The following is a 57224-nucleotide window of genomic DNA, read 5'->3' as shown; positions in this document are numbered from 1 at the left end:
GCTTCTTCCATGTTTGATGTATGGAACCTAATTACTCTACCGTCAGGAAAATTCATTGAAGCTCCTCGAGATTTTTCTGGTCCGAACGTGCTGCAATAAACTCCAGTTTTACGCCACAAACACTTATTTTTGTCTATGTGACATGCACTACTCATTTCTTTTTTCCTCCCCTGAATAAAACTCAATATTCCGTTAATACTGTAGACAACCCATTAAGTTACTTTCTCCTTGTTCCCCCTTGGAGGACCGAGCAGTTAGCTTTTGCTAGCTGCTCTTTGTATTTTAAATTTTATTTTCACCCCTACTACGGAATTTTCATATGTTATTGTGTAGCCGCATCTTTTCGGTTGTGAGCTCATTCATTTTATTTCTTAAAAACCTTCATGAAGTATCATGTACTAAACACTCTGAGGAATAGCGCTGTTCGAAGGCGCTCTTTTTTTCATCCTAATAATCTTCACAATTCTGTACATACTACTGATAAGCTGCTTTCTTAACAGTGTTTGCAGCCCGGAACCTTTTCTTTGGGAATGGAGCAGTTAGCTTTTGCTAGCTGCTCTTTTTTCCGTATAGGTACCCATTTACTCTAAAATGAATAAACTATCTTGAACCTTATTTTTCAGTCATTTACTGGTTCATGACTTACAAACATAACCCCAATACATGGAATGCTTTTTAAGCGAGCACTCTGGAACAAGTGCTCGTTTTACTTTGGCATTTTTCTACAAAATGAAATTTTTATATTAATCTTCCTCAAGTTCCGTAACAGTTATATAATTCCTAGCATTCTTCCGATTCGCTATTCTCCTTTGATACGCTGGCCTTGTATAAAAACGAACTGTCGCAGGAAGTACGCCCATATAATCAGCGCATTCCTGTATAGTTCCGATACATAGCAATGATTCACCTTTATAAACGACGTACTCCTTTAAGTTCATTTTTTCATTCCCCTTTGCTACAAAATGAAGTTTTTGTTTAGTTTTTAATTAACTCTGGATTTTCGTAAATATTTCCAACAACAACAGGATTCAGCGTTCTTATGAATAAGTTGTCTAAAATACAATTCACTACGTGATCATTGTGGGTCCAAACACTTTTGAATGATGCCTCATCATAAACAATTGTGCTTACAATGCCATCCTCCGACTTGATAATATCCCCTTCATAAATATCCTTACCGTTCTTGTCCTTTAATCCTGTGTATTGCATTAATTCGCATTCATCGCCTAATGCTCGACCGATACCACCTGCACCTTCTTCGGGCAACTCATCTCGCCATGCCATAGGACGCCATTTATCCCATTTAGCGAAATTTTCACCTTGTGTTATTTCAACTTGGGTAGGAGTGAACATAAATTGTTTTTCTTTATCCCACGCACGAAACTTAATTTCTCTCATTTTTATTCTCCTTTTCTAATAAAATAGCGTTTTTGTTTAAATCCACTTTTTTAACTGTGGCTTTACTAACACTTTTGTGCTAGAATCCACTAGGATAGTATTTTGAAATTATTTTTGGAGGCTTTATGAATAATCAAAACAACAATGAAACAAACAACATCAATAGAGTATTGGCAATTTTTCTAATAGTATCACCACTATTAATGCCTATCGTACTACCTACAGCCATAATTGTAGGAATGAAACAATGGATGCCTGATGCCGTTGAATACCCAAGTATAATGTCACTATTGACTTTATGTATTGGATTTTTCATAGTTGGAATCATCTTCTCTTTCTTATTACGCGTATTTAAACTATCTGAAGAAAAGCTAAAAGAATTAGGTTTCTTAGGATTTACAATTTCAATTGTTAGTACATTCCTGTCAATGTATGTCGGATATTTTTGGCTAGCAAAACTTAATTTCACAGCAGTGCAATTATCACCACATGCTGTATTAACCTTTGCAATTTTATCTACAATTCTTTTAGAAGTAATATTTAAGCTGATTGATAAATTTGATACACCTGATACAAAAGAAACAATTGAATAGATATTAAAATGATTATCTTAGAGTACATATCAACATGTGCTCTTTTTTCTTTTTAATCAAATAACGATTTTATTAAGTTTTTTATACAAATTGTACATCCTTTATTACTGCCCATTTCCTCTTATTCTGCATTCCTATAAATAGACAACAGCATAGGATAAACAGGAAATGATAAAATCATGAGAGGAGCTTGGATATGCAATATAATCCACGTTATTATCAATGTCAAAGCTCAATGGATAACATCTGGAATAACAATAATTGGATTTACGGTTGGAATCCTTATTATTACAGTTACAACAATAATGCTTGGGACCACAACCGGAATCCTTGTTGTGAAAATGTTAGATTAACAGATTATGGAGCTAGACCATTTGTATTGAATATTAACCAAGCCACTAAACAAAACAATACTTATCGCACCGCTATCTGGACAGGAAAAAACTTACAAGTAACTTTAATGAGTATTAATGTTGGAGATGACATAGGTTTAGAAGTACACCCTACAACTGATCAATTCATACGTATTGAAGAGGGCCAAGGACTCGTTCAAATGGGTGATAACAAAGATAAATTAGATTTTCAAGAAATGGTCTATGATGACTATGCAATTATGATACCTGCTGGAAAATGGCATAATGTAATCAATATGGGGAATAAACCACTTAAAATTTACTCTATATATGCACCTCCAGAGCATCCCTATGGTACAGTTCATGAAACAAAAGCGATTGCCATGTCTACTGAAGCAAATCGGTATTACTAATGAGAAATTATCTTAGTCTTAAACAAAATTATTGCTTAAATACTTCAAAACCATAAAAAATTTAAAATAACTCTTAGTCAGAGAGCCCCTTAAAAACCGCTCTTTAATTTTTAAATAAAGATTTTATCTAAATCCATTCACTAATCTCATACTTTGACATACAATAATAGTGCCTTTCTATATAATGTGAGCTCGTCACTGTCGTTATAATGAGGTATAAGGAGCGCTCACGATTAGCGCTCTTTTTATTTAAATAAAGATTTTATTTTTAATTACACCTATCTAAAAACATACATACAATATATTGGGTATTCTTTTTCAACATTAGTTCTAGTCAGAGAGCACTTTTAATTTATTTGGATGGATTATGTTTTACATATAATAAACATAAAATGCAAAGAGCAGACAAGACATAATTTTTATATAATCGTGTACATTTTTTGTACGCGATTTTTTAATTAAATAAGGATTTTGTTTAAATTTCATTAACCTTATTGATTCCTTTGCATACAGTATTATCACAAGGAATTCCACAGGTGGCTCTGGTCCAGTTACCTTGAATTTCTTGCACACCTTGTGGGAAGAATCCGTTTATAACAAACGGGTTCTTTTATTTTTGCTCATACAATAAGAATTTTGTTAAAAAACTGCACATTTATTCAGAACATGCATAAAATATAATGTGGTATTCTTTTTCAATATTATTTTTTATCCGAGAGCGGATTTTATTATGTTGTACAAGCACTACTTCGCTTTATTAAATAGACTATATAGACATCTAAAAGAAGGGAGCTTTAAATTCATATGGCTGATTACTTTTATAAAGATGGTAAAAAGTATTATAAAAACCAATCGCATACGGACCACCAAAAAAATAACTGTTTTGTTGAGACTCATACAATTAGTGGTTCAGGAGAAAATTTAAATGGAAATATACCTATATCTATTGACCTCCTAAATACCACTCCACAAACAGTATTTGAAGATTTCACCAACAATCACAATAAAACATTAATTCAGTTATTCGTTGTCGGTATGAGTGCACCCGTTCAAGTAACTATTCTAACAAGAAGATCTAGCATACCAATTACTACTACATTACAACCCGTTCAAACAAAAATATTTCAAGTTGAAGATTTTCAAAGTCTTACTCTTACAAAGCAAGAAGGTCCTGCTAGTGCAGTTAGTTTATTTGTTCAAAAAACATTTTGTATCTGCTGTAACAATAATAACGATTCATGTGATGAATATTACCACGAGTGCAACTAATAGATTAAATCACCGGAAGAACTCTTTATATAAAGGGTTCTTTTCCTTTCACTCCCCTCATTTCCCCGTTTTTTATTAAAATAACTATTTTGTTTAAAATTACCTTAATTTTCATTAACACTTCTTAATGTTCGCATTTACAACTGTATAATATAATTAACTAATTATTAGGAGTGTTAATAATGTTAGAAAACATATTCATCTTGGCATATATTATTTTTGGAGTTAGTTTAATATACGATCTAATAAAGGAACTTCAAAAACCTGAAAAAAAACTCTCTATGGTCGTATTTAATATCCTAATTTTAATAGCTGTTACATACTCTTTATATGAGATATTTATCTAATTCACATAATTAAAATCACATTAAGTCTGTAGCAGATAGGATTACCTACCTGCTTTTTTCTCTAAAATAACGCTTTTGTTTAAAAATTAACGCCTATTAAGTTCATTTATCAGCTTTATTTCTTTCTTCAATCCTGCGAGCTTCAGTTGCTAATTGCAGGGACTTTGTTCGGAGTTTCCCTGCTCTATCGTGATCTCCTTTTAAAGCCGCTTTCTTTGATTTCGTCTCCCAAAGGCCTGCTCTATTTAACAGTTTTTCTACTTCTCTGCTCACAGCCTTACCCACCTACTTTCATACAAAATTCAAATTTTGTCTTACTTTACATCTACACGTGCTTGACTTGCTTCTCGACTAAAACCATCTGGATATCTTTTAGCTAATTTTGCAATATTCATTTCCGCAATATCTTGTAACGTATATCCCAGTTCATGCGCCATAATTGATAAATAATAAAGAATATCTCCAAGCTCTAAGGCTAACTTATAAGTGTTTCCGTCTTCTTCTCCTGGACAATGCGATGGTTGAAAACCATGTCCGTGATAAATTGCTTTTTTAACAATATCGGCAACTTCACCAGCTTCGCCTGTAAGTCCTAAAGCTGCATTTGAAACTCGTCCTCCAAAATCAGTTTTGTTATTCCAAGTTCGTAACGTTGCTTCCTGATAATCATTTAATTCATCAATCGATAAGATACTTGCAATCTGTAAAACTGTAGCTTCATTTATAACTTGATCCTCATTTTTTGCTTCACTCATTAATTTAGTTGCTTCGAATACACCATTTTCCATAATGTTCATTTTTGCTTTCCCCTTCCTATTTAGCAAATTCCTAATCCTATCGGACGATTTTCAATTAAATACTTATCAGCCTGATCTATTACCAGGAGAGCAACCTCGGCTTGATGTCTCCTTAACGCTTTTGCCATCTTTGGTAAACTCATACCTTGACTCCACATTTCACGAAAACGAATTACATCTCTTTCATCCCAAATGAAGTTAGCTTCTTCTAAAGCAATGTATACCTTCAACCGTGATTCCTTCATCACTTTATGATTTCTCGCTACACTCATAAGCGAACCTACTTTCTTAAAATGATTATTTTATCTTTTCAGTAAACTTAGTATCTACACGATCAACTTTACCGTTTATCCAAACAGCAATTTGTTCACCAAAACCACTCTCCGGTGGATTGAATGCTGTAACATTTCCATCCTTTACTATTAAAAGCTTGTTGTTACTAACATCAATTTCTACTTTTTTCATATGTCCATCTCCCTTTTACTACCTCATGTACTCAACAACATCAGGTTTAAAGCCACTTCCTAAATAAACCCTTATCGGAATTATTTCTTTTTTATCCCTTGCTGCCTTACATAACTCTTCCGCTGTTTCCCAACTAAAGAACTTATCTACAGCTCGTTGAAATCTCCAAATTGCCATTACATATTGTTCAAAAATATCATAGCGATCATCTTGTTTAGTTGTGCGTGGTAATTCATCCGTACACTTTGCATTCGTTGGAACCTGGACGCGTACGTCAGCGTATGTAGTGCGTCCAGTTCCTCTCTTCACATTTGCCTTCATTACATCGAACTCACAAATTGCTGGCTCTACATCAAAAATGTTTAGTTGCTTAGGCATCTGCCAGCCCACTCTTCTGAATAAAATTCAGTAATTCACTTGCCCCTTCCTTGCTTAAAAACATTCGGCCACCTAGCAACTCTATGTTGGTTTCAGAAACTTCACCCGTTACAAAGCATGACTTTTCATATTTCCTTAGAACAATGTTTTCCCCATCGACATGAAAATCTAGTGCCGTACCTTCGACAATCCCTAAAGTTCTGCGTAACTCTACTGGAATTACTACACGACCTAGCTCGTCCACTTTTCTTGCAACGCCTGTGTTTTTCATACCTTACTCTCCTTTAGTATTTTTATATTTATTTAGAATCTCATTCAAACGTTTCTTATTATGTTCAAGATCATCGCTTTGAGTTTGCTGTGGCTGCTGTATTGGCTCCTGTTCTTCTTGTTTGCGTAACCAATCCGGTACAACTTCCGTTCGTTTGGAATAACCTTTGCCAGTACGTTTGTTGTTTTTCTTACTCATTTCAAATCGAGTATCTAAAGTAGCAACATCATTTAATGTTTTTACTTTTTCCTTTTCCCAACTACTTAAAATACTGCGAATATATCTCCACTTTGGTACATTTTCATCAATTGCTTTATTTACAGCGTGAATAACTAATTCATTACCGAATCTATCGCAAAACTCACCTAATTCTTGAATTGCAATTTCACTTAACGGAATCCCCTTTTCAAGTAAAAAGTTGTAACTAGTTTTAAATTCTTGATCAATTAATTTCTGAGATGAAGTAGCAGCATCATCATTTATATTTGTAGTAATCTCTGTAGTAATCTCTGTAGTAATATTTGTAGTAATCTCTGTATTTGTCTTACGTTCTAGTGTAGGAGACTCTTCCGTTTTATCGTAGGAGGGTATTGCTTTAGAATGTAAGACCCTCTTGCTTTCTAAAGTAATAGTGCTATTACTTTTCAGTGTAGGAGGGTTACCATTTCCCCAATATATAATAGATATTTTCTGAATCATTTCAGGTACAGGTTCAACATACATAACGTTATTACACCTAGTTCCGTTAACAAAAATCGTCCTAAATTCAATTTTTATAAGTCCACGTTCTTTCAGAAAGTCACATGCTTCTTTTACTTGTCTTTTTGTAAACCCAAATGAATCGGCTAATTGTTGATAACTCTTTTGAAGCGTGTCTGCCTTAAACTTTTGTTTATATTGAACTTGACAAGATTCTTCACTTCTTACTTCAGTAGGTTTATACCAATAAACGATTTCTCCTAAGATAGTAATTGCAACAATATTAGGTTTACCATTATCTAATGTAAGTGTTTTAAACCATCCATGATCTATAACATTGCCACGAAAATTTATTTGCCCTATTTGTAATACCTTGTTGTTCATAGCTTTCACTCCTTTTCATAAAACCAATGTGCTATTTCCATACTTTCCGTGGTATACTTATAACAACTTATTTTTTGAAAAGGACCCACTGCCATGGGTCTTTTTACTTTGCTTCACATCACTCCAAGCCCATTGTTTTATCGGCTCATAAGTTATGTAAAACAACCATGAACCACATGCAATTAATATCGCTAATATAGCTAATGATGTTGTATCTTCCACTAAATCACTTCCTTTTGTGCTTCAAGCCAAGCTTCTAAATCCTTTTGCAAGAAAAGTAATTTACGACCTTCCCTAATCACTGGAAAATGTGGGTGATTTGCTAATTCATACATTCTACAAACTGCTATATTGAGGTAAGCAGCTGCTTCTTTCACCCTCATTACCTTGTTTGGTTGTGATTGTTGTTGGAATGAAGCTAAAGCTGCTTGAATTTCTTCGCGAACAACTTCGCGGATTGACTCTTTAATGATTTGATCTAATCCCATTTTTTTTGCTCCTTTCTAATTTACTTAACCAAACGTAACGTAACTTAACTTAAAGTTAAGTTACGGGCAAAAAATTTTAATTGCATCTAACTTCACTTTAAAAAACTCAGCAATTTTCACAATTAAATCATAATAAGGTCGACGCTTCCCGTTTTCTATATACCAATAATAAACTTCAGTAATACCCACGGCTTCAGCTACTTCCCTACATGTATATCCCTGTTCTACACGTAGCTGCTTTAGAGTTTTCATAAACAACTCCTCTCTTCCGTTTTTGTTGTTAATTACATAATAACTTAACCTAAAGTTAAGTTCAAGTGTTTCCCAAAACTTTTTTCGAAAAAATTACCTTTCCACTTAACTGATAGTTAATATATAATGACAGTGTGACACCATAATAGTAATTAAGAAAAAATAATTTCATATAAAATAAACTTGGGGTGTTTTTTATTATGTTTAGTCATGAGAGATTGAAATCATTAATTGAAAAGAAGAGCATCACCCAACAACAGTTAGCTGATGCAATTGGTGTTAGTCATGTTTCTGTTTATAATTATGTTGAGGGAAAAAAAGCACCCGGTACACGTACACTTCAGAAGATAGCAAATTATTTAAAAGTAACAACAGATTATTTGTTAGGTTTATCTGATTCACCAGATTTAACAGCAGGCGAAGACTTACAGTTAACAAAAGAAGCACACGAAATTCTTCAGATCATTAATGACTTACCTGAAGAACAACGAAAAAAAGCGTTAGAGCAATTAGAGATGTTTGTGAACTACGAAAAATCTAAAGGAAATATGTAGTGTAAAAAGACTATCCAAAAAAGTTAGATAGTCTTTTTTACATAACTTTTTCTTTGTTGGATTCACTCAAACAGATAGAAAATAATTTCTCTTTTGGATTATCCTCTTCTTGCAAAAGTAATAAAGCTTGTTTAATTAGATTAACTTCCCCTTCTTTGCTCTTCATCTTCTTCAATCTCCCTCTTTGTGTTTTTGGATTTTTTTACAATAATTTCTTTTTTCTTCTTTCAGCCAAAAAAGAAATTTCTCCTAAAACTACAAATGACATCGTCAATTAAGACGATGTCATTTGTAATATATATAAACCTTTATTATGTATTTTACCAGCCGCCACCAGGGTCAACCATCATGTGTTGAATTGTAGGTTTTAAATCATTTGTACTAGGTTTTTCTTTTATAGAATCAGTGTTAATGAATAATGTAGCAGCTATTAATAGCGCAGGAATGATTGTAATTATTTTTTTCATTATTTCACCTCTTTCCGAAGACAATTATACCAACTATTCAAATTAAACCCAAGTGTATTTTTGGTAAATTCGAATAAAATATATTCCCTGATTTTTGACACATCAAAAGAGAACGTTTCATTAACTCTTCTTTTTTAATACCTTCATATGTTAAACCTAAATATGCAGTCTGTATGTCTGTTAATCTTCCATTCTTCTCTTTTAATTGAATCAATAGTTTTCTCGCTTCAATCCTCTTACCTTGTTTAATCCTTAAATATGCTAGTTCACCTGGATGAACAACATCTATGCTACTAATTTCTTTATCATGATGAATCTTTAGAAATGATAATGTATGTTGCACCATTTTTCTTTTTCTCTCAATTCCTTTAATCTTACTATCCCCTAGCACTTCAAGAGTCTTTTCCAAATAATATTTTGCCTTCTCATATTCATTCGCTGAAAAAATATACGATTCTCCTAGCTTTAAATATGCATTTACTTTTGGAAAAGAAAAAAAGTTATCCCATTCAAGATCATCTAATAGTTCCATGCTAACATGCCTTGCTTCAATGACTTCACCACCCTGCAACGAAGTAACCGCAATGGCTTCTTTATATCGTAATTTATAACATTCTCGAATGTACCTATTACTTATTTTATTTATTTTTATTTCAAGAGATTTTAATCGCTCATTTAAAGAAGTAAAATTACCCGATTGATATTGCGCTTGACATAATAAAATTTCAATTAACACTTCCATCTCTGAGGTTCTTATTGATTTACTTTCGAGGCTTAATGCCTTATGGTACTGTATAGCATCAATCTCACCTATATATCGTCTATATATAATTCGATACACATTAGCAAATTCTCTATTTTCTGCTACCTTTGATTGTGATTCACTATTTATAATATTAATTAATAGATTAAACTTTCCCCTTAAAGCTAAATCCTCCATTGCCTCACGTAAGTTTTCTGATTTTGGTTTCGTTATATGTATATAATCTGTTAATAAATTTTCTTGAACCTGTATGCCTTTGTTTAATAGGATGACTGTCTTAGAAAGAAAGCCAAAACTCATGTCTGTGTTACCTTTAAAAACTTTTGTAACAGTACTTGGCTTAACTCCCCAATAATTTGCTAGTTTATTTTTCCTTATTCCAGCTGCACATAACTCTTTTTCAATTTGATTTAGAGCTTTCCACATGTTTTGTCCCCCTTATTGGAACAAGACACACTTCCCTATCATGAAAACGCACCTTAATGATGAATTACATCTAAAAGTTGTGTTATACTAGCCGTATATGTTACGCATAGTCGTAACTAAAAGGCTCATGGCAAATGTTTTCCCTACTACAATTAGGGCAAACGGTGTAAAAGTGTTCCCAGCACAATTACACACGCTATGGGTCTTTTTCGTTCCGTCAAATTATATTATTAAGAATATTCTATCACAAATAACCCAAACATCTATTCTCTCATATTCTGAAAATACTTGAGAAAGTTAAAAATATTAATATACTCCTTGTTTTTTAGACTTCCTAAAAAAATATGCAATATTGCATTTAATAATCGGAGTAGACATTTTACTATTTGTTTAACAACAAATGAATCCCCTACACTATAACTGAATTTATTTTTATATGGTAAAATATATCCATCGCTGATATGTCCAAACATGTAATTTTCATAGCAGCAAAATTACAACTAGACTTATACAACATGATTCAAAACAAAATGAAGGAGTGTTTTAAGTGAAAGGACATATTCGAAAAAGAGGAAATAAATATTGCATCGTTATCGATATCGGTCCTGATCCAGAGACAGGAAAAAGAAGACAGAAGTGGTTTTCTGGGTATAAGACCAAAAAAGAAGCACAGGCTGATGTGGCAAAAAAAATTACAGAGTTGAATGAAGGAACTTTTATAGAGCCATCTAAAGTTACGCTAAAAGATTACCTAAATCATTGGCTAGAAATTAAAAGTATGAGCATAGAAAAGAGTACCTTTGCTGGCTATAGGGCATTTATCAACCAACATGTTATACCTAGTATAGGAATGGTCGCGCTTCATAAATTAAATGTTATGCACATTCAAAAATGCTATAAGACTGCGATAGATAAAGGGATTGCAAACAATTCTATTTTGCTTATGCATAGAATTTTAAAGAGTGCTTTAAACCTAGCTGTAAAACAAAATATTATTTCTCGAAATCCAGCAGATTTTGCTGAGATACCTAAAAAAGAAAAACCCCCTATCCAGACTTGGACAGAGGAAGAAGTAAAAAAATTTTTAGCTCATTCACAAGAATCACGATATCACATTGGATATCTACTTGCAATAACTACAGGTATGCGTTTGGGAGAAGTTCTAGGTTTACGATGGCAGGACATTGATTTTGAAAAACATACAGTTACAATAAATCAAACATCTGGTCATGACAATAAAATCAAAAAAACTGCAAAAACAAATTCGTCAAAACGCACAATTCCTGTACCTAATGAAACAATAGCCGCCTTAAAAAAACATAAGGTTTTAATTAATAAAGAGAAATTAAGGTTTGGTTCTGCTTATCTAGATCAAGATTTAATAAATTGTAATGAGTTTGGAAGAATCATAAAAAGAGCACATTTCAGAAAAAGTTTCATTAGGATGACACACAAAGTAGGTATAAAAGAAATTAAATTTCATGATTTAAGACATACACACGCAACTCTACTATTGAAACAAGGAGTTAACCCTAAAATCATCAGTGAGCGATTAGGTCATACAGATATTTCAATGACATTAAGTGTCTATTCTCATGTTTTACCGAATATGCAGGAAGAAGCAGTTAAAAACTTCGGTAAAAGTATCTTTGGATAACCTATGTTTGCAAAATGTTTGCATTTTATTAAAAAACGTCAAACAAACGTTGTCATATCAAGGTTTGTTTGACCTATCATCTTATATTCTTGATAAAATCTCCGAATCCCTATTGAAATATTTAATAATGGAGCGTTCTCACCACCGCGGGTTATGCATTCGAATCGATATACATAGGAGAAAAAATCTTGTGTTTTTTCATCTTTTATCGGCCCTGACATCGCCTCACAAATATTTTGTGATCTAAGAGGGGAAAAATAGATTTCTTCTTCATTTGTATTTTTTAAATATATAGGACGCTCACAAAAAATATGTGAGATTAAAGCGGGCACCCACTTAGAATACGTTTCATTATCATGTAGTACTGGCAAATTAGAAATCAAATCGGATTGCCATTCATATTTTGGTGGTTCTACTAATCTATTTGGTTTCCAATCATGAATAATCTCATACCAACTTTGAAAAATATAATCGAGCTGCTCTTGTCTAATAGGTTCTTTCGATACAATCCATGGTGTATTTTCATTTAATACGTATGGGTTATGCTGAATAAACAATATATCCGAAAACATATCATACAATCTTTCATTCAAACGTTTCAACTTACTCGTTAATAAAAATGTCTTATAATGTATCTCTACCATGTCCAGCCATTCAATAGGAAAGTATATAAATGATACCTTTTCATTTAAAAGGGGTTCTACTATATTTTCAAATGTTAGCAGCCTTAATTTTTTCATAAAATGATTCCTTCCTTTCTTCAGTTGTCTTGATTATCAAAAAGCTAGAACAATAGTTACTTAATCTAATCCATTTAAACCAAGTATTTAAAAGAAACGTAAAAACTGTTTATCTATATAAATTATTATCAAACCAACTCTTTTAAAAATTCAAAGTAATTATCATGTATAACACCTCTACTATATTTGAATTTTGATACATTCGAATTATACATTACACTTAATGCATTGTACTTATCATTTACAATATCTTTACAAAAAAACCAAAAAAGAACACCTTAATTCGGTGCCCTTTTTACAAATATCAACCTTTATGTAATTGAACATATAGATAACAGTAATCCCCCAAATGAAATTGCTCCTAGTAAACCTACTACAACTCCTGTTAAACAAATACAATCAGCAAGACAAATAGAAGACTGCGATAATGGAACAAATGACCTACTTGTACTCGAACCATATTGTTTTATTTTCTCATAATTCACATCTAACATTAGATGTAAACATGTTACACCATCCTCAATAGTATGTAGAGGTTCTTTTTCTAATCGCTCCAATAATTTACTATCAAAAGCAACTGCTAGAGGGTACTGCTTATCCGATTTCATATTTTGATAAATTAGTTGCAAACGAGATAATATATTATTTTTCTTCTTTTCAGATGTTACTGTACATTTCATTTTATTAAATTCATTTAATAACAGTGTCAATTCATCTCTTTTTCCGTATAAATCTTTAGCTATTTTTCTCTTTAGTTTATACGAATGGATAATAGATTTTAGTTCAATCATATTCATACACTTCCTAATTACATAGTATTTACCCGATTATTTTATAGATAAACAGTACTTTTTAATCTTATTTAAATTACACTCAAGCATCTTCATTTACTATCGATTAACATTACATTAACCTTACAAATTTGTAATAAATTCGTTAGCTAGAAGGAAGCAATGCCTAAACTAGACAGATATTTAATGACAAAACCATAAGAAAAAAACAATGATTAGATTTTAAATCTAGTCATTGCTTTATCCATCACATCTTGATTACATCTATATATCTTATTGTTACTCTTTCACTTGAATGATTGAATATATCCATTAAAAATGGCTATATTCTTTGTCGGCACGTACATATAACTAATGTTTTTTTATTGATAAAGTGAAACTTTAATCAGCTCTCACCAATCGGGCTTTTATGGGCAGTCCGCCACCTAACTTCTCTTTGCTCTCGCTGAATTTTTTGGGGGATGTTACTGCCCGCAACTAGCAAGATAGATGTTATCAATATTCATACGTTACAATAGTACCGGTAGTATCAGTAAAACCATCAAAACAGTTAGAGCAACCACCACAGCCGCCACAACCGCCACAGCCTCCGCAACCAAAACAACCGAAGCAACCAATACAACGGAAGCCACCACAACGGAAGCCGCCACAACGACCTCCACCACAACCGCCACAACGACCACAACCGCCACAGCGACGAGCAGCATCTTCAATATAGTAATATGGATATTGGTTTTGCTGGTCCCAATAGACAATATTTCCAGACCGGTAATCATTAAGGCTTAACGCTTGTAGTTCTTGTTGAAACTGATTCATTTTCATAACCTCCGTTTATAAAATACAACCTCATCGATACTTCCCTATATTCCTGTTCGTTACATCTAAGTAGAAATAGCGCTATAAACTAAGTTCAATACGTACACCAACAAAGTATGACTTATCACTAGATGATGCACCTTGTTCATATACCTATTTTTACTATGGGCTCATTTTTATAAAGTGAAACTTTAATCAGTGGGGTTTTGTTCATCCCCTACCTAACTTCTTTGCTTCCGCTGAATTTTGAGGTGGGGGCTTACTGCCCGGCAAATAGCGGGATAAATAAAAATTAAAAAATATGAATTCTAGCGTCATATCTTCATACTTACTAAGTTCAATTAATTTCTCAATAATTATGATGCCATGTCCTATATATTTCCGTCTGCTGCTTAGATTTTTCTGTACTGTAAATGGCTTTCGCTATAACACCTCCAAGTGACCGGTTTCTATGACAGATAAGAAATTCCTACAAAGAAAAAAGCCCTTATTAGGGCTTTTCATTCTATTTCTCCAGCAAAACTCTCTATGAAATTCCTAATAGAAAAAAGACACACTTAGATTGATGCGTCTTTTTGTGATGCCTCTTTTGTGAAATCATATAAAGCAATTGCGCCTAAAAGAACAAGTATACCTTGAGGAACATCTAGCAAAATAGTTTTCCAAATTTCTGGAATTACCCATTTAATATCTGCTGCTGTTTCAAGATATGTTTGGAAATAGCTGATTGTAAAATTAATTATCCCTAAAAATACAAACAACGATAAACCAAATCGAATTAATTTCTTATTTGTAAACATATAACACCTCTCAAAATTCATTGGATATTCCTGCTTTTGCTTCTTTATATTTCCATATCTCTATATCTAATTTTAACACATAAAGAGCTCAAAAAAATACGATATGCATATTTGCATATCGTATTAACAACACTCCATGATAATTTAGAAATTCCTGCAAAGAAAAAACAACTCCGTTACAGCTAATAGCTCGGGTTTCTTTTCTTATTTAACTTCATACCACCAACATTTACGTTCTTTAATTGTAAAATAAATGTGACAGAAGTTTATCCAGTTAATGCGTAGACAAGTAAATGAGCTAAATTATCGATATTCTATTTCGCCATATCCGTAGCACTAATGACTTTACGCAAATTTGACAAGAAAAAATATATAGATAGGTATGATCCAGACCTATCTATAACATTACTTCTATTCTTTATCCAATTACGTCTTTTACGTCTGCATCCACTGGCCACTTTTCTAATGTATAAGCCATTTCCCAAAATGAATATTCATATTGACTGCTAATAATAAAATGCTGTTTCATACGTTTGCGGTCTGCCTCTGTTACTTTTTCAGCGATAGTATCTAAACGTGTAATTTGTTCTTCAACTAGCGTACGGAACCAATCAGATCCATAAGCAGAAATCCATTCGTTATAAATTGGCTCTTCCGGCTGGCACTCTTTTAAGCGTTCGCCAATTTCATAATACAACCAATAGCAAGGTAAAATTGCTGCAATGATATCTCCTAAATGCCCTTCATACGCAGCACGATACATATGTGAAGTATACGCATATGCAGTTGGCGCAGGAATAAAATTATCTTTTTCTTCTTTCGTTATCCCTAGTTTTTTAGCAAAATTCTCATGTAAAGATAACTCTGCTTCATATGTATTTTGAGCATGATGTGCCATACGAGCTGTCGTCTCTAATTCAAGAGCTTTTGCAGCTCCTAAAGTTTGTACTCTAGCAAAATGACTCAAATAATATGAATCTTGAAGCACATAATAACGAAAACTAGCTAAATCTAACGTTCCTTCACCAAGTTTTTTTACAAAAGGATGGTTAAAACTCGCTTCCCAAATTGAATCTACTTCTTTACGTAATGATTGTGAAAAAGTCATTTAAATCCCTCCAATAATGTATAAAATATAAGTATTTATCCACAATTATTAAAGCTGTAAAATAAAAAAACTTTCTTTACAGGCGTAAAGAAAGTGAAATTGACAGTATTTATTTACTCATTAAATAGCAACGTCTTTCCCACTTCCCTACGCTGGCATTAACCAGATCAGGTACTAAGAGTCTCAAAATCACATTTGATCTCAGCCTATAAAAGGCCCCCCTAGTGGATAAATATTTTGTTTTTATAATGTATTCATCATAGCATACTTCGTGAAACTGTCAAAAGAATTCGTTATATAATCTCCTTAAAACCCTTCTTCATTTCTAACTTTTAATGATGTTTCAATAATCATATCTAATAGTTTGCTATAACTAATTCCCGCTGCTTCTGCACTTTTGGGCAATAGGCTTGATTGTGTCATCCCTGGTAATGTATTAATTTCCATTACATATGGAATTCCGTCCTTCACCATCATATCAACTCTTGCATAAACACTACATTTTAATGCTTTATAACAAGTCAGTGAAGCTTTATTTACACGTTCCTTAATTTCTGCTGGAAGTTCGATAACTTCCTCAACCGTACTAGTATCATCATATTTTGCATTGTAATCAAAGAACTCGGCTGCATGTCGAATTGAAACTATAGGTAACTGTTTTCCATCCAGAATAGAACATGTAATTTCATCACCTTTTATATACTTCTCAATTACTACTTCAGAATCCCATTCGAATACAGTTTCTAGCATTGAGATCAATTCATTTTTATTGTAAACGATTTTCACCCCGACACTCGATCCGCCAGAGTTTGGTTTTACCACTAATGGAAATCCTAACTTATCTAACTCATCAAGATTTAGATCCTCCATTTTTGTAAGTTCAATCCAATCTGGTGTTTCTACACCTTCATAACGTAAAATCTTTTTCGAAATATTTTTATCCATACATATACTGCTAGATAACATATTACTTCCGCTATAAGGAATCCCTAAACTCTCCAGTGTTCCTTGAACTGTCCCATCTTCTCCGTATTTTCCGTGTAATGCGAGCAATGCAAAGTCAATGTCTTTCGCTTTTTCAATTAAATCCATTTTTTCGTTTAATGTAATTGGAACTATTTCATACTTATTTTTATCTAAATGAGCAATCATTTCATTCCCCGTCATAATTGAAACTTGTTTTTCAGACGATACCCCGCCCATAATAACACCGATTTTCATTTTCTCAACTCCAAATTTCATTTTTTAATGTATCACCAATTATTTTAATTCCACGAACTATTTCTTCTTCTTTCAAGCGCGAAAACCCTAATCGGAAAGTGTTTGCTCCTTCTCCATCAGAGTAAAAAACATCTCCAGGTGAAAACGTAACGCCTTTCTCATAACACTTTTGTAAAAGTGTGCGGGCATTCATATGCTCTTCTAGCTCTATAAATAAATGAAGTCCACCATCTCCAGTCATTCTTTTAAAAGGAATGTACTGGTTACATGCCCCGACAGCTAACTCATATTTTTTCTTATAAACAGATCTTGCCTTTTTTAAATATTTTTCAAAATATCCCTCATGTAAATATTGAAACAGAACAGCTTGATCTAGCGTAGATGTGTGAATCGTTCTTGCTCTTTTTACGCTTTCTAAATAATGAATCAGCTCTTTATCTGCAATAATCCAGCCTACACGTAAACCAGGGAAAAGCACCTTTGAAAAGCTACTAATATAAATCACATTATTGCCAGCTCCCGCAAAAGTTAATAATGGAGCTAAATGTGAACCTGAATAACGTAATTCTTCATTAAATCCGTCCTCTATAATAGGAACGTTGTATTTTGAGAATAACCTCATCAATTCCGTTCTTTTCTCTGAACTCGTAACAATACCGGTTGGATTATGATAAGAAGGAATTAAATAAGCAAAATCAAAATCTTTTTCACGCAAACTTTTTTCAACTTCATTCGTATCAATACCATCCTCATGCATATCAATCCCATGAACTTCAAGTCCATGTAAACGGAAAAGCTTAAGTGCAGCATGGTGAGTTGGATTCTCACAAATGACACGACCGGATTTTTTTGATAAAGAAGAGAGTACAATATCCAATCCTTCTGTAAATCCATTTGTAATTAGAATATCTTTATTCGAAATGTCTACACCTTTCATTTCCATGTAATGAAGTAAATAATTCATTAACGGTCTATATCCCTTTGCATATCCGTAGTTCAATACGATGTCCCCTTCAATGGACATACGAGTAAGAAAAGCTCTTTTGAAATTTTCAACATCAAATAGCTTCTCATCCGGGGCTATACTATTAAAAACAATCATTCCCTTTTCCCAACGAACACCATGTTTCATTAAATCTAATTCGTCCGCTAATGCGGTCACTGTATTAAGTTTATTTTTCCAATCTATTTCAACAGACGAAGTGTTAGATATATCCACCTTCGCAACAAAGTTCCCTTTTCCTTTAACTGCATAAATGAGTCCTTCTTGCTCTAAATCTGCATAAGCAGCGAGTACAGTGTTTCTACTCACACTTAGTAATTCACTTAGTTCCCTTGTTGATGGGATTTTTTGATCCCCGAGCAAATGCCCTTTCATAATCATTTTCTTCAAATAATCTTTCAATTGAATATAAACGGGACGTTCTTTAACAACTTTAAAATCCTTAAACAATTTCTTACCCCCTGCAATCATTTTTGCATATTTATTTCATTCTCAAAAGGTCCACGGCATATGTATTTTTTATAAAGGGCGGTACGGTCTTACAAATCTTTTCGATATAAGTTTATTACATCTTTTAAAGCTGCAGCTGCAGCGCCTCTTGGATTAGAAGCTCCACCAATTGTAGTAACTTGTCCCATCGTATCTGTAAAGAACGTAATTCCTTTTTCGGTTCCATTTACTTTTGCTAATGGATGATCTTTTTCTATTTGGCACGGTTCAACATTTAAATTCACATTGCCTCCCTCATCCTTATATGTTGATGCTATTAATTTAATAATTTTATGTTGTTCCTTAGCATTTCGAATTTGCTGTTTTGTAACGTGCTCGATTCCTTTTATATGTATATCAGTAAGTGTTTTCTCTGTTTCCATTAAGCTGTTTGTCAAAAGTAACAATTTACACGCACTATCTGAACCACTTATATCTAATATAGGGTTTGTCTCAGCAATTCCTTTATTTTGTGCTTCTTTCAGTGCTTCTTCAAATGTCATATCTTCCTCATACATTTTCGTAAGAATATAATTAGTTGTTCCATTTAATATTCCTTCTATTTTTTCAATACTGCAACCGGCTAAACTAAATTGTCCGATATCTAGTGTCGGTAGTGCAGCGGCTGTTGCACCGCTATATCGAATTCGTATATTTGCGCCTTTTGCTGCTTCATTTATTTCTCTCCAATTTGTAACGAGCGCACCTTTAGAAATTGCTACTATATCCACCTGTTTCTCAATCGCTTGTTTCATATATTGTTTCCCTGGATTTCCATCTTTAAGATTTGTAACCGTTGATTCTACCAATACAGTACCACTTATGCTAGTTGTTGCACGTTCCTTCGGATGATACTCTAAATATTTTTCAATTGCAGCGGTACCGCCACCATACATCAATAAATGATGAAGAGATAAGCCTTCTTCATTATGTATTGCGATATTTCTCCCTAATACGCCGCTTACAACTAATTGAATCCCATATGTTTCATATATATATGAATATTTTTCATTTAATAATTTTATAAACTCTCTACCTACTGTTCCGTATCCTGATAATACAACTTGAATTTTCATAATATCCCCCCATATTTTTCTACCAAATCCCTCTTTCAATATAATATAAAGCGCTCTCGAATTCCATCGAGAGCGCTTTATTATTACCTATTTCGGTAAACGTGATAGCTTTTCAGCAATTGTTCTATAAAACTCTTGAATGCTAGAAAAACCTAACGAGTCTGAAACACTTAACCCTACCATGTCGAGATGGTCCCAATTCGCTTTCGTTTCGATATGATTCCATTTTCCAATCTGTAATGACTCATTATTATTTACAGTAACATTAGAAGATGGTGCAATCATAGAATTTGTATTTACTACACCATCATTTTGCCACCAAGAAGTATCAACTAGCGGACGGTTTTCTTCATATCTCGCATAAGAACCTAAGAAAAATGCATTTCCCATTAACACTTTATTCATCGTTATATGAGGCAAATGTAAACCTGTTATAGGTGCTGCTTGTGATGCATGTCCACTATAGGATAAATAATACACATCTGGTTGCGTCTTTACCCAATTATTTAACTCCTTTGCACCATCTGTACTTAAATCCCATTGACTTATATCTTTTGTATTTTTCCAAAGTGAACTATTTAGAATACGATTACTATATTGGAAAAAGGACTCTCCAGCATTCTTCTTTATACCCCATTGATCCAATTTAAAATCATATAATGATAAATTATTGTTTCCCCCAAAGCTTGCAGCTGTAATGAGTAAATCTTTAACGAACGGCAGTAGAAGACTACCATCCGCAAGTGTTGTACCGTTGTGAGGGGTTGCTAATGTTGTAACACTATGAACATATGATTTTCCGCCTTCAAATAGTGGTGATATTTTGGTGTCTGGGTGATTTTTCACATAATTCTTTTCTTCAAAACTACCTTCTTTTAATAGCTGTACTAATGTTCTAATCGTTTGTCCACCCATGCTATGTCCAACTAAATGAACTTTATTTGTTTCACTCCAATTCGGCGCAAAACCACTATAAGTTCTGCCAAAACGATTATGTCCATGTTTCTCAGCATGGACTGCACCATAGTCTACTGTCCCACCGCTAATTTGTGCATACAATTCACATGCACGATCCCAGTTACTAGAAACAGGTCCAACAGCTGCGGTATGTACCGTATAACCATTTCGTTTCAAATCTTCCTGTATATCATGAACACCACCCCAATATTTTACGCCAAGCATTTCTTCTCTACCCCATCCAGCAAATCCATTCACTAATATGATAGGATAATTATTTTGTTGCCTCTCTTCAGCGTATGATATTTTCGCTGCGAATGAACATACGGTCACTAATGCAAAAAAACATATTTTTAAAAATAACTTCCCCATACTTTCTCCCCCCTAATAAAACGTTTACATTTTTCTTTTTAACTAATTAACAGAATAATTTAACAACTTAAACATAATGTAAAGTATTTTATATACTTTGTATATATAGAAAACATATACAAATGTTGATAAATATTAATTCAAGTAAATATTTACTTTTTACAATATAACTTGTAAATCTATTTATTTAGATTTATAATTAGATATAGTTTCCTCATGTTAAAAAGATTTAAAAACCATAAGAAAACTAATCTCATTGCTTGAAAAGGAGGAAAAATCATGCAAATCGGATCAAATATTCATACATTGTCTCAACCTACTAAAATAACTCCATCTCATCTTGAGCATAATACTATCTCTTCTACTAAACTTGAAAGTAAGAAAATAAATGATCCTATCAAGTTTGATATTCGTTTATCTGAAAAAGAAATGAAACAGCCTGAGCATAAATTTAATGAATTAGATTTATGGAAGATGCTAAAAGATAAAGGTGTTCCTTTATGGATTATACTTGAAATGCTACAAAAGGCTCGTAAAGAAAAAGAAGCACAAAATAATTCAGTTCAAAATTCAAATGCGATTGAAGAAACGAGTGAGACTCGATTAAATGAAGTAATGTAAGTTATTTAAACGGTATTAAAAAGAGCTCGAGGTTGATAAAGTATCCATCAACCTCGAGCTCTTTTTTAAGATTTTTCTCCAATCGTTACAAACTGAATTGATACCTCATCTCTATAACCTTCAATTAACTTTCTTACTTTTACTTTTTCATTAATCAACGTATTATCTGTCGATATTTTAGGGTTTTCATCACCTAATGACTTTTTCAAGTGTAGAAGTTGCATATTCGTTTCATTTGCTTTTATTTCTTTATACACACTATTTTTCGCCACAACGATATACCATAGTGCTCCATAGTCACGTTTATTGCCAAGCCAAGCATCACTACCATATGTAACAGGTATCTTGTTTCCTTCTATTTCAATACTTTTTATATTCTTTTCTTCTTCATTTATAAATAATAGGGAACTTTCTTTTGGAAAATTCGGCAACGTATCTAACGTTTTAGAAAGGGATGCTTGATCACGTTTACGAAAAAGCTTTGCATTCATCATCGCTTGTGCAGTAGATTCATTTATTATCAGAACCCTTTTTTGGTCAAATCTACCTGTTTTCACTGCAAAAGCTTCCTGTTCTTTCGTGTTTTCCTTATAACGATTCATAATTGCTCCAGTATGATTCTCATCTCCAATGATTAATACACCGTTAGCTGGAAATCTGTTTTCGTTTTTAGAGCATGCACTTACACTTAATAACAATAATATACTTAATATGAAAATAGATAATTGTTTTTTCATCACAGTTCCTTCCATAACTTCAAATTGTTTTTTTACATGCTTTTCTGCAATCTTACTTGCTGATTTTCTCTATTGTTCCATTGTCTTATGAAGCTTTTGTAAATAACGCCAACGAGTTATAAAGAAATATAAAACTTGTATACATATAAATGAAATTAAAATGACGATAGAGCTATTTAGAATAGAAAAATCGACTAATTGTTGTAATGCCATATAAGCGACTACAGTATGTATTACTGCAACGACAATTGGTAAGAAAAACATTAATAATAACTGTCTCGTTACAACTTTCTTTAGCTCCCGTTTACTTAACCCCATTTTCGAAATCATTTTATACTGCTGTTGATCACGATTCAAATCAGTATATAATCGGAAATAAATAAAACTAGCAGCAAATGTGAAGAAAACGATTCCGACTAAAACACTAGCCATAAGTAATAACCCATTCGTTTGTTTTGCACTTAACAACTCTATAGTTAGAGCTCTAAATTCAAAATGTATATCTCTAGGATCTTGATTAAATATATTATTTAATTGGTTTGAAACCTCTTTCGTTTTTATCCAATCATCTACAACAAATCCGTAAGTACGATATTGAATAATATCTTCATTATCTAGACCACTATTAAGTGGAATTCCATCATATACATGATCTTGAATAGCAATATATATCCCTTTCGTATCATGTGGCAAAACTAAATTATCGACAGTTTTTTTCACATGAAATGTCTTTGTCCAATCGCCTTGAATGACTTCAATATTCTTCTTATAATCACCATTTTTAAATTCTTGTTTTTGTGATACCATTCCAGGAATTAATAACATTTCATCTTCTTTTTCAATCGTTTCTTGTTGATACCCTAGTGCTCTCGCAAGTTCGTTATATTCACTTAATTTCATTACATATACATTACTTTCTGTATATATATATGAAGATGAAGCCATTCGATACGGAATATTAGCATCAGCCAGATGGTTTTTTATAATAGAGAGATGTTTATCCGCTATTTTGTTGTTTTCAGGAGCCATGTATAGTAATGTATACGGATTCGTCATCCTTACTAAATCTTTATTTCCAAGAGCAGCTGTCGTGCCAATTGCTGTAAAAGCAACTGCTGATATAATAGATACTATAAAAAACATTGTTGCATTATCTTTCATACGATAAATTAATTCTGAAAATGTTAGTATATTTGTTCTCTTTAAAAAGAAAGTTTCTCTCCTTTTAGCAAGATGCAATATATAAACGCTACACTGTGTATATAAAAAGTACGTTCCAATAATCACCAGGAATACTCCTATTCCTAGCACAATAAAACTATGATTTGGGATAAAGCGAAATACTAAAATATAGCCATACCCTATACTAAATAAAGAAAAAATTGATAATAAAATTGACGATTTTGGTTCAGGTTTTGGCTTTTCTCCTGCTTGAATCAGTTCCACAAGCTCTGTAACTTTTATCATTTTAAATGTAAATAATGAAACAATTAAAAACAAGAAAAGAAATGTAATAACTGTTAATAATACAGCCCGAACTGGTATATAAAAAGGTAAACCATTATTAATCATTAATACACTTGCACTTATCAATAAGACTAGTTTAGAAAATATGAGTCCAATGAAAATCCCTATACAAATTGAACCAAGTCCAATCAACATATTTTCAATTAATAATAATTTCTTAAGCTGTCTCATTGACATACCTTGCATCATTAAAATGCCAAATTCTTTCTTACGCGTCTTTAAAAACGAACTAACTGAATATAAAATGAAGAAAAATGAAAATACAAAAATCAATCCTTGCGAAACTGAAAATCCCAATGTACCAAATGCACTTATTGTTGCACTTGTCGATTTCAACTCACCTTGTAAATCAGGATGAAATAATAAAAGAGCATACGTAAAGAAAATCATAATAGAAAATGCACTACTTAAAAAATGGGCAGCATATGTACGCTTATTGCGAAAAATATTATTAAATGCGAACTGACGAAAAGTCATGCCTTTTCCCTCCTAACAAAGAAAGGACATCCATAATCTTTTGATAAAACGCTTGCCTGCTTTCACCGCAATAAATTTCGTTATATAGTTGACCATCTTTAATAAAGATTACTCGGCTGCAAAAACTCGCTGCATACGGATCATGAGTAACTAACATCATCGTAGCTTTTTCTTCTTTATTTAGAGTATCAAGCATCTCCATTACATCATTTGAAGATTTAGAGTCTAAATTCCCTGTTGGTTCATCTGCAAGTAATAATTGCGGCTTATGAACGATCGCACGAGCGATTGCTGTTCTTTGAGCTTGTCCCCCTGATATTTCAAATGTTCTTTTATTCAAGATATCTGTAATATTTAACTTCTCTGCAATCTCTTCCAATCGCTTGTTCATTTCTTGCACGGAAACACCATCTAAAGTCATCGGCAATACGATGTTTTCTTTTACAGTAAGTGTGCTAAGAAGATTAAATGATTGAAAAACAAATCCTAATTGTTTTCTGCGGAATAACGCTAAATCTTCTGATGATAATTGGAAAGGATTTGTGCCATTTATTAAAATTTCTCCCGATGATGGAGAATCAATAGTAGATACCATATTTAATAACGTTGTTTTTCCACTACCAGATGGCCCCATAATCCCTACAAATTCACCTTCTTGAATTGATAAATCAATATCAACTAATGCTTTATAAGGTACTTTCCCTTTATATACTTTACTAATACTTTTTGCATGTAAAATTTCCATGTATATTCTCCCTTCATTTGCACGTCTCATAACAGAGTGTAAATGAATTGTCTTACAGCTCATATTGATTCGTCTTTCATTTATCTTACACGCTTGTAAGATTTCTAAAAAAACTGATAATAAAACTATTTTCAAACTAAAATTAACGCATAACTATCTTATAATAATTGTATAGTAGTAGGAAATATAATGTATAATAAAGATTTATTATATAAAGGAGTAAAAGACCGATTGCTATCGGTCTTTTACTACCCAACGTTATATTTTTATCCACTCAGATTTTCTCAATATATAATGATTATATATTTGATTTTCTATCCTCTGTTGGGTCTTATAAATAAACCCGCATTTTTCAATAACTTTATTTGATGCTACATTGTTAATTAAAGCAATTGCGTTAAGGACATTTAAATTTGTTTCTTTAAACAAAAAGTCAATTAAACCTTTAGTCGCTTTTGTAGCATAGCCATGATTTTGATGTTCATTTGAGATAGCATACATTATCTCTCTGTTTGGTGAAGGGAGTTCTTCTTTCATACCTGTGCAGCACCATCCAATAAATTCATTTGTGGTTTTCTTAAATATTCCTAGTCTTAATATGTGATCATCTATGTTAGTCGTAGTTCTCACTGCATGAAGAAACGCTTTATTTTCTGGTATTTCATAATTTACAACCCAATTAACCCTTTGTTCTTTCGTCGATTTCCAGTCCGGTAAAAACTTTTCTATTTCCGGTTGATTGGATATGTTATAAATACTCTCTGCATCTTTAGTGGAAAACTCTTGTAAGTAAATTTCACCACAATCTAGCCTAAATAACTTAGCGGAATTTTCTATTTCCATGACCATCCCCCATTGCCATCAACCTAAGCTTTTGAGATACCCCCATACCGAAATTTTCACCTTTTTACAGTTATTTATGAGAATTTAGCTCATTTTTTCGTTTTCGGGAACAATCAATTTCTTAAGTTGATGGGTATGTGATAATGCATCCATTTGAACAAATTTTCCTTTTCCATACCGATCACACACCTTTTGTAGAGTAATAGTATCAGCATATCCCAGTTTAAGAATCTGATTACGAAATATTTAGAATTTTTTCGCGAGAATCCTCCGAAATGTAATACGGACTTTAAATATTTTCATTTATAATTCTCTATTTGTCTATACTTTTCATACCGCTGTTGTATAAGCTCTTCCGAGGATAATAGTATCAATTTTTTCAGAGATGATTCGATTACAGATTCAATCACTTTTGCCTGTGATTTTATATCATTTTGTGCTCCACCTTTAATTTCAGGAATGATTTCATCAATGATTCCTAAATGTTTTAAATCTTTTGCTGAAATTTTCATATGTTCAGCAGCTTCTGGAGCATACTTAGCGTCCTTCCATAGGATAGATGCTGCTCCTTCTGGCGAAATTACCGAGTACCATGAATACTCTAACATATGGATATGGTTACCGACACTAATGCCAAGAGCTCCACCACTTGATGCCTCTCCAATTACAATACAAACAATTGGCACTTTAAGTGTAGCCATTTCAAATAGATTTCGAGCTATCGCTTCAGAAATTCCACGTTCTTCAGACCCTTTCCCTGGATAGGCGCCTATTGTATCAATAAATGTAATAATAGGGCGATTAAATTTATCAGCTTGTTTCATAAGTCTTAGCGCTTTTCTATAACCTTCTGGATGTGCCATTCCAAAATTTCTTTCTATATTTTCCTTTGTATTTCTACCTCTTTGATGACCAATAACCGTAACGGGCATCCCTTTAAATTTTGCAATACCACCTATCATTGCTTTATCATCACCATATAATCGATCACCATGAAGTTCGAGAAAGTTTGTAAACAATAAAGGTATATAGTCCAATGTCGTGGGCCGGTTACGTAGCCTTGCAATTTGAACTCGTTGAAAAGGTGTAATATTAGAATGAATTTTATCTTGCATTTTATTTAAACGTTTTTCTAATACATGAATTTCTGGCGATAAATCTACATTATTTTCTTTCATAATTTTCTTTAATTCATCCAATTTCTCTTTTAATTCAATAATAGGACGTTCAAAATCCAAACTCATTTTACCCTCCAAATGTTATGATTTACCTCACTCTAATCAAAAGACTTAGAAATAGAATCAATAAATAATTCAAAACCATCCACAACTATTTTTTGTTCTGATTCTGATAAATTATTGAGAATACTTTGATAAAATGTAATGGATTGCTCTCTTAAGCAATTAACAGTTATGTGACCTTTTTCTGTGAGGTGCAGAAAAAGTTCTCTTCTATTTTTTTCATTTACTTCACGATAAATAAGCCCCTTTTTTACTAACTTATCTACCAATCTACTTACAGTTGAAGTCTCTAATCTAAGTTTATTGGATAGTTGCCAAACAGTTAATTTTTCCACCTCTAGTTCCTCTAACGCCATCATTTGAGAAGTTGGTAAAGGTTTTTCAAATGGCCCATTGGGCAAATTTTGAGATTCAAAAACCCCAGTTATTATAATCATTTTCTTAATATCTGTTCTTAGTTTTAAGGCATCTTCTCTTTTCAAATAGGTCACCCTCCTACAACTAATGTATCATACATCAATTGTATTATACATGAATATATTTTTTTCACAAGCTTAACGTAAGCCAATATTACAACAATGGTACGTTAAAAAAGCAAACGGAATACATCCAGCTTGATATGACACAAATGCTGTCTGGTCTAATCCCTGGTGAAACGATGGAAATCCCCGAGGCATACATTGGTCAAAACCAGAAACTTCCAGCACGTGTTATTATCCATCGTTTAACCGATGATCAAACGCAAATACGTCTGAAAAACCAAGCAATACGTGAAAAGAAGAAAGGCATTGTCATGAAGGATAAAAGTAAACGTTTAATGAGCATGAATGTATATATCACAAACACGTCGCTAGAAGAAGTACCGACGAACTACGTGCATTCATTATATTCACTTCGTTGGCAGATTGAAATTTTGTTTAAAACGCGGAAGTCATTCTTTGAAATTGATGAATGTAAAAATATAAAAAGAGAACACCTAGAGTGTCATTTATATGGGCAACTCATAGGTATTCTCCTTTGTTCTTCTACAATGTTTCAAATGCGACAGTTTCTGCTTGAAAAGAAAAAGCAGGAACTGAGTGAATACAAAGCGATTTATATGATTAAAGATTACTTTCCTTTACTGTTTCAAGCGATAGCGGTTGGCACAGAAGAACTTTTAAAAATTCTGCATCGCCTTTATCAACTGCTCAAAAAGAACGGTCGTAAATATCATAGACATAAGAATATGACCGTCTTTGATATTCTAGGGATTGTGTATAACACGACGGTGAAGCATAGACAAGCTGCCTAGCGAAAAATCACTTTTTAATAGGCTTCTTTAGCATGCCTACTTTTTTATCACTTACTAGTTTTGAAACAAGAAGCATTTCGTATCTAGTAATTTACTTGATTAGCTTGATGGGAATGTAACCATCCCCCTTAATCACGCTTACAAATACATTATAGTGCCTTAATCTGCTTCGTAAGTTCCATAAACCGTTCATCCAGTGCTTTATATTCTTTGTCGTTAGAAGTTAAAAAGCTTAATTTCCCTAATACTTCTTGTCTCTCTGTTTCTAGCGTTAAACGTAGCTCTTCAATATCATCTCTTGTTTTCGTAGGTTCTTCTAGCTGCTTTTGTATCGTATTGTTTGAAAACACGAGTTTTGTGTTAGTTGTTTTCTCCAGAAAATATCGATCGTGAGATACAATTACTAATGTTCCGTTATACTCAGCTAATGTATTTTCAAGTTGTTCACGTGAAGGTAGATCCAAGTGATTCGTCGGTTCGTCTAAAATGAGTACATCTTTTTCATCTAAAATATAAGCCATTAGCTTACATTTTACTCTTTCTCCCATACTCATATGCTCAATCGGCTCTTTCCATTGAGAAGCTTGGAACCCTAAATGTTTCATTAAATTTTGGACTTTTCCTCTTTCTTCAAACGTCTCTTTAAAAAATAAATTTTCTGGTGTTTTATCAAGCGGTAAATCAAAAACTTCTTGTGTTAAATAGCCGATGTTCGCAGATGGTGAAATCCATATTTCTCCTTCAGCAGTTTCCGTTCCCATAATCATCTTCAGTAATGTTGTTTTCCCACTACCGTTTGGTCCAACAATCGCAACTTTCTCACCGTGCTGAATTGTAAAATTAACGTTTTCAAATAATACTTTCCCATGAAAGTCTTTTTTTAATTGCTTCACTTCTAAAAAACGTTTTCCTACTTTTTTGTTCGCTTGAATAGAAAACTCAACTGAATACTCTTCTTTCACACGTTCTACTTTCGCTTTCTCCAGCTCTTTTTCAAGTCGTTTTCGTTTTGACTTCACTTGTGCATCCATTCGCTTCGCTTTTACACGATAGAATTCTTTCACACCTTCTTGTTTTGTAGACTGCGCGTGTGCCTTTTGTGACCATGAACTCAATTCTTTTATATGTGTTTCTACTTGTTCTATCTTTTTTTGCTGCTTTTCATATTCACGCTGCTGCGACTTTCTTTTTTGCTCACGTGCTTTCATGTAGCTCGTATAATTACCACTATGCTCAATTAATTTTTTGTCCTCAATTGACCATATTTTTGTTGCGACAACATCTAAAAAATATCGATCATGCGATACAACGATAACTGTACCTTTCATGTTTTTTATTTGTTTAATGAGAAATCCCGTACTGATCTCATCTAAATGATTTGTCGGTTCGTCTAATATTAAGACATTAGGATTTTCAGCAAATCCTTTTGCTAATCGAATTTTCAGCTTTTCACCACCACTTAAAGTATGAAAATCGTTCGTTGGCACGCCCCATTTCGCAAGAAGTTCTGCTTCTTTTGCAATTACATCATTACTAATAAAAGATTCTATTTCTTGCTCAACATATGCTGTTGTCATATTCATTTGCATCCATTCAACAGTACCTTTTGAAGGTTCAATCTTCCCATTTATTAATTGAAGTAACGTTGATTTACCAGCACCATTTTTACCGATTAATCCGATAACATCCCCTTGTTTTACTGTCACATTCATTTTCTCTAACAACATATTTTCTTTTATTTCAACATAAACATCATTTAATTTTAATAGTTCTTTCATAAATATCGATCCCTTTCATTAAGGGAGAATAAAAAAATCCTCCCAAATAAATTTGGCAGGATTAGTCATTACATTATTTATACCCAAATAAGCTATTGCGCAATATAAATAGCAATACCGTTGTTTGGAATTGGGCAGACTAATCCTATTTTTTAGAAATTGAAATTTATTGAATTTCAACATTTAAAAATAAGATTAGTTAATCATCGTCCACCCATCATTCCTTTCCGTCATTAATAACCATATTGTACCATACTAGTACTGTATGAGTAAATGCAATTATTTGTGCTGTTAAAAAGATTGCTTTCTTTTAGGCTTATTTATCATTTCTTAGCTTCATATTGAACAAGCACAAATTACATTGATTGTACTACGTCCTTTAGATTTCCCCAATAGTAAACTTCTAAGCACTCTCTCTTATATAAAGTGAAACTTTAATCAGTGGGGGTTTTCTTCATCCACACTGATTATTAGTTGAACCAATCGGACTTTTATGGGCAGCCCGACCCCCACCTAATTTCTTTGCTTTCGCTGAATTTTGAGGTGGGGGTCTTACTGCCCATTAAAGCGGGATAAATTTTGTATAAAAACAAAATATTATTCATTACCCAACAATAAATTATTGTTTATCGATAATTTTTTATTGATTATCCCCTTGTAATAAGCTATTATATTTTTACAGAAAATATTAATGTAAGGATTGATTTTATGGACAGGACATTAAAAATCACAAAGTTAAATATGTTTTTAATGATTTTTCTCATCCCGATTATAGTAGGGATAATTGTTGGTATACTAACTAAATTGGGGCAAAGTATACTTCCTGGACATTGGAATTCATTAGCTAATCTAGGAAGCGTTTGGTTAGTTCCATCCTTTTTTGTGGCTAGCTTTAGTTATTCTAAGCGTACAGCTATACTTTCTGGTATCCTTGCACTATTCGGAATGGTATTAGGCTACTATGGTTATGCAATAGTTATTAAAAATATAGCTCACTCTATTTATTTTATATCTGTATGGATTGTATGTGCATGTATAGGAGGAACTATCTTTGGAATTGCAGGTTTTCTATGGAAAGATACTACAAATCCACTTCATAAATTCGGAAGCTCACTTATTAGTGGAGTTTTTGTAACAGATGGACTTCACATTCTTTTAAATTTTGAAGACTATAGTCACATGTTACCTGTTGGATATACCGAAGTCATAGTCGGGATTATCTTGATTCTTGTATTAGAACGCTCTAATGCTCATCGAATTTCTTCTTTCTTAATGATGATTCCTATCACTATTTTGGGATTAATTGGATATAAATTATTAAGTTTGTTTACTTAATTAAAATTCATAAAGCTAGCTCTTTTAAAGGGCGAGCTTTTTTCTTACAATAAACTATTTATATATTAATAAATTATTAAATCCCTCTCATTTAACAGCCTTATTTATTATTGTGTCATTACACATACTTACACGATCTTTTATTAGAATCATACCAGTCTTGTATATCATTTCATTTAATCCATATAAAGTAAGGCTAAAAAACTTATTTCAAAAGTTCTTTAGCCTGAGTCATTTTACACATTAAAAAATATAATACGTACAACGGTACCTTTACCAACTTCTGAATAGATTTCTACACTATGTCCTAATTGCTTCGTAATTTCATATACGAGATATAGCCCCATTCCAGTTGATTCTTTAAAATCTCTACCGTTTTCTCCTGTAAAGAAAGGTTTGAATACTCTTGGTAAATCTTGCTTCGGTATACCTACACCATTATCAGCAATTTCAAGTATAACATTATTACCTTCCTTACAAGCTTTCACTTTAATTTTCTCTCTACTACCTGATGAATATTTAATCGCATTCGATAGTATTTGTCCGATTAAAAATTGTAACCATTTCGCATCACTTTCTACAGTAATGTCCTTATCAATTTCAAGCTCTGGATATACAAAATTCCGGATAAAGAAACGTTTATGCTCATGTACCGAATCATTCACTATTTTATGTAGTTGTACTCTTTCTACATAAAAATCTTGTGTAAATGCTTCTAAACGTGCGACATACAGAGCCATTTCTAATCCCTTTTTTAATCGATCAGTTTCCTCATTTATACTTTCAAAACGTGAATCTACTTCATCCTGTGTAATTAATTCTATTACAGATAAAGGTGTTTTCATTTGATGAATCCACTGATTCATAAAGGTTAAATGGTCATTATTTTTTCTCTCTTGCATTTGCAGCTGATTTTGATAATGTCGATATTGCACCTCAAGTAGTTCTTGAAGAGCAGCCGATACAGCTGCAAAATCAGATTTTTGAACAGATTCATCCAAAGATTGCATCGGGTTTGCTAGGCGCTCATAAAAAGAACGATGTGTAAAATAACGAAACACTAAATAACTTCCCATAAAGAAAACACCTAGAAACATTGCATATAACGCCGTTGTAATATGATTATGCCCATCAAACCAATATACGAGAAATATAGCTAGTAGTTGAATTATGGTAAAGCAAATAAGTGGTATATGATCACGTATAAACAACCTTATCATTTTTCTATACCATTATCCCAAGTAATATGAAATCTATATCCAACACTACGAATCGTTTCAATCGCACCTTCTATATGCAACGTTTGTAACTTTTTACGCACACGTGTTGTATTTACACTTAATGTATTATCATCAACATAAGATTCACTATCCCATAATTTATTAAGTAACACTTCTCTACTCACAACACGCGGATAATTTTTCATTAATGTCTCTAATAAAATGGCTTCGTTTCTCGTTATATCAATCTCGTCATTTCTAAGTTTCAATACAAGTCTTTCGGGATATAAACAAAGACCTTGTTGTTCAATCATTCGTTCTTCTAATTTCGGTGCATAATCTCCATATGCACGTCTTAAATGACTACGAATTTTCGCCACTACAACTTCATAATGAAAAGGCTTCGGAATAAAATCATCGCCACCGTTTTCTAACGCCATAACTTGATCCATCGTGCCTTCACGGGCCGAAATGAATAGTATCGGACATGTTGAAACTCCCCGAATTTGACGACACCAAAAGTACCCATCAAAACTCGGTAAATTAATATCTAATAAAACTAACTCTGGTTGTTCTTCTAAAAAAATGTTTAATACATTTTGAAAGTCCGATACAATAACTCCTTGATAACCATATTTCGCAACATGTGTCGATAATAGTTCTGCAATTTTCATATCGTCTTCTACAATCATAATTTTGACCATTATTGAACTCCTTTTTAATCCACAATCTCAAATATACTTATATAAAATAAATACTACCTCTTTTCACAAAATCAGTAAATTAAAAAAAGGATGCTTTTATACAAAAGTATCCTTTTTCGTCCCTTATCTATTTAATATGAAATTTACTAAAAGTAAATCCTAGTTTCTCCACATAATCCATTCCTAGTTCCATACGCGCTGTTTTCAGCGGATCCACAACTTGGCAAACTTTTAAATTACCTACTGCCGATAATAAAAGCGTTGCATCAGCTTTAGACATTGCTAATTCTTCATGTAAAAATGTCACCATATTACGTACAGCACGATTTGCTGCATCATCTAACAATTTCTCTGAAGCAATCGTCATCATTTTTTCTTTTTGAATAGCCATTGGTAATGGCCATTGTTTTCCTTTTATAATTTGAACTGTTACCGTTACCTCACCAGCAACCTCTACACCACTAACACCAATTTCACCATCACCCATTGCTGCGTGTAAATCACCTAATGCTAATAGTGCTCCTGGGACATTAACTGGTAGTAGTAATGTTGTTCCTTCTTTAATTTCTTTACAGTCCATATTCCCGCCGTGATCATGCGGTGTGCCACATGAAATGCTCTCTTCTTTCGGTGCAGTACCAATTACCCCAATCATTGGATTAATCGGGATTTGTAGTTCACTTGAAAACAAAACATATTCATTATGTATTGGGACAATTTTCACTGTATTTTCATTTAACTCATCACCCATTACACCAAGGTTTGCACCTGTAGTTAAAACGCCCTGCTCTGCAATTTCAATTTTTTCAATCGTTACGACTAATATATCGCCAGGTTCTGCTCCTTTAACATATACAGGTCCAGTCGCTGGATTAATTCGGTTCCAATCTAATTCTTGTAACACAACATCTTCAGAATCGATTTGATTTTCAAAGCAATCATATGTTTCAAATACAAGACTGCTCCCAATTTCTACTTCCATACACGGCTTATTTTCTGGTGACATTGAGTAAATGATATGGTCTTTATGAATTCGATACATAATACCTCTCCCTTTTATATTTATCTACTATTACTAATTAGCTTTTTTTATACAAGCTCCTCTTAAAATTAAATGTTATTTTTATGTAAAAAAGCACGCAGATTGTTTTATAACATACACTCTTTACTATAACAGAAAGGTGGTATCACTATGCCCCTTATTCCATACAACGAAAGTGATGTTGATTTACTAGCTCGATTAATTCGTGCTGAAGCTGAAGGCGAAGGTCGCCAAGGTGAGGAGTTAGTTGGATGCGTTGTAGTAAACCGTGTATTTTGTGATTGCTTAGATTTTAAACAACTCCGTACCGTACGAGACGCTGTATATCAAAGCCCCGGCGGATTTGAAGCAGTACAATATGGATATTTTTATCAACGCGCTCGTGAATCAGAAAAAGAAATCGCACGAAAAGTTTTACAAGGTCAATGGCGCTGGCCTGCACGATGGGCTCTTTGGTATTTCCGTCCAGTTGGAGCTTGTCCGCCTGAATGGTATAATCAGCCATTTGTAGGACAGTTTAAAAGCCATTGTTTTTATGAACCAAGTGGTGATGAATGTCCGAAAATGTATTCACGATAGTAAAATTTGCAACGCAAGTACTTAGAAATTTTGGTACTTGCGTTGCTTTTAACTGTGTTTTAGAAATCTAATAGTGTGATGAAATTTTCTATGCCTACTACATGTATTAATAATGGTATACGAGGACCATTTGATTGATTCATAATGAGCTTATATATAATAGTGAATAATTGTTTTTGATTTTCTTTCATTATTTTTTTATTTTCATGATGACAAATCGCATATAATTGCTCCATTAAGTTAGAGTAATCTTTATTAGAACGAAGTATTTTACAAACTTCTACTAGCCGTTCTTTCTGCCTTTCATCTAATGTGTAGTAAAACTCTGCATTTTTCTCCTCATTTACCGCGATTAATTTTTCAGATTGAAAGTTTCTTATCCAATACTCTGCGCGATTACTTATCGCTCTCATTTCATCTAATGCATAGCTCCTATCTATTTTCTTTAATATCCCCTGTAAAATAGTTGAATCAAAATTTAATAATGGTAACGTTCCTGCTACTTGATTAAATTTCGGATATTCTTTAATCTCACTATCAACTCTAGAGATTTTAATTGCATCAAATAAATCTTCATTTTTGAGCGTTTTATTTTCATAACTATCTTTCAATCGCTCATACTCTGTATAATTACGAATCACATCTTCATCCAACCCAATATGAAAAGCAGCGCCTGGTTTGTATTTTGCAAACATAAAGAGAATTACTTCTGGTATATACACTTTCAATAAATTGCTTGGTGTAATACTATTCCCTGAAGAACTAGACATTTTTTCATGATTCCCTTTAATACCAATAAAATCGTAAGCAACGTAATGAGGCGCTTCTCGATTGAATATTTTCCTTGCAATTTCTTTTGATACATTATAACTACCCGTTTCTGATGAATGATCTCTACCGCCCGGTTCAAAAATAACATCCTCTATCATCCATCTCATCGGCCAATCGATTTTCCAGTTTAGTTTCATTTTATTTGTATTTAATACGAATAACTCTTTTTCATTTCCGCATTCACATTCATACCGGACTGTTTTTAATACTTCATCAAAATGTGTAATAGTTGTTGTATCTTTTCCGCATCTCTCACAATATAATATAGCTGGATAAAAGCTCTCTCGCTCTTCTTCACTACACTCTCTAGTTTTAAAACCCATTAAAATATCATATATTTCTTTTCGTTTATACAAGGCCTCTAATATATTTTCGTTATACCTTCCGCTTCTATATTCATCATGTTGATAAATAAATTCTACTTCAATTCCAAATGCTTGAAGCGATTTTTCAAACTCTTTTTCAAAATGCTCCGCATACGAGTTATGACATCCATACGGATCTGGAATATCACAGTATGGCATACCAATATACTTTGCAAAAGATGGATCAATATTTTTTGGAACTTTTCTAAACCTATCATAATCATCCCACGAAAATATAAAACGAGTCTTTTTCCCTAAATCTTGAAGTGCTCTTACTACGAAATAAGTCGTTACGATTTCACGAAAGTTCCCAATATGAACAGAACCTGACGGACTAATTCCAGATGCACAAACAAACATTTCTTTATTTGGATGTTTCCTAATTAATTCATGTGCTACTTCATACGCCCAATGCATATATTACTCACCTCAATTATTTTTTGTTTCTCATTTCCAGTTTTATGCAACAAAAAAACTCCCACCCCCAAGATTATTCATCTTGAGGACGAGAGTTGTTAGCTTCGCGGTACCACCTCAGTTTGTTAATATGTCACCATATTAACCTCTTCAGGTACGGCAAAATATGCTTATACCCTATCTCTATAACGGGAGAACCCGTCGCACCATCCCTAAATAAATTAGTTCCTTGCGCAGCTCCAAGTCTTTTTTCATTAAGATGTATACCGCTCTTTCTCAGCTACCAGAGCTCTCTGTACGTATTCTTTCTTAACTACTCTTCTCTTCTATGCCTTAAATATTAGTTTTTTAATATGATAATTTATAACACTTTTATTGTCAAACTTTTCCGAATCGAAATCGTAAAATTATCTAAAAAAATTCTTTATCGCTTCTAATTGAATTTTGTGGCTACACTCATCACAACAATATGCCCCTTTTGGTTTCTCTTTAAATCGCTTATATTTTTCACTGCCTTCGTAAACACGAAATATATTCTTACAAGAAAAGCAAACAATCTCATAAAACATCATATGCATTTTCCTCTCCTTGTTTATACACTTTTTTAATCACTTGAGAAGGTCATTTTTCTACAGTATAAATTTTAATATCCTTTGACTAAAAGGTTTACCTCTATTCTTATCGAATTATATTAATATCTTATAACGCGAGGTGAACATCTTGTTCAGTAATATAGAATTAGTTTTAGATGCTAAAGCAAGTTTAGCTGAAGGACCATGTTGGAATGGAAAAAAGCAACTTTTATATTGGGTTGATATTATGGAGAGAAAATTATGCATATATACTCCTACCGCTAATACGAACCGAGTAATTGTTCTCAATCAACAAATTGGCTGTGTTGTTCCATATTTAGAGGATGTACTACTCTTAGCTATGGAAAACGGCTTTTATTCTATTAATGTAAATACAGAAAAACTGACACATATTTTTGACCCTGAACCACATTTAATAGAAAATCGTTTCAATGATGGAAAATGTGATCCAGCTGGTCGTTTCTGGGCAGGTTCTACAGATACATACGGTATGAATGCTGCAGGTTCCTTGTATTGTTTACATCATAATTTAAGTGTAGAGAAAAAAGTTTCACATGTAAATACATCAAATGGAATTGCTTGGTCACCTGATCATACATACTTTTACTTTATAGATACACCTACTAAAAAAGTGGTTCGCTATCAATATAATATACGTACTGGAGACATTCATAATCCAAGTGATGTAATCAATTTCTCTGAAAATGATGGTCTACCTGATGGTATGACAATTGACGAAGAAGGTTGTTTATGGATTGCACATTGGGGAGGTTCAAAAATAACTAGATGGAATCCCTCTACTGGAGAACAAATATTAAGCATTCCAATTCCCGCGTTATATGTAACATCATGTACATTTGGTGGGCCTAATTTAACAGATTTATATGTTACAACAGCCAGAACAAGAATGAGTGATAACGAATTAAAAGAGTATCCACATGCTGGTGGTATTTTTCGAATTCAAACAAATGTTAAAGGCTGTCCCACCTATTCATTTTGCAATAAAAATATTGGAGCTGAAACAATGTGAACCGTATCGATTACATAAGACAAGAAGAAAAGAAATATCACGACCTTTGCTATGAACAATATAAACTGTTTGAAGCTGGCTCTTGGCTTTTCAAACCAGTTAAAACGGTTATGGACTTGATGAACCACTTTGACGGACAAAACAACTTGCAAGTACTTGACCTTGGCTCTGGCGTTGGGAGAAATAGCGTTCCAATTGCAAAAAAAATAAAAAATACTAGCGGCACCGTTACATGTGTTGATTTACTTAATTCCGCTTTAACAAAGCTACAAATTTATAGCAAAGAACATGATGTATTCGAGGTTATAAAAACAGAAGAAGCAGCAATTGAAAACTATCATATTGACTCTAACGCTTATGATTATATCGTTGCAGTATCAAGTTTAGAACATGTCAGATCAGAAGAAGATTTTAAAAATGTACTCCACTCTATGAAAAGAGGTACAAAAAACGGCGGTATTAATTGTTTAATTATTAACTCTAACATACAAGAAATTGATTCAATAACGAATGAAGAATTAGAAGCTTTAATTGAAATTAATCTTTCAACCGAAGAAATGATAAGTACTTTAAAAAGCATTTATAAAGAATGGAAAGAACTAAAAGTTGAAATAAAAGAATTAGCTTATGATATTGTTCGAAATGAAAGACACATTCAATTAAAAACAAATGCTATATCGTTTGTAGTTCAGAAATAATCGTATAATAAAGATATGATTATTTCTCTCAGATTTATTTTTATTGCACGAAATTTGCAACTATAAATATTTATGAAACAAAAAATAAAAGAGCACTTGTTTCCGCAAGTGCTCTTTTGGGGATTTTGAGATACCCTATTAACGAAAGTTAAGGTTACTTAAAGTTAAAAGGTATTTATATTATATGCTTGTCCTTTTTATTTGTGCATAATCAATATATAAACATCTTTAATCATTCTTAATAACTTTTAGTTATCGTTCTTTCTTACATTTTATCATTAAGAAATTGATTGAAGGTTTATTTGCCATGTTCTTATTTGGTTCATCAATTTCCGAAACTTGTACTAATCTATATTGATTAAAATCTTTTTTTATAGATTCAGAATCATAAAAGAACATTTTTACACCTTCCATTATCTCATAATAATCTTTATCCAACTGTTTTCCTTTTCCGTACATGGGAGCTTTTTTAGAAACAGTTGTAAAAACCATATATCCGCCTGGTTTTAACTGATTATAACAATCTTCAATAAATTTCTCTCTTTCCTGTTCATTCAACAAATGAAGAAGTGCATGACTAAATATCCCATCATACAGTTTATTATCAAAAGGCATTTCGTTTACTGAACCGTGATACATACTAACATCTTCTAGTCCGTTTTCTCTTGCTAAATCGATCGCTGTTTTCGAAATTTCAATACCTGTTACATTTATACTATTTTCGATAAAAACCTTTGCATTTCTTCCATATCCAATACCCGGAACTAATATATTCTTAACGTTCTTTTCAAGAAAAAAATCTTTTGTCAAAATTGCAGATTCTGTAGGTTCAAATCCCCACATCGTTTGTTTTTCGATAAAACTTGATTCCCAAAATTCCATTATGTATCTATCTCCTTATTTTCAATCCATTTTTAGTATCACATTAAAAACTTATAAATTTTAACGCTGCGTCTACCTATGCCAAATTAGTTTTTTACCACATTCACTATAAGTCCATTGAATATAGCACAATTATAAGCCTATATCTATTATAATGATTGGTTTAAAATCCACCCTATTTTATTAATCCTTACGTTTGTAGAAAAATAAAAAAGCCAATACTTCCGTTATAGTATTGGCTTTTTCTCACGAGAAATTATCTTTTTATATTGTACCGATCTAATACTTTTTCTAACATTTCTAAAGTTATTGGTTCTGCTTCTTTTATTAATTGATAACCAATACGACCATTCGGTTCCGCTGTAACTTGCTGTAAACTCTTTACGTCATGAATCCCTTTTTCTCTTAATTGCATATATAGTTGTTGCTCCGACATTTTTGCCTGCATCAAATTCTCTTTTACAACCTCTCCGTTTTCAACAATTATAATACTACTTCCATTTAAAAATTGTTCCACCTTCCTTGATTTCAATTCAAAGAAATGAATGATAAGTAATATGCTTGCAAATATGATAGCCGCGAATATAGATGGGACTACTTTTCTACTTAATACAGGTTCTACAATAATACGGCCAATTGATACAACTATAATGATTTCAGCTCTTGTCATTTGGCTGACAGATGTACTACCTGTCATTTTCAAAACAATTATTCCAGTAAAAGTTAATATAATACTTTCCCAAATTATATTCATAATAACCCAATCCTTTAATGGTGTATTTTACTATCATTCCCATTAAAGGTGTGTTTTACTTACCTATTAAGTTGTTAAATCCTTCAGACCATGATGGAAATAAAGGTATCCAACCATACTCTTTACGTGCTTTATTATTGGAAGCTCCTCTTTCCCAACTATTTTTCCCATCTTGAACTTTAGGCTTAGGTGCCCCTATCGCTGCTGCATATATTGGTAACCATTCTTTACTAGTTGCTGGATAATTATCTACAATATTTACGATTCCTGAAGGCCAATTAAGGGATAGCATAGTAGCTCTTGCAGCATCTTCGACATGTATAAACGAGATTATCCCGTCTGATGCAATAATTTCATTATTACGAACTTGATTTGCTATTAATCCGTTTTCCGCATACCATGTTCCTGGTCCGTATAATGTGCCATAACGAAGTATTACCGATTCAGGTAATTCAGTAACAGCTTCTTCTAATTTCAATATGCCATTAACAGTGACTTGTCGAGGCATGGAAGCAGTAATATGTAGTGAATCTTTTTCAGTCGCAAATGTATCCCCTGGTTCATACGCCCATGAAATACTTTGAGCGATTATTTTCTGTACCCCTACATTTTTAGCTGCATCGACAAGGTTACGAGTGCCTTTTGTTCTAATTTTTGCATTATCCTCAAAATCCCATGAAGATAATGACGTTAATTGATGAATAACTACATCGGGATTTGTTTCTTCTAATACAGAAAATACAGCCTTTCTATTAAATACATCAGCTATTACTGGTATGGCACCAACCTTTTTCATTGCTTCTACTTGCGAAGTATTACGGATCATCGCAAAAACTGTATGCCCATTTTTTATTAACATTGGCAATAAAGAACGTCCTATTACACCCGTTGCACCTGCTACAAATATTTTCATATGTGTTCCTCCTCATTTAATAATCATAAATGTGACGAAACATTTGTAAGGTATGTGACAAATATTTTCTCATTTTTTTCGTTATTCATATGAAACATATACTTTTAATGGTTTAATTATCCCTAAACTCAATTCATCAAAGCATTGTATGAGTGAAGTATAATGTATTTCATGTTGAAAGATCTCTTCTATAAATGGTGTTTTTCCTATTTCTTCAAAAAACCAATCTGCATGCTTTTGATAATCGTATCCATCACTTGATCCAATGATTTGCAATTCTTTCTGATAAAAGTTAGCAGTTAATGTTAGTTCTTCTATATTGCCATCAGACAGTATACATATTTTACCATTAGTTTTAAGAGCTTTTTGCAAAGTATGGAACCCACTATTTGTAGCAGAACATTCGAAACCATAATCATATGTTTCTATTATTTTCTCTTCTGAATCATATATGTTTTTCGTACCAAACTTCTTTGCAAAATCTCTTCTATTTTTATTAGGCTCAACAACATCCACGTGCTCAATGCCTACATAGTATTTTAAGAAATAACAAGCGAGTAAACCAATAACTCCCATTCCAATTATAAGTACTTTTTCATCCTGTCGCGGGTTTAGTTTCAATACTCCTTTAGCGGCATCACATGAAAGAATAGATAATAAAGCAATTTTAGGTTGTATAGAACTAGGCACTCGAATTACTTTATGCGCCTTAACTATCCCTATCGTTTCATGTCCATAAAAAGAAACTACTTTATCACCTACGTTTACATGTGTTACTTGATTACCAACTTCAATCACTTCACCATAACTTTCATATCCAGTTTTTCTTGGATAAAAAGGATGCGGATCTGTAACATCGGATCCATTATACTGTGGTAACTCGGCCCCAATGCTTATCAATCCTGCGATTGTTTTAACGATAATTTCATCGTCCTGTATGTCCTTAATTTCATTTGTTTCCCACTCAAGTTGTTTAGGCCCTTTTACAATTAACTTATATTGTTCCATTTATATCCTCTCTTTTTATAAAGATGTTATAAGTAATATTGTTATCCATCTAAATTTCGACTAAATTTATTTACCTAATAGATGATAAATTACCCTTGCCCACGTTTATACCTTTAATGCTCCTGTACCTTTCTGTTCAGCGTCTAATACTTCAAGATTACTATTCTGATAACATTTTAAGAAAAGTCCTTGCCGCCCAAATGAAATACGCAAGTTGCGTCACGATATACATCGTAATTTCAAAACCTGTAAGCTTTCTTTCCCTTTTTATTTTCTTTAAATATCTATAAAAACAAAATGAACATAAGATCAGTAAAACAATAGACATTTGATATAGATTATCCACTAAAAGAACTGCCATTTATTTCATCACCTTTCCAATAGAAAGCGGGCTATAGTTCAAGCATACCATAAAAAAGGAATTAATTACCATGTAGTCCAGAGCAAATATTACCCAATTAAAACCAGTCACCTTTTTGAATTTATTCAATACAATGTTATGTAATCGACTACACACGATATAATAGGAGATTACTTTCTTTCACTGCAAATGCTTAGGAGGAAGTTGTACATGCAATTGATTCATAACATAAGAAAGGCATTTAATAACCTATGTAACTACGATACGTTCAATTTAATACACACTATTCAATCATTAAATATTTCACTTCATAAAATAGCTCCTTTTATTACTTCACCAGTTAATCTTGAATACGGAAGGAACGTTATCTATCAGTCTGAATTCGTAGAGATTTTAGTATTAAATTTCCCCAGCAAAGCAAAGACCTTTGTGCACGATCATGGAATATCTGTAGGATGTATACTAATAGTCAATGGTACGTTACAAAATATAACGTACGAAAATAATAGCGAGCGGATTGAAGAGTTTACAGAGGGAAATATTTTCACAGTAAAAAAAGATACTGTGCATAAAATGTATAATGCTACAGATTCAGCAGTAATAACTTTCCACGTATATTCCCCACCATTAAAAGATGTCCAAATATATGAATAGTCTTTAGAAGGAGGAAATATGCAAAATTTGAAAGATTACTATATAAAGAGCTTACAAGATGGTCGTAACGTTTGGCTCTATGGACAAAAAGTAGATGTAACTGCAGACAAACATTTTGCAGGAACATTAAGTACCATTTCTAATTTATTTACATTGTTTGATGATCCAATACGAAGAGATTCTGTTGGATATGTTAGTCCAAAAACGAAAGAATTTGTCCATACAGCCTTTTTAGTTCCGAATTCCTATAACGAATTATTAATGAGGAGAACCGCTTTTGAAACGTGGAGTTATGCTACAGACGGTGTAATGAGTAGACTATCTGATTACGCAAGATCGAGACTTACTGGCTGGTACGTATCAAAATATTTTTATAAAAAATTCGATGCACAGTTTCCAGATAAAATTACATCTTATTATGAAGAAGCAAGAGATAATCACTTATTCTTAAGCGTAGTTCAACGTGATCCACAAATAAATCGATCTACAGAATCAATGTTGAATACAAACGACTTAGGATTACTAAGAGTTACGAAAAAAACTTCTGATGGAATTTATTTAAGTGGTGCTAAAATGATTGGTACTGCTTCTCCTTATTCAAATGATTTATTAATCTATCCATTAGCAAAACTGACTGATACTCAAAAAGATTTAGCTCACTTTCTCATCGTGGCAGCCAATTCCCCTGGATTACATATGGTTTGTAGAGAACCATTTGCGAATACACATTCAATTACAGTTGATTCCCCTCTTAGCTCACAGTACGATGAAATGGATGCACTATTAATCTTTGATAATGTATTTGTACCATGGGAACGAGTCTTACTATATAACAACCCTGAAGCGTTATGGGCAATAAAGTCAGATGTAGCTTCTAGTAGTTTAGCTTATCACCAAGCAATTGTACGATTAGTAGTAAAGCTAGAATTTATAACTGCAATTACTTGTGAAATTGCTGAAGCGATCGGTGCTACTACTTATTTGCATGTTCAAGAGAAGCTTGGGGAATTAATTATGCAAATCGAAACAATTCGCGCACTTTTAATTGCTGCAGAAGTTGAAGGTACTACAAATGAAACGAAAACTTATTTGCCGAATTTTAAATATATTGAAACTGCAAGGAATCTTGGTTCCAAATATTATCCCCGTGCAATAGAAATTTTACAATTAATTGGAGCAGGTGGGTTCATTCAACTTCCTTCGAGCTCGAATGACTTCCAAAGTCCGATAGCTAATTTATTGAAAAAGCACTTTAAAGGAACGAATATAGATGCCGAACAACGCACAAAATTATTTAAGTTAGCCTGGGATATCATTGGAAGTCCATTAGGATCTAGACACGAATTGTATGAAAGATTTTATGCCGGAGATCCAATACGAAATACAGCTACGCAATATGTAAATTATGATAAAAATCATTTTAAAAAGATGCTAAGTAAATATTTACATTAATGAAAAAGAGCACTCTTTTCTAAGAGCGCTCTTAAAAAACATATAGTTATTCAGTTACATATATAGTTGCTCCGTCCACAACTGCTACTTTTCTCTGTAATGGTTTCATTTTATTCACCTTTAGTTTTCTTCTTACACATGATTCTTATCATATTTTCTCGTATAGACTTCCCCATTCTGAGTAACTAATTTTAATGCAATTTCACCACAAACTCCATGTGGTATTTCAAATTCACCTTGTGCATTTGAAATACTACGCATCTTACTTTCAATTGAATCTTCATAAATTTTCACATTAGTTATAGGTTCGTTATTTTAATCTACGATAATACCTCTTGAATACTTTGCAACTGCTATGCATTAATCCTCTTTTTTATAATATGTAATCACAACAATTGCACCTGCCACTATAGCGCTACATACAAACAAGAGAATGATTTTGCGCCTCACAACGAACCTCCTAATTCAAATTATTCTTTTCTAAACTGAAAATTAAACTGTCTTAATTGCTTGATTTCCTCAATTACTTTACGAATACCTTCTTCAATCTTATCTTCTTTTACATTCGAAACATTTAACTTTAACAGTTTTTCTTTAGGAAAATTCCTCATATAATTCTTATCAATAGTATCGACACTTATTTGCCTGTCACCTAATTTTTGTATAAGTGTTTCTGTAACTGTGTTTTTCTGCATTTCTAAACAAGTGTGTATTCCAAATGTGTTTTGTCTATTATATGTAAATAATGATGGATCTTCATTTTGCACTTTTTCTAATGTTTCTGCTAGTTTTATTGATCTATTATAGTAGGAAGAATTAATTTTACTTTTATGACGTTCAAACATACCGCTCTTTATATAAATTTCTAAAGCCGCTTGAGAAATCATCGGACTATCAATATCTAGTATCTTTTTGTATGTATAGAACGCATTTGCAATGGATGGTGGAATGACCGCAACTCCAACCCGTAAACCTGGAAAAATAATCTTCGAATAACTTTTCAAATATATGACATGACTACAATTATCCAAGCTATATAATGGATCTGCTTTTGAATCAGTTTCTAAATCTGCTAAATAATCATCTTCCACTATAAATACATTGTATCTCTTAGCCAATAGTGTGATTTTTTCTTTCTCATCTTTAGAATAAGACGTTCCAAGCGGATGATGATATCTCGGTATCGTATAGAAGAATTTTATTTTTCCGGTTTGAAATATTTGCTCCAATTCATTCAAATCGATACCTTCATTCGTACGTTTAATACCGATTACAGGAACTTTATTTATTTCTAGATAATCAATATATAGATGATATGTTGGTTGTTCAATTAATACAGTTTCATTTCCATTCGGAAATGGTATAGAAGTTAATATAGCAAGTGCCTGCTGAACACCTGATGTTATAAAAATATTTTCTTCTTTTGTAAAGACTTGATAATTTGCTAGTTGTTTTTGAATAACTGGTATTAAAGATGGTAAGCCTTTCGGCGTTCCATATACAAACAAATCATTTTTATACGTATCAATAGCCTTATTAATACAATGTTGAAAATCTAAATACGGAAAAACATCTGGATCTGGTGCTGAGGAGGCAAAATCAATTATCTCGTTATTTTCTATAGTACTCTCTGATTTTTTAACAACGTAGTATCCACTTTGAGGGACAGAATATATAATGTGACGCTTTTCTAATTCATGAAGCGCACGTATAACTGTTGCCTTATTACATTCATATTGCGTAACGAGTGACCGTATAGACGGTAATTTCTTTCCTTCTCTTATTTCTCCATTTTGAATCATATTTTCTATGTCGTTTAAAATATGTAAATACTTATACATCTTACACCTCCTTCAGTAATTCTATATTTAATTATATCGATTTTTCATTCATATAGCATTCATTCCTCAATTAGTTAATTTTCCGATCATCTATATCGTAAATCCCAATAGCATATGAATCATTTTCAATCCATTTCTTTACTGCTTCTGTTTTAAGTACAACTTCAACTTCTTTTTCTATTTTCTGTCCAAGTTCTCTCGCCCCTACTTCATCATCGCTAATCTTAGTTTTTATATCAATGGTAACAGGTTGATTCTTTTTATAATTTATTTGCTGAATACCAAACCCTTCATATCCATTTTTTCTGAATACGTCATCAAATATATGTCCAAAAACTTGATTCCATCTACTCTCTGCCTTTACAACTTCTCTATTTCTTTGAGTTATATTGATTTTATAAGACGTTACACCTTGTATCACCAATCTTTTATTAATATCATTTTTTATTTCGTTACTATCTTCGCTATCAGCAATCTCTAAATCTAATATTCTTTCTTTTTCATCTCTTATAGCAGCACTAAAAAAAGATTCCTCCTTTACCGCTGCTGTGGCAATATCCATCACTATAGAATCTTCACTTTTAGCATCTTCAATGTCATTCTCACAGGCACATAATAAAGCAAGTGGAAATAAAAATACAAGTAACTTCTTTCCCTTTCTCATGCAGCACCCCTCCATATATTTTCATTTACGATAAACTTTTTACTTTGACATATAAATACCTTCTTTAATTATTAAATTTAACATTATTTCACATTTACCCCACTTAACAAGGGAATTACAATTAATAAATAGAATATCTCTATGAATAAATAAAAAGTGAGGGATATATAATGCAACATGTAAATACGATTGATATTAGTAATGTACTACAATTGGAAAAAACTCTTTCGACTTTATTAAATAAAATGATTTCTTCAAAACTAGACCTTGAAAATTGGTTAAAAGAGCAGTCAAAAGTAATTTGGGACATCGAAGAACAATTAAGATCACATTACATCGCCTTTCAATGTAATACGGATGATGAAGAAATAAAGGATACTTTTGAACATGATCAACAATTTGTAAAGCCACTTTTAAAGCGGTACCAAAATTTATTGGATAATAAATATTTAGAGTCACCTTTTCGAATGGAATTAGATTCTAACGTATATGGTTTATTAGATACAAAAATAAAAAATGCTCAAAAGTTATTTTGTGAGGAAAATATCGAATTAGAAATAAAGGAAGACAAATTAGTCACAGAGTACTTTGAAATCACTGGAGGATTAAGTGGAATTTGGGACGGAGAAGAAAAAACGATAACAGAATTACAATCCTATTTACAAGATTCGAATCGTGACACCCGTAAAAAGGCAAAAACCATTATTTCTGAACAATTTTTATCTGTTGAAAAAGAACTCCAAAACATATTAAATCAATTAATTGAAATTCGCCATCAAAAAGCAAAAAATATTCAACTAGAGAATTATCGCGATTATATGTTCAAAAAATACGAGCGTTTTGATTATTCAGCGATAGATTGCTATGAACTAGCTGAATCCATACGTAAGTATGTTGTGCCTCTTAAAGATAAAATATTGCTAGAGAAAAAAGATAAACTGCAATTGGATACACTTCGCCCGTGGGATGTATCAGCTGTAACTCCAGATCAAAAAGTACTTAAACCTATTGCAAATGAAAATGATTTAATTGAAAAGAGCACTCATATCTTTAATAAACTAGATGTTGAATTTTCAGCACTTTTAACCCGAATGTATAAACACAATTGTCTTGATTTAACAAGCCGCAAAGGAAAAGCAGCTGGTGGCTTTTGTGAGTACTTACCAGCTTCACAATTATCTTATATTTTTATGAACTTAAATTATACACAAGATGATATTGTCACTTTTATACATGAAATGGGTCATAGTATTCATAACGAACTCATAAAACCATTAAAATTACGACAGTATATAGAAATTCCAGCTGAAACAGCTGAGCTAGCCAGTATGACAATGGAGTTATTCTCGCTTAATTATTGGGATACCTTCTATACAGACAAAAAAGATTTAAAACAAGCAAAAATTAACTTCTTTAAAGATGTTATTTCATATTTACCTATTATGCTTATTGTCGATCAATTTCAACACTGGCTGTATGAAAATCCAAGTCATACTTCTGAAGAAAGAAATGAAAAATACTTACAACTTCAAAAACATTATCAGTCTAGCGTCATACATATTGATGGCTACGAAAACTGGATAGCAACGAGTTGGCTACCTGTACTCCATATTTTTGAAGTACCATTTTATTATATTGAATATGCGATCGCCCAACTTGGTGCATTACAAATGTATAAACAATATAAAGAGGATCCTAAGCAAGCGCTAGAAAATTATAAAAAGGCATTATCACTAGGAAGCTCGCAATCTATAAAAGAAGTGTATGATGCAGCCGGTATTCGTTTTGATTTTTCTGGTGAAACAATTAAAGAACTAATGCTATTTGTAGAAAAAGAATTAGAATTACTTGAGCAATTATAAGAAGAAAGCTGCACCTATATTTTTGGTGTAGCTTTCTTCTTTATTTTATTAATCAGCTCTATGTACTGAGTATCTCCATATCCGATTGTTGGAAAAAGATAAAACAACTTTATTAATAATTCACGAGTTGATAAATCTTTATTTTTAGAGATGAATTTCATTACTGCATTATCTTCTGTTAACATTTCTAAAAATAAGTCTATAGCCTGATACATTACAGGTGGTACCTTATGAGAGGTCTTTTTATGGTTTACTAATACTTCATTGTATATAGAAGAATACTTCCCCAATTCAAGTTCAATTTGATTTACTTTAAATTCATCCTCTCTAAAGCTATTTAAGTATACCTTCCCTTCATAAACAGACTGTTCAAGGTGAGAAAGTATGGTAAGTAGGTTCATTTGACAAAACATATCTTCACCAAACCATAAAACAATACATTTATAATTTTTCGTAAAAAGTTTTTCTAACGGATCTATAACCTTTTTTGTATAACTTTCTACGGAACTGTTATGTCCTTCCGCTCTTGTTTTAATAAAATCCTCATCAAAAACTTGTGTAGTAGCAGGGTTCACACACATTGCCTCATTAAATGGTGCATAATCAGAATCACCCATTAGCTTTTTATTTTTAAATTCTTCATACATAACTTGACCATTTAATATGTTAAGTACCTCTTTATCAAATAGCTCACTCTTCCTATTTCGTAACTGTTCAAACTCTATTTTTCTAGAAATATTCATTTTAAACGCCCCTTCTTTATTTAAATTTAGTTTAACAAATGATTGGATAGGCATTTTGTTAAGTTGATATTCTCTTGGATTCATTCCAAAAACATTTTTACATATTCGATTTAGCCGTTCCTATTTATAGTGCGATAGAATATTCATTTGCTGGAAATGGGAATATCGTTGACTATGAGTATTCTATTACAAAAGCACTATTTGAAGGCTACCAAGAGGAAAATGAGCTACCAAAAGAGATGAAAGACAAGTTTCCGTTATTTATTAAATTAAAGGAGATTTTTGAATATAGCTTAATGCATATGTATTGGGATAAAGAAGAATTAACGGAGGAACAAGTACGGATTATGAACCTTTATAGGATGAAGATCGAAAATAAGAATACCTATATCAATATTTAAGAATGCCGTTGTTTAACTGCAAGGAAACTTTGGTTAAACAACAGCATTTATTAATTAGCTGACAACCTTTTTTATGACTTATAAATACTGATTCAATAATCTTCTCAAATACACTTCATTTTGCGGTGATACTTTTTCAGAAAATCTAGCTGCAATAATTATAGGAGCCCATTGAAAAACTTCATCTCTTGATAAGCCGGTACGACTGCAATATATATGTAAATACATCTCAGCTAATTCTACCGAAGATTGTGAGTACAACAAATATGTTCGAAATACATCTGCGCGAATATCACCTGAACTAGCATCTACCCAATCTATAACTTTCACTTTCTCTTCCTTACTCAAAATCAAATTAAATGGATGAAAATCTCCATGACATAGCCTAAAATCAAATGTAATAAAATCTAATTTTTGTAATATATCCTTCTTTTTGCGTTCATCCAATTTATGCACAGATTTAATTTGACGCTCTAACCTTTCCCTCATTAACTCCATTTCATCTGTATTTACATGTATAGCATGGATCTTTTTTTGCTCATTAACACAAAGGCTGATATAACGCTCTGCCTCATTTAAATTATTAAGCAGAAGATCACCAATGTTGTCCCCTTTTACATGTTCCATAATAATTGCCTGTCTATTTTGTATCTTTTTCACTTCAAATACGTTTGGAACTGGCAACCCACATGAATACGCATATTTTTGTTTTTTTGCTTCATTCATAGACTCTGTATCTGGGAGGTAATCTTTAAATAATTTTACAACCTTATCATCAGTTAAATAAATTTCTGCAGTATTCCCTTTTGCAATTGGATTACCTAGATTCATTTCTCTCCTTAAAATAAATTTGAATAACGCTTAATCCTTTTCTTTGCATTCACTCTAATCATAACGAAAACCTTCTTCACGAAGATATAAAAAACTTACCACTTTCTATCCTTAAATAGAAAGTGGTAAGTTTAGTTCTTTAGGAATATTGGAATGAAACTCTGGTGTATACACAATAGAAAATGAATATCCCTGCTCAATAAATGATACTTCATTATTTTTACATTCAAAGGGAACATTATTTATCTTAAAGTTATTATGGATTCGCTGTAAAAATGCGACGTCTGGTGTTCCGAAAGAAACGTGTACTTTCGGTGATAGAGCTTTCATCGCGATTGGAATCCAAGGTCGCTGCCACCAAGTCGCGACGATATATGCAGTGCCACCTATAACAAAGTTAAAAATATCCCCATCTTCCATCGTTTTCATATTTAGATTTGATTTTAACCATTCCGTAAAAACAGGTACACTCTTAACGGGAAGACCGATTTCCCTTACGTATAAAATGTTTAAAGGTGAATATGGTACTAATACATCTTCTTTAACATAACTATGCGCAATAATTTCGAGTAGATTTCCATCTCCGTCTTTAAAGTATAAATTGAATAGACCATTCTCTTCACCAATTACATTTCCATTTTGCCATTTCACAATGAGTAATCCAGAGTCGTTTAACCACCTTGCTGTTTCATGGAATTTTGAATATGGGATTTCAAAAGCAAAATGTGCAGGTGCGATTGGTTCATACACTTCTTGAAAACTAATTTTTGTATAAGGTGTTACTTCAAATTGAATGAAGGATTCTGTTTCTTTTTTTATTGGAAAAGATAATATGTCCTTATAAACTTGTTTTACCCCTTCTATGGAAACCGTTTGTAGTTTTATATCTGATATATGTGTAATCACTTTACATTCCCCCTCATTTCTTATTATCTATTCGTATTGTATTACAATTATAAATAGATAAAATCAAACGGAAGGATGGATTTTTCATATAGAAACTACAACTTTAGTATGAATATGTTAGCTCCAATTATTTTTTATTTCCGCTATAACAATTTCTGGTTTATCCCAGTGCAACATGTGTGTAGTATCAGGAATTACTTTTACTATACTGTCCGTTTTCTCTTTAAAAATATTTACTGTCTTATCTCTATAATCCGCCCAAACTTGTGGGACTGTAGCTCGAAGTAATACAATATTAGCCGGTAGCTTCTCATATATATCTATTGTTTCATCTTTATGCATACCTCTTATTATATTACTAGCTGTATTTCCCCTGGCATGCCACCATACTTTATTATCCATTTCGATCCCTAGATCCTTTACAGCAACTTCTAACAATGAAGACCACCTAGTATAAGCTTCTTTTTCACTTTTGAAAAATTTGTCCCAATTATTAAAAACGTATTCATCAAAGTCCTTTTCATAATAAGCAATTTCTTCTTCCAACGTTTCTTCTCGAAGCCTTTTTGTTTGATATCCACCATCAATAAGAATACTTCCTTGTACTTTTTCTGGATGATTTAACAAATAAAATAACGCTACAAAACTTCCCCATGAATGTGATAGAAAATAGAAGTATTTGATTCTCAATTCATTTATTATTTCATTTAACCAATTTGCTAAATTGTGCATCTCATAATCTTCTGTTCTTTCAAATGGGGGTGTTTTACCATGTCCAGGTGCATCAACGGAGATAAATCTATACTCTTCTTTTAATTCCTCAGCAATTTCTATAAAACTTAAACTCGTACTACCTAATCCATGTAAACAAAAGATAACGGGCTTCTCATTATTCCCCCATTCAGTAATATGTACATTTATTTTTTCATTGCTAATATAGTAACGTTTCAAAACATTTATCCTCCATATTTTGATTTTTTAATTTACACTTTATTTATTTCTATTATTTTCAAGTATTTCCTGTATTCTTTTCCACACAAAAAGCTGCTTTTCTTTAAATGAAAAGCAGCTTTTACACTAAAATACATTATAATTTAACAGCAATAATCATAAATCTTTTTGAATTAGTACGAATCCCTTTTTCAGAACTATACGTATCAATGAACTTTTGTAAAATAGTAAAATCCTCTTCCTGTTCTCCGAATCTAGGAATAATAGGGGTATGTTTTAATAAGAAAATGAGATCTTCAGACCTACTGTAATAATCAGTAACATCATATTCACGTACTTGCACGAGATCAAATCCTGCACTAATAAGTTCATTCATATAATTTTCTTTTAAAGTACCATCCCGTTCACCTAAGCATTGTCCTCTACCAAATGCTTCTTTCAGGTTTAATTTATCATGCTCACTTACTTGTTGTGTTAAGAAAAAGGCACCCTTTTTCATTACTTTCGCTAACTCAGATGCCAGAAACGGGGCATGACAACTTGAAGCAATATCAAAATGTGCATGTGGAAATGTTAAAGCTTCAGAACCCATTTGAAGAAACTCAACATTTTGTACACCTGATTTTTTCAAGTTAGAATGTGCCGTTGCAATCATGCCGTTAGAATTATCAATTCCAATCAACAATTTAGCTGATGATGCTATGTTAAGTACATTTTCTCCTCCGCCTGTACCAACATCAAGTAAAATATGTGATGGTTTACACCTTTCTTTTACCTCACTATAAAAGTCCCATGTATCTCCTACAGTTTCACATTTTATTTTGCTAAAATCCCATCCATTTAATCTTCCTACTTTATCATAGAAGCTTTTATACTCTAATTCGTTCATCTTATTACTTCCCCTTTGTAAAAATAAATTAAATATGTATAATAACCTACGACACTCTTTAATTATATATTATAAAATACAAATTATTAAAACAACATTTCCCTTCACACTACAATAAGTTTACATAACATTTTTATGGTTTATCTTTATCTATATATTCTAAATGCCCTCTTCCCCAACTACACATACTATCCAAAACAGTACTGACTGTTTTTCCATGTTCAGTTAAGCTATATTCTACTTTAGGTGGTATTTCTTGATAAATTTCGCGTTTTATTAGTTGATCTTGCTCTAATTCACGTAATTGCTTCGCTAACGTCCCTTGAGATATATCTGGTATCAATCGCTTTAATTCACCAAAACGTTTCATTCCATCTGTTAGCAAAATAAACAAAATGAGTGACTTCCATTTCCCACCGATTATTTGTAATGTTGCTATTACCCCTTTTAACTTCGTTTCTTGTAAATCCATTTTTCTCACCTCTCCTCAGATATCATAAAGTGAAACTTTAATCAGTGGGGGTTTTGTTCATCCCACACTGATTATTAGTTGAACCAATCGGGCTTTTACGGGCAATTGATCTCTTACCTAACTTCCTTGCATTTTCCTAACTTTGAGGTGATAGTTTTACTGCCCGTTAATGCGGGATAAACCATATTTAGAAATTTTTCCTATTACTTATCCGCATGTATAGCGATTAGTACGAAATTTGCGACTATGTACATATAAAGTGCGTACTTTTCACTTGCTCCCTTTTAGCGAATAATAAAAGCATAGCACAGTTAGTTATATTCTAAATTTTTTATTAAAGGAGTGGCTAAAATATGTCTATTACTACATTAAAAAATAGCCGTATTGTTATCATTGGCGGGAGTTCTGGTATTGGATTAGCAACAGCAACACAAGCAATTAAACAAGGCGCACATGTTATTATTGCCGGACGCTCGGAAGAAAAATTAAAAGTTGCTCGAGAAGTAATAAATAACAATCATCTTCAAACTTATATATTGGATAATCAAAATAAAGAGCAATTACAAAATTTTTTCAAGATAGTTGGGAACTTTGATCATTTATTCACACCGGGAGCCTCTTACACACTTGGACCGATTACCTCTACAGAGGAAATTGCTGAAAGTAGCTTCATCGGAAAGTTTTGGCCTCAATATTATGCCGTAAAATATGCAATTCCTTTTCTTTCAAACTCTGGATCGATTGTGTTAATGTCTGGTGCATTTAGTCAAAGACCACTTAAAGGCGCTCCTGCTTATGGAGCTTGCAATGGTGCTATTGAAAGTTTAGGGAAGGCTTTAGCTGTGGAATTAGCTCCTATTAGAGTTAATGTGGTTTCTCCTGGAACAATACAAAGAGAAAATGAACAAAATGAAAATAGACTAGTTGCTTACGAAGCTTATAAATCTCTTTCACTTGTACAACGAGCTGGATTTAATGATGAAATTGCACATACTGTCCTATATTTAATGCAAAATAGTTTTACTACGGGTAATGTATTATTTCCTGATGGAGGGTACACATACCATTAAATTATTTAAGAGAAAAGCCCCTTATTCCGGTGGATTTTGTTGCTAATGTAAACATTGCTGAAATTTCCAAAAAGATGGTTGCATTTCTTTATTACCAACAGGTTGGTTTTTAGAAGATTCATTAAAGGAATCCATTATAATCCGCTCATTTTGTACATTTGCAAATTCAATCGTGCTAGTAGTTGACGAATCAAATCAAGAAGTAATTTATCTTGATATTTATGGATAAGTTTATAAAGAAAAAAGACATATAAATAATGCCTTTTTTCTTTATCTTCATTTAACTGGATAACAAACTTCTGTAACCCACTTATTAGGATCCGCTTCCATCGCTGGGCTCACATGGTAAATATTAAACATCGGGCCTGCTAATTTATAACCCTCTGTCTCAATCCATTTTGCCGCAGCCTCATTTACAGCTGTCATCTGTTCATAACTTCCATTAACTGTTATAGAAGCTACATTAGTCGATTCCATATTTTTAAATGTAACGTCTTTTGTATTTTCGTGCTTACCTAGAATACTTAGCTGTATTTCTATATCTACATCATTTTCTTTGTATTCACGATCATGGAAAACCGCAATACTATAACTCGGTTGGGCAATACTAATATTTTTCATTTGAATTTCTTGCATTAATACACTCCATAAATCACCTTCGCAATTATACGATGGAATAATCTTTCTAACACTAGCTACAGTTCTTTCTGGAATTTCTTTTATTGAAACATGATAATTCATCTCAACAACATCCTCTCTCATCGTTTTCATTGAGTCTTCGAGGAGACGTAATTGTTTTTGGAGGTTATTCATGTCTTCTTTAATTTGAGCACTACGATTTAAAAATTGCTCTTTTATGGTATCTATATTATCGCATTCTATTATTTCTTTGATGGTAGCAATATTAAACCCCATAGCTTTTAACGTTTGAATTTGATTTACTTTTTTTAATTGGTCTGCTGAATAAAATCGATATCCACTCTGCTCATCGACTTTTACTGGTTGTAGTAATTCCACTTTATCGTAGTGTCTCAACATTCGTATACTAATGGAAGATAGTTTTGAAAAATCCCCTATTTTAAACATGATTTCCTCCTATAAGTTACATCTACTTTGAAGCTCAACTTTATCTTAAACAATGACATT

General features: G+C 32.5%; 65 protein-coding genes, 3 pseudogenes, 1 riboswitch and 1 other annotated feature. Of the genes and pseudogenes, 16 read left to right on the top strand and 52 right to left on the bottom strand.

The window, feature by feature from the left end; genetic code table 11:
• Positions 1-743: 743 nt before the first annotated feature.
• Both ACTL4X_RS12745 and ACTL4X_RS12740 read right to left on the bottom strand, forming a co-directional pair.
• Positions 744-938, bottom strand: coding sequence for a hypothetical protein (locus ACTL4X_RS12745; protein ID WP_061113334.1), 195 nt, complete (start codon positions 936-938; stop codon positions 744-746).
• Between the two features lie 37 nt (positions 939-975).
• Entirely contained in the window at positions 976-1398 is a 423-nt protein-coding gene (locus tag ACTL4X_RS12740; protein ID WP_441395051.1) for a YopX family protein, read from the bottom strand.
• A 125-nt stretch (positions 1399-1523) separates the two neighbouring features.
• Between ACTL4X_RS12740 and ACTL4X_RS12735 the strand changes: the two genes are divergently transcribed.
• The 3 genes from ACTL4X_RS12735 (at position 1524) to ACTL4X_RS12725 (ending at position 4026) form a co-directional block, all read left to right on the top strand.
• Positions 1524-1991: an epimerase gene (locus ACTL4X_RS12735; RefSeq protein ID WP_441395050.1), complete on the top strand. Its 468-nt coding sequence runs from the start codon at positions 1524-1526 to the stop codon at positions 1989-1991.
• 196 nt (positions 1992-2187) lie between these two features.
• Positions 2188-2757, top strand: coding sequence for a cupin domain-containing protein (locus ACTL4X_RS12730; protein WP_046392731.1), 570 nt, complete (start codon positions 2188-2190; stop codon positions 2755-2757).
• An 804-nt stretch (positions 2758-3561) separates the two neighbouring features.
• Positions 3562-4026, top strand: a complete 465-nt coding sequence (locus ACTL4X_RS12725) for a hypothetical protein (RefSeq protein WP_046392730.1) — start codon at positions 3562-3564, stop codon at positions 4024-4026.
• A 449-nt stretch (positions 4027-4475) separates the two neighbouring features.
• Here ACTL4X_RS12725 and ACTL4X_RS12720 read toward each other — a convergent pair whose 3' ends face one another.
• Genes ACTL4X_RS12720 through ACTL4X_RS12675 form a run of 10 tightly spaced genes read right to left on the bottom strand, consistent with a single transcriptional unit; the run spans position 4476 to position 8107 of the window.
• Positions 4476-4646 carry a hypothetical protein gene (locus ACTL4X_RS12720; RefSeq protein ID WP_179880369.1) on the bottom strand — a complete coding sequence of 57 codons (171 nt, stop codon included), beginning with the start codon at positions 4644-4646 and terminating at the stop codon, positions 4476-4478.
• Between the two features lie 41 nt (positions 4647-4687).
• On the bottom strand, positions 4688-5170 hold the full coding sequence (locus ACTL4X_RS12715) for a nucleoside triphosphate pyrophosphohydrolase family protein (RefSeq protein ID WP_216115472.1): 483 nt from the start codon (positions 5168-5170) through the stop codon (positions 4688-4690).
• A 20-nt stretch (positions 5171-5190) separates the two neighbouring features.
• Complete coding sequence (locus tag ACTL4X_RS12710; protein ID WP_102956506.1) at positions 5191-5442, bottom strand: helix-turn-helix domain containing protein; 252 nt, start codon at positions 5440-5442, stop codon at positions 5191-5193.
• 25 nt (positions 5443-5467) lie between these two features.
• Positions 5468-5635, bottom strand: a complete 168-nt coding sequence (locus ACTL4X_RS12705; RefSeq protein WP_102956505.1) for a DUF3954 domain-containing protein — start codon at positions 5633-5635, stop codon at positions 5468-5470.
• 18 nt (positions 5636-5653) lie between these two features.
• Complete coding sequence (locus ACTL4X_RS12700; protein WP_102956504.1) at positions 5654-6013, bottom strand: cell division protein SepF; 360 nt, start codon at positions 6011-6013, stop codon at positions 5654-5656.
• Positions 6006-6284: an AbrB/MazE/SpoVT family DNA-binding domain-containing protein gene (locus tag ACTL4X_RS12695; RefSeq protein WP_216115471.1), complete on the bottom strand. Its 279-nt coding sequence runs from the start codon at positions 6282-6284 to the stop codon at positions 6006-6008. The genes ACTL4X_RS12700 and ACTL4X_RS12695 overlap by 8 nt, the downstream gene beginning before the upstream one ends.
• 3 nt (positions 6285-6287) lie before the next feature.
• Positions 6288-7367 (bottom strand): DnaD domain-containing protein, encoded by a 1080-nt coding sequence (locus ACTL4X_RS12690; protein WP_441395049.1) that lies wholly within the window; start codon positions 7365-7367, stop codon positions 6288-6290.
• 57 nt (positions 7368-7424) lie between these two features.
• Complete coding sequence (locus ACTL4X_RS12685) at positions 7425-7589, bottom strand: hypothetical protein (RefSeq protein WP_000390287.1); 165 nt, start codon at positions 7587-7589, stop codon at positions 7425-7427.
• Positions 7589-7855 carry a helix-turn-helix domain-containing protein gene (locus tag ACTL4X_RS12680; protein WP_000522030.1) on the bottom strand — a complete coding sequence of 89 codons (267 nt, stop codon included), beginning with the start codon at positions 7853-7855 and terminating at the stop codon, positions 7589-7591. Before ACTL4X_RS12680 ends, ACTL4X_RS12685 begins: the two co-directional genes overlap by 1 nt.
• A gap of 60 nt (positions 7856-7915) precedes the next feature.
• Complete coding sequence (locus ACTL4X_RS12675; RefSeq protein ID WP_000854271.1) at positions 7916-8107, bottom strand: helix-turn-helix domain-containing protein; 192 nt, start codon at positions 8105-8107, stop codon at positions 7916-7918.
• A gap of 200 nt (positions 8108-8307) precedes the next feature.
• Between ACTL4X_RS12675 and ACTL4X_RS12670 the strand changes: the two genes are divergently transcribed.
• A complete protein-coding gene (locus ACTL4X_RS12670) occupies positions 8308-8661 on the top strand; it encodes a helix-turn-helix domain-containing protein (protein WP_000491236.1) in 354 nt (117 codons plus the stop codon).
• Between the two features lie 37 nt (positions 8662-8698).
• Here ACTL4X_RS12670 and ACTL4X_RS12665 read toward each other — a convergent pair whose 3' ends face one another.
• The 3 genes from ACTL4X_RS12665 to ACTL4X_RS12655 all read right to left on the bottom strand — a co-directional run bounded on the left by ACTL4X_RS12665 (position 8699) and on the right by ACTL4X_RS12655 (position 10317).
• Positions 8699-8827 carry a hypothetical protein gene (locus ACTL4X_RS12665; protein ID WP_002162786.1) on the bottom strand — a complete coding sequence of 43 codons (129 nt, stop codon included), beginning with the start codon at positions 8825-8827 and terminating at the stop codon, positions 8699-8701.
• A gap of 154 nt (positions 8828-8981) precedes the next feature.
• A complete protein-coding gene (locus tag ACTL4X_RS12660; RefSeq protein ID WP_000720921.1) occupies positions 8982-9128 on the bottom strand; it encodes a hypothetical protein in 147 nt (48 codons plus the stop codon).
• A 37-nt stretch (positions 9129-9165) separates the two neighbouring features.
• Entirely contained in the window at positions 9166-10317 is a 1152-nt protein-coding gene (locus tag ACTL4X_RS12655; protein WP_441395048.1) for an AimR family lysis-lysogeny pheromone receptor, read from the bottom strand.
• A 547-nt stretch (positions 10318-10864) separates the two neighbouring features.
• On the opposite strand from ACTL4X_RS12655, the gene ACTL4X_RS12650 reads away from it, so the two are divergent.
• Entirely contained in the window at positions 10865-11974 is a 1110-nt protein-coding gene (locus ACTL4X_RS12650) for a tyrosine-type recombinase/integrase (RefSeq protein ID WP_441395047.1), read from the top strand.
• Between the two features lie 38 nt (positions 11975-12012).
• Here ACTL4X_RS12650 and ACTL4X_RS12645 read toward each other — a convergent pair whose 3' ends face one another.
• From ACTL4X_RS12645 to ACTL4X_RS12600, 10 genes and pseudogenes are all read right to left on the bottom strand, one after another.
• Positions 12013-12714, bottom strand: coding sequence for a pPIWI_RE module domain-containing protein (locus ACTL4X_RS12645; RefSeq protein ID WP_086403819.1), 702 nt, complete (start codon positions 12712-12714; stop codon positions 12013-12015).
• A gap of 311 nt (positions 12715-13025) precedes the next feature.
• Entirely contained in the window at positions 13026-13511 is a 486-nt protein-coding gene (locus ACTL4X_RS12640) for a hypothetical protein (protein ID WP_002182774.1), read from the bottom strand.
• Between the two features lie 209 nt (positions 13512-13720).
• Positions 13721-13855 (bottom strand): annotated as a pseudogene (locus ACTL4X_RS12635) (site-specific integrase); the annotation flags it as partial.
• A gap of 145 nt (positions 13856-14000) precedes the next feature.
• Entirely contained in the window at positions 14001-14321 is a 321-nt protein-coding gene (locus ACTL4X_RS12630) for a heterocycloanthracin/sonorensin family bacteriocin (protein WP_001071364.1), read from the bottom strand.
• A gap of 557 nt (positions 14322-14878) precedes the next feature.
• On the bottom strand, positions 14879-15142 hold the full coding sequence (locus ACTL4X_RS12625; protein ID WP_002082716.1) for a DUF3937 domain-containing protein: 264 nt from the start codon (positions 15140-15142) through the stop codon (positions 14879-14881).
• Positions 15143-15539: 397 nt separating this feature from the next.
• Positions 15540-16229: a thiaminase II gene (gene tenA, locus ACTL4X_RS12620; RefSeq protein ID WP_234574456.1), complete on the bottom strand. Its 690-nt coding sequence runs from the start codon at positions 16227-16229 to the stop codon at positions 15540-15542.
• 127 nt (positions 16230-16356) lie between these two features.
• Positions 16357-16462: riboswitch (TPP riboswitch) on the bottom strand.
• A gap of 73 nt (positions 16463-16535) precedes the next feature.
• The gene (locus tag ACTL4X_RS12615; protein ID WP_000690435.1) at positions 16536-17450 is read right to left on the bottom strand and encodes a D-alanine--D-alanine ligase; all 915 of its coding nucleotides are present in this window, start codon (positions 17448-17450) and stop codon (positions 16536-16538) included.
• Between the two features lie 4 nt (positions 17451-17454).
• Complete coding sequence (gene pdxR / locus ACTL4X_RS12610) at positions 17455-18903, bottom strand: MocR-like pyridoxine biosynthesis transcription factor PdxR (RefSeq protein WP_000471644.1); 1449 nt, start codon at positions 18901-18903, stop codon at positions 17455-17457.
• A gap of 89 nt (positions 18904-18992) precedes the next feature.
• Complete coding sequence (locus ACTL4X_RS12605) at positions 18993-20018, bottom strand: homoserine dehydrogenase (RefSeq protein WP_234574455.1); 1026 nt, start codon at positions 20016-20018, stop codon at positions 18993-18995.
• 87 nt (positions 20019-20105) lie between these two features.
• Entirely contained in the window at positions 20106-21347 is a 1242-nt protein-coding gene (locus ACTL4X_RS12600) for an esterase/lipase family protein (protein WP_000517071.1), read from the bottom strand.
• Positions 21348-21626: 279 nt separating this feature from the next.
• Between ACTL4X_RS12600 and ACTL4X_RS12595 the strand changes: the two genes are divergently transcribed.
• Entirely contained in the window at positions 21627-21968 is a 342-nt protein-coding gene (locus tag ACTL4X_RS12595; protein ID WP_001165490.1) for a DUF3914 domain-containing protein, read from the top strand.
• Positions 21969-22033: 65 nt separating this feature from the next.
• On the opposite strand, the gene ACTL4X_RS12590 is transcribed toward ACTL4X_RS12595, so the two are convergent.
• The 6 genes from ACTL4X_RS12590 to ACTL4X_RS12565 all read right to left on the bottom strand — a co-directional run bounded on the left by ACTL4X_RS12590 (position 22034) and on the right by ACTL4X_RS12565 (position 28020).
• Positions 22034-22705 carry a lipoprotein BA_5634 family protein gene (locus tag ACTL4X_RS12590; protein ID WP_000744467.1) on the bottom strand — a complete coding sequence of 224 codons (672 nt, stop codon included), beginning with the start codon at positions 22703-22705 and terminating at the stop codon, positions 22034-22036.
• Between the two features lie 69 nt (positions 22706-22774).
• Positions 22775-24709 carry an ABC transporter permease gene (locus ACTL4X_RS12585; protein ID WP_000144148.1) on the bottom strand — a complete coding sequence of 645 codons (1935 nt, stop codon included), beginning with the start codon at positions 24707-24709 and terminating at the stop codon, positions 22775-22777.
• Positions 24684-25454: an ABC transporter ATP-binding protein gene (locus tag ACTL4X_RS12580; protein WP_000404282.1), complete on the bottom strand. Its 771-nt coding sequence runs from the start codon at positions 25452-25454 to the stop codon at positions 24684-24686. Before ACTL4X_RS12580 ends, ACTL4X_RS12585 begins: the two co-directional genes overlap by 26 nt.
• Positions 25455-25712: 258 nt before the next feature.
• Entirely contained in the window at positions 25713-26297 is a 585-nt protein-coding gene (locus ACTL4X_RS12575; RefSeq protein WP_017656679.1) for a GNAT family N-acetyltransferase, read from the bottom strand.
• A 299-nt stretch (positions 26298-26596) separates the two neighbouring features.
• On the bottom strand, positions 26597-27541 hold the full coding sequence (locus ACTL4X_RS12570; RefSeq protein ID WP_017656680.1) for an acetyl-CoA carboxylase carboxyltransferase subunit alpha: 945 nt from the start codon (positions 27539-27541) through the stop codon (positions 26597-26599).
• Between the two features lie 32 nt (positions 27542-27573).
• A complete protein-coding gene (locus ACTL4X_RS12565; protein WP_016122572.1) occupies positions 27574-28020 on the bottom strand; it encodes a MarR family winged helix-turn-helix transcriptional regulator in 447 nt (148 codons plus the stop codon).
• Between the two features lie 83 nt (positions 28021-28103).
• Here ACTL4X_RS12565 and ACTL4X_RS12560 point away from each other — a divergent pair.
• Positions 28104-28832, top strand: a pseudogene (locus tag ACTL4X_RS12560) (IS4 family transposase); the annotation flags it as partial.
• 149 nt (positions 28833-28981) lie between these two features.
• On the opposite strand, the gene abc-f reads toward ACTL4X_RS12560, so the two are convergent.
• On the bottom strand, positions 28982-30610 hold the full coding sequence (gene abc-f / locus ACTL4X_RS12555) for a ribosomal protection-like ABC-F family protein (protein ID WP_000661372.1): 1629 nt from the start codon (positions 30608-30610) through the stop codon (positions 28982-28984).
• 708 nt (positions 30611-31318) lie between these two features.
• Between abc-f and ACTL4X_RS12550 the strand changes: the two genes are divergently transcribed.
• Entirely contained in the window at positions 31319-31945 is a 627-nt protein-coding gene (locus ACTL4X_RS12550) for a DUF6518 family protein (RefSeq protein ID WP_000376264.1), read from the top strand.
• A 236-nt stretch (positions 31946-32181) separates the two neighbouring features.
• On the opposite strand, the gene ACTL4X_RS12545 is transcribed toward ACTL4X_RS12550, so the two are convergent.
• The 3 genes from ACTL4X_RS12545 to ACTL4X_RS12535 form a co-directional block, all read right to left on the bottom strand.
• The gene (locus tag ACTL4X_RS12545) at positions 32182-33165 is read right to left on the bottom strand and encodes a sensor histidine kinase (protein WP_002183605.1); all 984 of its coding nucleotides are present in this window, start codon (positions 33163-33165) and stop codon (positions 32182-32184) included.
• Positions 33162-33869, bottom strand: coding sequence for a response regulator transcription factor (locus ACTL4X_RS12540; protein ID WP_000238994.1), 708 nt, complete (start codon positions 33867-33869; stop codon positions 33162-33164). Before ACTL4X_RS12540 ends, ACTL4X_RS12545 begins: the two co-directional genes overlap by 4 nt.
• Positions 33870-33996: 127 nt before the next feature.
• Positions 33997-34911: an acetamidase/formamidase family protein gene (locus tag ACTL4X_RS12535; RefSeq protein ID WP_000285669.1), complete on the bottom strand. Its 915-nt coding sequence runs from the start codon at positions 34909-34911 to the stop codon at positions 33997-33999.
• Positions 34912-35061: 150 nt separating this feature from the next.
• Between ACTL4X_RS12535 and ACTL4X_RS12530 the strand changes: the two genes are divergently transcribed.
• The gene (locus ACTL4X_RS12530; RefSeq protein ID WP_001128402.1) at positions 35062-35490 is read left to right on the top strand and encodes a cell wall hydrolase; all 429 of its coding nucleotides are present in this window, start codon (positions 35062-35064) and stop codon (positions 35488-35490) included.
• A gap of 59 nt (positions 35491-35549) precedes the next feature.
• Here the strand turns inward: ACTL4X_RS12530 and lysS are convergent, their stop codons facing one another.
• Positions 35550-37103: a lysine--tRNA ligase gene (gene lysS, locus ACTL4X_RS12525; protein ID WP_234574453.1), complete on the bottom strand. Its 1554-nt coding sequence runs from the start codon at positions 37101-37103 to the stop codon at positions 35550-35552.
• An 81-nt stretch (positions 37104-37184) separates the two neighbouring features.
• Positions 37185-37441 (bottom strand) — a binding site (T-box leader).
• Positions 37442-37510: 69 nt separating this feature from the next.
• Entirely contained in the window at positions 37511-37681 is a 171-nt protein-coding gene (locus tag ACTL4X_RS12520; protein WP_000551042.1) for a DUF2197 domain-containing protein, read from the bottom strand.
• Positions 37682-37823: 142 nt separating this feature from the next.
• Between ACTL4X_RS12520 and ACTL4X_RS12515 the strand changes: the two genes are divergently transcribed.
• On the top strand, positions 37824-38726 hold the full coding sequence (locus ACTL4X_RS12515; protein WP_144560660.1) for an SMP-30/gluconolactonase/LRE family protein: 903 nt from the start codon (positions 37824-37826) through the stop codon (positions 38724-38726).
• Complete coding sequence (locus ACTL4X_RS12510; protein ID WP_144560659.1) at positions 38723-39424, top strand: class I SAM-dependent methyltransferase; 702 nt, start codon at positions 38723-38725, stop codon at positions 39422-39424. Before ACTL4X_RS12515 ends, ACTL4X_RS12510 begins: the two co-directional genes overlap by 4 nt.
• 252 nt (positions 39425-39676) lie before the next feature.
• Here ACTL4X_RS12510 and ACTL4X_RS12505 read toward each other — a convergent pair whose 3' ends face one another.
• The 5 genes from ACTL4X_RS12505 to ACTL4X_RS12485 all read right to left on the bottom strand — a co-directional run bounded on the left by ACTL4X_RS12505 (position 39677) and on the right by ACTL4X_RS12485 (position 43342).
• A complete protein-coding gene (locus ACTL4X_RS12505; protein WP_086403823.1) occupies positions 39677-40306 on the bottom strand; it encodes a class I SAM-dependent methyltransferase in 630 nt (209 codons plus the stop codon).
• Positions 40307-40562: 256 nt separating this feature from the next.
• Entirely contained in the window at positions 40563-41060 is a 498-nt protein-coding gene (locus ACTL4X_RS12500; protein ID WP_144560658.1) for a DUF421 domain-containing protein, read from the bottom strand.
• 55 nt (positions 41061-41115) lie between these two features.
• Entirely contained in the window at positions 41116-41973 is an 858-nt protein-coding gene (locus ACTL4X_RS12495) for an NAD-dependent epimerase/dehydratase family protein (RefSeq protein ID WP_000689433.1), read from the bottom strand.
• 81 nt (positions 41974-42054) lie between these two features.
• A complete protein-coding gene (locus ACTL4X_RS12490; protein ID WP_000438846.1) occupies positions 42055-42981 on the bottom strand; it encodes a zinc-dependent alcohol dehydrogenase in 927 nt (308 codons plus the stop codon).
• 160 nt (positions 42982-43141) lie between these two features.
• Positions 43142-43342: a hypothetical protein gene (locus tag ACTL4X_RS12485; RefSeq protein ID WP_144560657.1), complete on the bottom strand. Its 201-nt coding sequence runs from the start codon at positions 43340-43342 to the stop codon at positions 43142-43144.
• A gap of 210 nt (positions 43343-43552) precedes the next feature.
• On the opposite strand from ACTL4X_RS12485, the gene ACTL4X_RS12480 reads away from it, so the two are divergent.
• Both ACTL4X_RS12480 and ACTL4X_RS12475 read left to right on the top strand, forming a co-directional pair.
• A complete protein-coding gene (locus tag ACTL4X_RS12480) occupies positions 43553-43996 on the top strand; it encodes a cysteine dioxygenase (protein WP_001176009.1) in 444 nt (147 codons plus the stop codon).
• Between the two features lie 18 nt (positions 43997-44014).
• Positions 44015-45448: a 4-hydroxyphenylacetate 3-hydroxylase family protein gene (locus tag ACTL4X_RS12475; RefSeq protein ID WP_234574452.1), complete on the top strand. Its 1434-nt coding sequence runs from the start codon at positions 44015-44017 to the stop codon at positions 45446-45448.
• Positions 45449-45580: 132 nt separating this feature from the next.
• On the opposite strand, the pseudogene ACTL4X_RS12470 reads toward ACTL4X_RS12475, so the two are convergent.
• From ACTL4X_RS12470 to ACTL4X_RS12460, 3 genes and pseudogenes are all read right to left on the bottom strand, one after another.
• Positions 45581-45805, bottom strand: a pseudogene (locus ACTL4X_RS12470) (hypothetical protein).
• A gap of 113 nt (positions 45806-45918) precedes the next feature.
• The gene (locus ACTL4X_RS12465; RefSeq protein WP_000280124.1) at positions 45919-47289 is read right to left on the bottom strand and encodes an aminotransferase-like domain-containing protein; all 1371 of its coding nucleotides are present in this window, start codon (positions 47287-47289) and stop codon (positions 45919-45921) included.
• A 70-nt stretch (positions 47290-47359) separates the two neighbouring features.
• A complete protein-coding gene (locus ACTL4X_RS12460) occupies positions 47360-47953 on the bottom strand; it encodes a DUF4030 domain-containing protein (RefSeq protein ID WP_001225383.1) in 594 nt (197 codons plus the stop codon).
• Positions 47954-48123: 170 nt separating this feature from the next.
• Here ACTL4X_RS12460 and ACTL4X_RS12455 point away from each other — a divergent pair, with 170 nt between their 5' ends.
• Entirely contained in the window at positions 48124-49815 is a 1692-nt protein-coding gene (locus ACTL4X_RS12455; RefSeq protein WP_001164954.1) for a M3 family oligoendopeptidase, read from the top strand.
• Positions 49816-49829: 14 nt separating this feature from the next.
• On the opposite strand, the gene ACTL4X_RS12450 is transcribed toward ACTL4X_RS12455, so the two are convergent.
• Positions 49830-50642 (bottom strand): hypothetical protein, encoded by an 813-nt coding sequence (locus ACTL4X_RS12450; protein ID WP_001069557.1) that lies wholly within the window; start codon positions 50640-50642, stop codon positions 49830-49832.
• Here ACTL4X_RS12450 and ACTL4X_RS12445 point away from each other — a divergent pair.
• Entirely contained in the window at positions 50633-50959 is a 327-nt protein-coding gene (locus tag ACTL4X_RS12445) for a hypothetical protein (RefSeq protein ID WP_002006075.1), read from the top strand. The two genes, ACTL4X_RS12450 and ACTL4X_RS12445, sit on opposite strands and share 10 nt — an antisense overlap.
• Before the next feature lie 78 nt (positions 50960-51037).
• Here the strand turns inward: ACTL4X_RS12445 and ACTL4X_RS12440 are convergent, their stop codons facing one another.
• The 5 genes from ACTL4X_RS12440 to ACTL4X_RS12420 form a co-directional block, all read right to left on the bottom strand.
• Positions 51038-51790, bottom strand: coding sequence for an aminoglycoside phosphotransferase family protein (locus ACTL4X_RS12440; protein WP_001048503.1), 753 nt, complete (start codon positions 51788-51790; stop codon positions 51038-51040).
• 111 nt (positions 51791-51901) lie between these two features.
• Positions 51902-52696, bottom strand: coding sequence for a VOC family protein (locus tag ACTL4X_RS12435; RefSeq protein ID WP_000627942.1), 795 nt, complete (start codon positions 52694-52696; stop codon positions 51902-51904).
• Between the two features lie 117 nt (positions 52697-52813).
• Positions 52814-53647 carry an alpha/beta fold hydrolase gene (locus ACTL4X_RS12430; RefSeq protein WP_000833456.1) on the bottom strand — a complete coding sequence of 278 codons (834 nt, stop codon included), beginning with the start codon at positions 53645-53647 and terminating at the stop codon, positions 52814-52816.
• Positions 53648-53783: 136 nt separating this feature from the next.
• Entirely contained in the window at positions 53784-54536 is a 753-nt protein-coding gene (locus tag ACTL4X_RS12425; protein ID WP_001003869.1) for a class I SAM-dependent methyltransferase, read from the bottom strand.
• A 133-nt stretch (positions 54537-54669) separates the two neighbouring features.
• Positions 54670-55008 (bottom strand): winged helix-turn-helix transcriptional regulator, encoded by a 339-nt coding sequence (locus tag ACTL4X_RS12420; RefSeq protein ID WP_000365541.1) that lies wholly within the window; start codon positions 55006-55008, stop codon positions 54670-54672.
• 353 nt (positions 55009-55361) lie between these two features.
• On the opposite strand from ACTL4X_RS12420, the gene ACTL4X_RS12415 reads away from it, so the two are divergent.
• Positions 55362-56078: an SDR family oxidoreductase gene (locus ACTL4X_RS12415; RefSeq protein WP_000029108.1), complete on the top strand. Its 717-nt coding sequence runs from the start codon at positions 55362-55364 to the stop codon at positions 56076-56078.
• 276 nt (positions 56079-56354) lie between these two features.
• Here the strand turns inward: ACTL4X_RS12415 and ACTL4X_RS12410 are convergent, their stop codons facing one another.
• The gene (locus tag ACTL4X_RS12410) at positions 56355-57164 is read right to left on the bottom strand and encodes a MerR family transcriptional regulator (RefSeq protein ID WP_000472640.1); all 810 of its coding nucleotides are present in this window, start codon (positions 57162-57164) and stop codon (positions 56355-56357) included.
• Between the last annotated feature and the right edge of the window lie 60 nt (positions 57165-57224).

It is taken from the genome of Bacillus sp. RE35 (genome assembly GCF_052146655.1).
Classification (GTDB): domain Bacteria; phylum Bacillota; class Bacilli; order Bacillales; family Bacillaceae_G; genus Bacillus_A; species Bacillus_A cereus.
This window is presented reverse-complemented; position numbering and strand designations above follow the sequence as displayed.

Excerpts from the sequence above, each read along its gene's own strand:
- ACTL4X_RS12745 (WP_061113334.1), bottom strand. The coding sequence starts at position 938 with ATGAACTTAAAGGAGTACGTCGTTTATAAAGGTGAATCATTGCTATGT.
- ACTL4X_RS12740 (WP_441395051.1), bottom strand. The coding sequence starts at position 1,398 with ATGAGAGAAATTAAGTTTCGTGCGTGGGATAAAGAAAAACAATTTATG.
- ACTL4X_RS12735 (WP_441395050.1), top strand. The coding sequence starts at position 1,524 with ATGAATAATCAAAACAACAATGAAACAAACAACATCAATAGAGTATTG.
- ACTL4X_RS12730 (WP_046392731.1), top strand. The coding sequence starts at position 2,188 with ATGCAATATAATCCACGTTATTATCAATGTCAAAGCTCAATGGATAAC.
- ACTL4X_RS12725 (WP_046392730.1), top strand. The coding sequence starts at position 3,562 with ATGGCTGATTACTTTTATAAAGATGGTAAAAAGTATTATAAAAACCAA.
- ACTL4X_RS12715 (WP_216115472.1), bottom strand. The coding sequence starts at position 5,170 with ATGAACATTATGGAAAATGGTGTATTCGAAGCAACTAAATTAATGAGT.
- ACTL4X_RS12710 (WP_102956506.1), bottom strand. The coding sequence starts at position 5,442 with ATGAGTGTAGCGAGAAATCATAAAGTGATGAAGGAATCACGGTTGAAG.
- ACTL4X_RS12705 (WP_102956505.1), bottom strand. The coding sequence starts at position 5,635 with ATGAAAAAAGTAGAAATTGATGTTAGTAACAACAAGCTTTTAATAGTA.
- ACTL4X_RS12700 (WP_102956504.1), bottom strand. The coding sequence starts at position 6,013 with ATGCCTAAGCAACTAAACATTTTTGATGTAGAGCCAGCAATTTGTGAG.
- ACTL4X_RS12695 (WP_216115471.1), bottom strand. The coding sequence starts at position 6,284 with ATGAAAAACACAGGCGTTGCAAGAAAAGTGGACGAGCTAGGTCGTGTA.
- ACTL4X_RS12690 (WP_441395049.1), bottom strand. The coding sequence starts at position 7,367 with ATGAACAACAAGGTATTACAAATAGGGCAAATAAATTTTCGTGGCAAT.
- ACTL4X_RS12680 (WP_000522030.1), bottom strand. The coding sequence starts at position 7,855 with ATGGGATTAGATCAAATCATTAAAGAGTCAATCCGCGAAGTTGTTCGC.
- ACTL4X_RS12675 (WP_000854271.1), bottom strand. The coding sequence starts at position 8,107 with ATGAAAACTCTAAAGCAGCTACGTGTAGAACAGGGATATACATGTAGG.
- ACTL4X_RS12670 (WP_000491236.1), top strand. The coding sequence starts at position 8,308 with ATGTTTAGTCATGAGAGATTGAAATCATTAATTGAAAAGAAGAGCATC.
- ACTL4X_RS12665 (WP_002162786.1), bottom strand. The coding sequence starts at position 8,827 with ATGAAGAGCAAAGAAGGGGAAGTTAATCTAATTAAACAAGCTTTATTA.
- ACTL4X_RS12660 (WP_000720921.1), bottom strand. The coding sequence starts at position 9,128 with ATGAAAAAAATAATTACAATCATTCCTGCGCTATTAATAGCTGCTACA.
- ACTL4X_RS12655 (WP_441395048.1), bottom strand. The coding sequence starts at position 10,317 with ATGTGGAAAGCTCTAAATCAAATTGAAAAAGAGTTATGTGCAGCTGGA.
- ACTL4X_RS12645 (WP_086403819.1), bottom strand. The coding sequence starts at position 12,714 with ATGAAAAAATTAAGGCTGCTAACATTTGAAAATATAGTAGAACCCCTT.
- ACTL4X_RS12640 (WP_002182774.1), bottom strand. The coding sequence starts at position 13,511 with ATGAATATGATTGAACTAAAATCTATTATCCATTCGTATAAACTAAAG.
- ACTL4X_RS12630 (WP_001071364.1), bottom strand. The coding sequence starts at position 14,321 with ATGAATCAGTTTCAACAAGAACTACAAGCGTTAAGCCTTAATGATTAC.
- ACTL4X_RS12625 (WP_002082716.1), bottom strand. The coding sequence starts at position 15,142 with ATGAATTTTGAGAGGTGTTATATGTTTACAAATAAGAAATTAATTCGA.
- tenA (WP_234574456.1), bottom strand. The coding sequence starts at position 16,229 with ATGACTTTTTCACAATCATTACGTAAAGAAGTAGATTCAATTTGGGAA.
- ACTL4X_RS12615 (WP_000690435.1), bottom strand. The coding sequence starts at position 17,450 with ATGAAAATCGGTGTTATTATGGGCGGGGTATCGTCTGAAAAACAAGTT.
- ACTL4X_RS12605 (WP_234574455.1), bottom strand. The coding sequence starts at position 20,018 with ATGAAAATTCAAGTTGTATTATCAGGATACGGAACAGTAGGTAGAGAG.
- ACTL4X_RS12600 (WP_000517071.1), bottom strand. The coding sequence starts at position 21,347 with ATGGGGAAGTTATTTTTAAAAATATGTTTTTTTGCATTAGTGACCGTA.
- ACTL4X_RS12595 (WP_001165490.1), top strand. The coding sequence starts at position 21,627 with ATGCAAATCGGATCAAATATTCATACATTGTCTCAACCTACTAAAATA.
- ACTL4X_RS12590 (WP_000744467.1), bottom strand. The coding sequence starts at position 22,705 with ATGAAAAAACAATTATCTATTTTCATATTAAGTATATTATTGTTATTA.
- ACTL4X_RS12585 (WP_000144148.1), bottom strand. The coding sequence starts at position 24,709 with ATGACTTTTCGTCAGTTCGCATTTAATAATATTTTTCGCAATAAGCGT.
- ACTL4X_RS12580 (WP_000404282.1), bottom strand. The coding sequence starts at position 25,454 with ATGGAAATTTTACATGCAAAAAGTATTAGTAAAGTATATAAAGGGAAA.
- ACTL4X_RS12575 (WP_017656679.1), bottom strand. The coding sequence starts at position 26,297 with ATGGAAATAGAAAATTCCGCTAAGTTATTTAGGCTAGATTGTGGTGAA.
- ACTL4X_RS12570 (WP_017656680.1), bottom strand. The coding sequence starts at position 27,541 with ATGAGTTTGGATTTTGAACGTCCTATTATTGAATTAAAAGAGAAATTG.
- abc-f (WP_000661372.1), bottom strand. The coding sequence starts at position 30,610 with ATGAAAGAACTATTAAAATTAAATGATGTTTATGTTGAAATAAAAGAA.
- ACTL4X_RS12550 (WP_000376264.1), top strand. The coding sequence starts at position 31,319 with ATGGACAGGACATTAAAAATCACAAAGTTAAATATGTTTTTAATGATT.
- ACTL4X_RS12545 (WP_002183605.1), bottom strand. The coding sequence starts at position 33,165 with ATGATAAGGTTGTTTATACGTGATCATATACCACTTATTTGCTTTACC.
- ACTL4X_RS12540 (WP_000238994.1), bottom strand. The coding sequence starts at position 33,869 with ATGGTCAAAATTATGATTGTAGAAGACGATATGAAAATTGCAGAACTA.
- ACTL4X_RS12535 (WP_000285669.1), bottom strand. The coding sequence starts at position 34,911 with ATGTATCGAATTCATAAAGACCATATCATTTACTCAATGTCACCAGAA.
- ACTL4X_RS12530 (WP_001128402.1), top strand. The coding sequence starts at position 35,062 with ATGCCCCTTATTCCATACAACGAAAGTGATGTTGATTTACTAGCTCGA.
- lysS (WP_234574453.1), bottom strand. The coding sequence starts at position 37,103 with ATGCATTGGGCGTATGAAGTAGCACATGAATTAATTAGGAAACATCCA.
- ACTL4X_RS12520 (WP_000551042.1), bottom strand. The coding sequence starts at position 37,681 with ATGCATATGATGTTTTATGAGATTGTTTGCTTTTCTTGTAAGAATATA.
- ACTL4X_RS12505 (WP_086403823.1), bottom strand. The coding sequence starts at position 40,306 with ATGGAATTTTGGGAATCAAGTTTTATCGAAAAACAAACGATGTGGGGA.
- ACTL4X_RS12500 (WP_144560658.1), bottom strand. The coding sequence starts at position 41,060 with ATGAATATAATTTGGGAAAGTATTATATTAACTTTTACTGGAATAATT.
- ACTL4X_RS12495 (WP_000689433.1), bottom strand. The coding sequence starts at position 41,973 with ATGAAAATATTTGTAGCAGGTGCAACGGGTGTAATAGGACGTTCTTTA.
- ACTL4X_RS12490 (WP_000438846.1), bottom strand. The coding sequence starts at position 42,981 with ATGGAACAATATAAGTTAATTGTAAAAGGGCCTAAACAACTTGAGTGG.
- ACTL4X_RS12485 (WP_144560657.1), bottom strand. The coding sequence starts at position 43,342 with ATGGCAGTTCTTTTAGTGGATAATCTATATCAAATGTCTATTGTTTTA.
- ACTL4X_RS12480 (WP_001176009.1), top strand. The coding sequence starts at position 43,553 with ATGCAATTGATTCATAACATAAGAAAGGCATTTAATAACCTATGTAAC.
- ACTL4X_RS12475 (WP_234574452.1), top strand. The coding sequence starts at position 44,015 with ATGCAAAATTTGAAAGATTACTATATAAAGAGCTTACAAGATGGTCGT.
- ACTL4X_RS12465 (WP_000280124.1), bottom strand. The coding sequence starts at position 47,289 with ATGTATAAGTATTTACATATTTTAAACGACATAGAAAATATGATTCAA.
- ACTL4X_RS12460 (WP_001225383.1), bottom strand. The coding sequence starts at position 47,953 with ATGAGAAAGGGAAAGAAGTTACTTGTATTTTTATTTCCACTTGCTTTA.
- ACTL4X_RS12455 (WP_001164954.1), top strand. The coding sequence starts at position 48,124 with ATGCAACATGTAAATACGATTGATATTAGTAATGTACTACAATTGGAA.
- ACTL4X_RS12450 (WP_001069557.1), bottom strand. The coding sequence starts at position 50,642 with ATGAATCCAAGAGAATATCAACTTAACAAAATGCCTATCCAATCATTT.
- ACTL4X_RS12440 (WP_001048503.1), bottom strand. The coding sequence starts at position 51,790 with ATGAATCTAGGTAATCCAATTGCAAAAGGGAATACTGCAGAAATTTAT.
- ACTL4X_RS12425 (WP_001003869.1), bottom strand. The coding sequence starts at position 54,536 with ATGAACGAATTAGAGTATAAAAGCTTCTATGATAAAGTAGGAAGATTA.
- ACTL4X_RS12420 (WP_000365541.1), bottom strand. The coding sequence starts at position 55,008 with ATGGATTTACAAGAAACGAAGTTAAAAGGGGTAATAGCAACATTACAA.
- ACTL4X_RS12415 (WP_000029108.1), top strand. The coding sequence starts at position 55,362 with ATGTCTATTACTACATTAAAAAATAGCCGTATTGTTATCATTGGCGGG.
- ACTL4X_RS12410 (WP_000472640.1), bottom strand. The coding sequence starts at position 57,164 with ATGTTTAAAATAGGGGATTTTTCAAAACTATCTTCCATTAGTATACGA.